The 41,424-nt window shown below is 62.3% G+C and carries 45 protein-coding genes and 3 tRNA genes; 20 read left to right on the top strand and 28 right to left on the bottom strand.

Annotation, left to right across the window (positions count from 1 at the left end; all coding sequences use genetic code 11):
- A partial coding sequence (locus RE4_RS26960) for a GGDEF domain-containing protein (RefSeq protein ID WP_155716993.1) occupies positions 1 to 637 on the top strand: 637 nt, incomplete at its 5' end.
- Between the two features lie 12 nt (positions 638 to 649).
- Here RE4_RS26960 and RE4_RS26955 read toward each other — a convergent pair.
- Entirely contained in the window at positions 650 to 1,105 is a 456-nt protein-coding gene (locus tag RE4_RS26955) for an RrF2 family transcriptional regulator (protein ID WP_003943908.1), read from the bottom strand.
- A 128-nt stretch (positions 1,106 to 1,233) separates the two neighbouring features.
- Here RE4_RS26955 and RE4_RS26950 point away from each other — a divergent pair, with 128 nt between their 5' ends.
- Positions 1,234 to 2,175, top strand: a complete 942-nt coding sequence (locus tag RE4_RS26950) for a sterol desaturase family protein (protein WP_042950394.1) — start codon at positions 1,234 to 1,236, stop codon at positions 2,173 to 2,175.
- Here RE4_RS26950 and RE4_RS26945 read toward each other — a convergent pair.
- The 3 genes from RE4_RS26945 to RE4_RS26935 form a co-directional block, all read right to left on the bottom strand.
- Positions 2,141 to 2,479, bottom strand: coding sequence for a DUF202 domain-containing protein (locus RE4_RS26945; protein WP_041814532.1), 339 nt, complete (start codon positions 2,477 to 2,479; stop codon positions 2,141 to 2,143). The genes RE4_RS26950 and RE4_RS26945 overlap by 35 nt on opposite strands.
- Positions 2,480 to 2,830, bottom strand: coding sequence for a YidH family protein (locus tag RE4_RS26940; protein ID WP_029537421.1), 351 nt, complete (start codon positions 2,828 to 2,830; stop codon positions 2,480 to 2,482).
- Positions 2,831 to 2,953: 123 nt separating this feature from the next.
- Positions 2,954 to 3,637, bottom strand: a complete 684-nt coding sequence (locus RE4_RS26935; RefSeq protein WP_019746487.1) for a YceI family protein — start codon at positions 3,635 to 3,637, stop codon at positions 2,954 to 2,956.
- A gap of 245 nt (positions 3,638 to 3,882) precedes the next feature.
- Between RE4_RS26935 and RE4_RS31345 the strand changes: the two genes are divergently transcribed.
- The gene (locus RE4_RS31345; RefSeq protein WP_169801353.1) at positions 3,883 to 4,056 is read left to right on the top strand and encodes a hypothetical protein; all 174 of its coding nucleotides are present in this window, start codon (positions 3,883 to 3,885) and stop codon (positions 4,054 to 4,056) included.
- Between the two features lie 44 nt (positions 4,057 to 4,100).
- Here RE4_RS31345 and RE4_RS26930 read toward each other — a convergent pair whose 3' ends face one another.
- The 8 genes from RE4_RS26930 to RE4_RS26895 all read right to left on the bottom strand — a co-directional run bounded on the left by RE4_RS26930 (position 4,101) and on the right by RE4_RS26895 (position 12,813).
- Positions 4,101 to 5,669, bottom strand: coding sequence for an AMP-binding protein (locus RE4_RS26930; RefSeq protein ID WP_201799165.1), 1,569 nt, complete (start codon positions 5,667 to 5,669; stop codon positions 4,101 to 4,103).
- Between the two features lie 165 nt (positions 5,670 to 5,834).
- Entirely contained in the window at positions 5,835 to 7,268 is a 1,434-nt protein-coding gene (locus RE4_RS26925) for an aldehyde dehydrogenase family protein (protein WP_024488212.1), read from the bottom strand.
- 18 nt (positions 7,269 to 7,286) lie between these two features.
- Positions 7,287 to 8,390, bottom strand: coding sequence for an NAD(P)-dependent alcohol dehydrogenase (locus tag RE4_RS26920; RefSeq protein WP_024488211.1), 1,104 nt, complete (start codon positions 8,388 to 8,390; stop codon positions 7,287 to 7,289).
- A complete protein-coding gene (locus RE4_RS26915) occupies positions 8,387 to 9,631 on the bottom strand; it encodes an NAD(P)/FAD-dependent oxidoreductase (protein WP_060939671.1) in 1,245 nt (414 codons plus the stop codon). The genes RE4_RS26920 and RE4_RS26915 overlap by 4 nt, the downstream gene beginning before the upstream one ends.
- On the bottom strand, positions 9,628 to 9,822 hold the full coding sequence (locus RE4_RS26910) for a ferredoxin (protein ID WP_024488251.1): 195 nt from the start codon (positions 9,820 to 9,822) through the stop codon (positions 9,628 to 9,630). The genes RE4_RS26915 and RE4_RS26910 overlap by 4 nt, the downstream gene beginning before the upstream one ends.
- A gap of 30 nt (positions 9,823 to 9,852) precedes the next feature.
- Complete coding sequence (locus tag RE4_RS26905) at positions 9,853 to 11,136, bottom strand: cytochrome P450 (protein ID WP_045066434.1); 1,284 nt, start codon at positions 11,134 to 11,136, stop codon at positions 9,853 to 9,855.
- Positions 11,137 to 11,230: 94 nt separating this feature from the next.
- The gene (locus RE4_RS26900) at positions 11,231 to 12,403 is read right to left on the bottom strand and encodes a thiolase C-terminal domain-containing protein (protein WP_060939670.1); all 1,173 of its coding nucleotides are present in this window, start codon (positions 12,401 to 12,403) and stop codon (positions 11,231 to 11,233) included.
- Positions 12,400 to 12,813: a Zn-ribbon domain-containing OB-fold protein gene (locus RE4_RS26895; RefSeq protein WP_042950388.1), complete on the bottom strand. Its 414-nt coding sequence runs from the start codon at positions 12,811 to 12,813 to the stop codon at positions 12,400 to 12,402. The genes RE4_RS26900 and RE4_RS26895 overlap by 4 nt, the downstream gene beginning before the upstream one ends.
- A gap of 395 nt (positions 12,814 to 13,208) precedes the next feature.
- On the opposite strand from RE4_RS26895, the gene RE4_RS26890 reads away from it, so the two are divergent.
- The 4 genes from RE4_RS26890 (at position 13,209) to RE4_RS26875 (ending at position 17,212) form a co-directional block, all read left to right on the top strand.
- A complete protein-coding gene (locus RE4_RS26890) occupies positions 13,209 to 14,069 on the top strand; it encodes a MaoC/PaaZ C-terminal domain-containing protein (RefSeq protein WP_225320233.1) in 861 nt (286 codons plus the stop codon).
- Between the two features lie 86 nt (positions 14,070 to 14,155).
- Complete coding sequence (locus RE4_RS26885; RefSeq protein ID WP_046377774.1) at positions 14,156 to 15,070, top strand: SDR family NAD(P)-dependent oxidoreductase; 915 nt, start codon at positions 14,156 to 14,158, stop codon at positions 15,068 to 15,070.
- Positions 15,071 to 15,205: 135 nt separating this feature from the next.
- The gene (locus RE4_RS26880) at positions 15,206 to 15,856 is read left to right on the top strand and encodes a TetR/AcrR family transcriptional regulator (protein WP_158024821.1); all 651 of its coding nucleotides are present in this window, start codon (positions 15,206 to 15,208) and stop codon (positions 15,854 to 15,856) included.
- Positions 15,857 to 16,198: 342 nt separating this feature from the next.
- Complete coding sequence (locus tag RE4_RS26875) at positions 16,199 to 17,212, top strand: porin PorA family protein (RefSeq protein WP_042950387.1); 1,014 nt, start codon at positions 16,199 to 16,201, stop codon at positions 17,210 to 17,212.
- 75 nt (positions 17,213 to 17,287) lie between these two features.
- Here the strand turns inward: RE4_RS26875 and RE4_RS26870 are convergent.
- The 4 genes from RE4_RS26870 to RE4_RS26855 form a co-directional block, all read right to left on the bottom strand.
- A tRNA-Ser gene (locus RE4_RS26870) sits at positions 17,288 to 17,378 on the bottom strand.
- Positions 17,379 to 17,434: 56 nt separating this feature from the next.
- Positions 17,435 to 17,626, bottom strand: coding sequence for a CsbD family protein (locus RE4_RS26865; protein WP_003943869.1), 192 nt, complete (start codon positions 17,624 to 17,626; stop codon positions 17,435 to 17,437).
- A 138-nt stretch (positions 17,627 to 17,764) separates the two neighbouring features.
- Positions 17,765 to 18,226: a nucleoside deaminase gene (locus RE4_RS26860; protein WP_019746485.1), complete on the bottom strand. Its 462-nt coding sequence runs from the start codon at positions 18,224 to 18,226 to the stop codon at positions 17,765 to 17,767.
- Positions 18,227 to 18,766, bottom strand: coding sequence for a tRNA adenosine deaminase-associated protein (locus RE4_RS26855; RefSeq protein WP_003943823.1), 540 nt, complete (start codon positions 18,764 to 18,766; stop codon positions 18,227 to 18,229).
- 48 nt (positions 18,767 to 18,814) lie between these two features.
- Here RE4_RS26855 and RE4_RS26850 point away from each other — a divergent pair, with 48 nt between their 5' ends.
- Positions 18,815 to 19,789 carry a prephenate dehydrogenase gene (locus RE4_RS26850; RefSeq protein ID WP_046377772.1) on the top strand — a complete coding sequence of 325 codons (975 nt, stop codon included), beginning with the start codon at positions 18,815 to 18,817 and terminating at the stop codon, positions 19,787 to 19,789.
- An 11-nt stretch (positions 19,790 to 19,800) separates the two neighbouring features.
- On the opposite strand, the gene RE4_RS26845 is transcribed toward RE4_RS26850, so the two are convergent.
- Positions 19,801 to 20,388 carry a putative glycolipid-binding domain-containing protein gene (locus RE4_RS26845; RefSeq protein WP_019746484.1) on the bottom strand — a complete coding sequence of 196 codons (588 nt, stop codon included), beginning with the start codon at positions 20,386 to 20,388 and terminating at the stop codon, positions 19,801 to 19,803.
- 238 nt (positions 20,389 to 20,626) lie between these two features.
- Between RE4_RS26845 and RE4_RS26840 the strand changes: the two genes are divergently transcribed.
- From RE4_RS26840 to RE4_RS26820, 5 genes are all read left to right on the top strand, one after another.
- On the top strand, positions 20,627 to 21,772 hold the full coding sequence (locus tag RE4_RS26840) for a DNA cytosine methyltransferase (RefSeq protein ID WP_174531793.1): 1,146 nt from the start codon (positions 20,627 to 20,629) through the stop codon (positions 21,770 to 21,772).
- Positions 21,769 to 22,644, top strand: a complete 876-nt coding sequence (locus RE4_RS26835) for a hypothetical protein (RefSeq protein ID WP_019746482.1) — start codon at positions 21,769 to 21,771, stop codon at positions 22,642 to 22,644. Before RE4_RS26840 ends, RE4_RS26835 begins: the two co-directional genes overlap by 4 nt.
- A gap of 10 nt (positions 22,645 to 22,654) precedes the next feature.
- Positions 22,655 to 23,059, top strand: coding sequence for a very short patch repair endonuclease (locus tag RE4_RS26830; RefSeq protein ID WP_019746481.1), 405 nt, complete (start codon positions 22,655 to 22,657; stop codon positions 23,057 to 23,059).
- Positions 23,060 to 23,069: 10 nt separating this feature from the next.
- The gene (locus tag RE4_RS26825; RefSeq protein ID WP_029254264.1) at positions 23,070 to 23,759 is read left to right on the top strand and encodes a DUF998 domain-containing protein; all 690 of its coding nucleotides are present in this window, start codon (positions 23,070 to 23,072) and stop codon (positions 23,757 to 23,759) included.
- A gap of 79 nt (positions 23,760 to 23,838) precedes the next feature.
- The gene (locus RE4_RS26820; RefSeq protein WP_060939669.1) at positions 23,839 to 25,083 is read left to right on the top strand and encodes an alpha/beta hydrolase family protein; all 1,245 of its coding nucleotides are present in this window, start codon (positions 23,839 to 23,841) and stop codon (positions 25,081 to 25,083) included.
- Position 25,084: 1 nt separating this feature from the next.
- Here the strand turns inward: RE4_RS26820 and RE4_RS26815 are convergent, their stop codons facing one another.
- The 5 genes from RE4_RS26815 to RE4_RS26795 all read right to left on the bottom strand — a co-directional run bounded on the left by RE4_RS26815 (position 25,085) and on the right by RE4_RS26795 (position 28,214).
- On the bottom strand, positions 25,085 to 26,263 hold the full coding sequence (locus tag RE4_RS26815) for a cation:proton antiporter (protein ID WP_060939668.1): 1,179 nt from the start codon (positions 26,261 to 26,263) through the stop codon (positions 25,085 to 25,087).
- Between the two features lie 188 nt (positions 26,264 to 26,451).
- Complete coding sequence (locus RE4_RS31125; protein WP_127159954.1) at positions 26,452 to 26,742, bottom strand: hypothetical protein; 291 nt, start codon at positions 26,740 to 26,742, stop codon at positions 26,452 to 26,454.
- Between the two features lie 409 nt (positions 26,743 to 27,151).
- A tRNA-Arg gene (locus RE4_RS26805) sits at positions 27,152 to 27,224 on the bottom strand.
- Positions 27,225 to 27,306: 82 nt separating this feature from the next.
- A tRNA-Ser gene (locus tag RE4_RS26800) sits at positions 27,307 to 27,398 on the bottom strand.
- 96 nt (positions 27,399 to 27,494) lie between these two features.
- Positions 27,495 to 28,214, bottom strand: coding sequence for a dienelactone hydrolase family protein (locus tag RE4_RS26795; protein WP_060939667.1), 720 nt, complete (start codon positions 28,212 to 28,214; stop codon positions 27,495 to 27,497).
- 61 nt (positions 28,215 to 28,275) lie between these two features.
- Here RE4_RS26795 and hisC point away from each other — a divergent pair, with 61 nt between their 5' ends.
- The 3 genes from hisC to RE4_RS26780 all read left to right on the top strand — a co-directional run bounded on the left by hisC (position 28,276) and on the right by RE4_RS26780 (position 32,054).
- Positions 28,276 to 29,352, top strand: coding sequence for a histidinol-phosphate transaminase (gene hisC, locus RE4_RS26790; protein ID WP_029254256.1), 1,077 nt, complete (start codon positions 28,276 to 28,278; stop codon positions 29,350 to 29,352).
- 100 nt (positions 29,353 to 29,452) lie between these two features.
- The gene (locus tag RE4_RS26785; protein ID WP_060939666.1) at positions 29,453 to 31,147 is read left to right on the top strand and encodes a bifunctional metallophosphatase/5'-nucleotidase; all 1,695 of its coding nucleotides are present in this window, start codon (positions 29,453 to 29,455) and stop codon (positions 31,145 to 31,147) included.
- 37 nt (positions 31,148 to 31,184) lie between these two features.
- Entirely contained in the window at positions 31,185 to 32,054 is an 870-nt protein-coding gene (locus tag RE4_RS26780; protein ID WP_019746470.1) for an MYG1 family protein, read from the top strand.
- A gap of 20 nt (positions 32,055 to 32,074) precedes the next feature.
- Here the strand turns inward: RE4_RS26780 and RE4_RS26775 are convergent, their stop codons facing one another.
- Positions 32,075 to 33,085 carry an alpha/beta hydrolase gene (locus RE4_RS26775; protein ID WP_060939665.1) on the bottom strand — a complete coding sequence of 337 codons (1,011 nt, stop codon included), beginning with the start codon at positions 33,083 to 33,085 and terminating at the stop codon, positions 32,075 to 32,077.
- A 399-nt stretch (positions 33,086 to 33,484) separates the two neighbouring features.
- On the opposite strand from RE4_RS26775, the gene RE4_RS26770 reads away from it, so the two are divergent.
- The 4 genes from RE4_RS26770 to RE4_RS26755 all read left to right on the top strand — a co-directional run bounded on the left by RE4_RS26770 (position 33,485) and on the right by RE4_RS26755 (position 36,598).
- Positions 33,485 to 34,105, top strand: a complete 621-nt coding sequence (locus tag RE4_RS26770) for a LysE family translocator (RefSeq protein ID WP_046377763.1) — start codon at positions 33,485 to 33,487, stop codon at positions 34,103 to 34,105.
- 25 nt (positions 34,106 to 34,130) lie between these two features.
- The gene (locus tag RE4_RS26765) at positions 34,131 to 34,535 is read left to right on the top strand and encodes a DUF4259 domain-containing protein (protein WP_020905847.1); all 405 of its coding nucleotides are present in this window, start codon (positions 34,131 to 34,133) and stop codon (positions 34,533 to 34,535) included.
- Positions 34,536 to 34,695: 160 nt separating this feature from the next.
- A complete protein-coding gene (locus RE4_RS26760) occupies positions 34,696 to 35,904 on the top strand; it encodes an aspartate transaminase (protein WP_042950382.1) in 1,209 nt (402 codons plus the stop codon).
- Positions 35,905 to 35,929: 25 nt separating this feature from the next.
- The gene (locus RE4_RS26755) at positions 35,930 to 36,598 is read left to right on the top strand and encodes a 4-carboxy-4-hydroxy-2-oxoadipate aldolase/oxaloacetate decarboxylase (RefSeq protein WP_020905845.1); all 669 of its coding nucleotides are present in this window, start codon (positions 35,930 to 35,932) and stop codon (positions 36,596 to 36,598) included.
- 59 nt (positions 36,599 to 36,657) lie between these two features.
- Here RE4_RS26755 and RE4_RS26750 read toward each other — a convergent pair whose 3' ends face one another.
- The 5 genes from RE4_RS26750 to RE4_RS26730 form a co-directional block, all read right to left on the bottom strand.
- Entirely contained in the window at positions 36,658 to 37,701 is a 1,044-nt protein-coding gene (locus RE4_RS26750) for an L-idonate 5-dehydrogenase (protein WP_047888772.1), read from the bottom strand.
- Positions 37,702 to 37,712: 11 nt separating this feature from the next.
- Positions 37,713 to 38,468: an SDR family oxidoreductase gene (locus RE4_RS26745; RefSeq protein ID WP_042950374.1), complete on the bottom strand. Its 756-nt coding sequence runs from the start codon at positions 38,466 to 38,468 to the stop codon at positions 37,713 to 37,715.
- A 96-nt stretch (positions 38,469 to 38,564) separates the two neighbouring features.
- Positions 38,565 to 39,899, bottom strand: a complete 1,335-nt coding sequence (locus RE4_RS26740; protein WP_020905842.1) for an MFS transporter — start codon at positions 39,897 to 39,899, stop codon at positions 38,565 to 38,567.
- Complete coding sequence (locus tag RE4_RS26735) at positions 39,896 to 40,969, bottom strand: 5-oxoprolinase subunit C family protein (protein ID WP_020905841.1); 1,074 nt, start codon at positions 40,967 to 40,969, stop codon at positions 39,896 to 39,898. The genes RE4_RS26740 and RE4_RS26735 overlap by 4 nt, the downstream gene beginning before the upstream one ends.
- A partial coding sequence (locus RE4_RS26730; protein ID WP_155716992.1) for a 5-oxoprolinase subunit B family protein occupies positions 40,962 to 41,424 on the bottom strand: 463 nt, incomplete at its 5' end. The genes RE4_RS26730 and RE4_RS26735, both read right to left, overlap by 8 nt.

Here is a 41,424-nt window from a genome sequence, read left to right as displayed (position 1 = left end):
CGACTACTCGGCAACCAGCGTGATTGCACGCACCGACGTCGTACTGTGTGCCGTGATCTTCATTCCGGCCACCATTCAATTCACCTGGCGGCAATTACTCTCGCGCGCAACGGGATCCAAAGTGGATGCACTAACCGGACTCCTGAACCGGCGAGGGCTGTGGGACATGTCGGAGCGTATCTGGTCGGTCGCGTCGGCAAATCGTGCCGACATTGCTGTTGCCGTCGTCGACATCGACAAGTTCAAGGCTGTGAACGACACCTTCGGTCACGAAGTCGGTGACGCCGTCATCATCCGGACAGGAACGCGTCTGCAGGAGCATGTGAACGGTTTCGGCTACGCCGCGCGCACCGGCGGCGAGGAGTTCACCGTTGTGATGATCGGCACCCCGTACGGACTTCGCAAAAGAATCGCGACACTGCCCAAAGCCGTCGTGAACGCTTCCGACGACCCCTTGGCCACGGTCAGCGTCGGAGCAGCGACGCTACCTTTCATCCCGCATCAGGAAGAGTTCGACTACAACGAGTTCTCCCGAGCAATCGTTGCGGCCGATCATCTGATGTACGACGCAAAATCCGCGGGAGGCAACACTGCGAACACTGCTCCTATGACTGTTCCACGTCGACGGGCACACTGAAACCGGGCTGTATCAGCGCCGATTCCACGCCTCGGGATCTGCCGTCAGTTCGTGAATGAATTCGGGCAACTCCCCACCTGCAACATCGGTGAGTGTGACATTTTCGAGCACAGCACGGAGGTTGACGCGCACTGCAATCCACACCTCCTTGAGGGGCGTCGCCGGCCCCCCGTAGTCGACGTCTTCCGGTCGCTGACCCCGAATCGAAGCAAGCGGTCCTTCGACGGCTCGTATGACGTCGGCAATCGTGATCTCGTCCGCGGACCGAGCGAGCCAGTATCCCCCGTCCGGGCCTCGACGGCTGTTGACCAAGCCGCCGCGCCGCAGGTCCGAGAGCACCGCTTCCAGGAACTTGTGGGGTATGACCTGGGATTTGGCGAGAAACTCGGCCTTGGCCGGGTCAGGACCTACTGCCGCGAGCTCGACCAGAGTCCGCACGGCGTAGTCCACCTTCGCGGTGATATGCACCGGCAATTCCTACCATCGTTCTATGAATAGTCGCAACAAACCTGCGAGTTCTTCGCCGCAAAGGGTTCCATGGCGTTACATTTTGATGCATGATGTAACGATCGAAGCTAGAGAACAGGACAAATCGCGTGTGGGAAACCCTTCTCGAATCATGGAAGTCACTTCTCGAACCGCTCCATGATCCAGTCACGCTCGCAATCCCCGCGTTTGTCATCTTCCTGGCAATCGAATGGTTCGCGGCCCGCGCTCTCGAGGATCATCCCGACGACGCCGACGGACGCGCACGACCCGCGGAAGGTGGCTACCGAAGCGTCGACGCCAGAACCAGCGTTCTGCTCGGACTCGTGTCGATCGCAACGAGCACCTTCTGGAAGGTGCTGGCGCTGATCGGCTATTCCGCAATATGGGTGTACCTCGCTCCGTGGCACCTCTCGCCGACGGCCTGGTACACCTGGGTGATCCTGCTGCTCGGAATCGACGTCCTCTATTACGCGTATCACCGCATCGCGCACCGAGTTCGGGTCATCTGGGCCACACACCAGGCTCACCATTCGAGTGAGTACTTCAACTTCAGCACCGCACTGCGGCAGAAGTGGAACAACAGCGGTGAGATCATCATGTGGTTGCCGTTGCCGTTCCTCGGGATTCCGCCGTGGATGGTGTTCGTCGGCTTCTCCGTCAGCCTCGTCTACCAGTTCTTCGTCCACACCGAACGTGTCGGAAAACTTTGGCGGCCCATCGAATTCATCTTCAACACGCCGTCGCACCATCGCGTCCACCACGGGTCCGACGCCGAGTACCTCGACCGCAACTACGCCGGAATCCTCATCATCTGGGACCGGATGTTCGGAACATTCGCAGCCGAAACCCACCGGCCCACCTACGGACTCACGACGCCGGTCGGAACGTACAACATCTGGAAGCTCCAAACACGCGAATACGCTGCCATCGCTCGCGACTGGAAAGCGTCGCAGTCGTGGCGCCAGCGCGCAGGCTACGTGTTCGGCCCACCCGGCTGGGCACCGAAAGCCGAGGTCACGTCAGCAGAATCCACAGCCCCGTCGCACTGAGCAGGAGCAGGGCGACCGCGAGAGCAGCACCCATACCCAAAGCAGGCGTTGCCTTTTCGGCTGAGAACTGGGCCAACCGCCTGGGCCGCGACCGACGTTCGTAGACCGTCACCGCGACGACAAGCACGGCAGCGAGGGACGGGCCGATCAGTGCTACCGAACCGAACGGCGGCAACCATCTCAAACAGGCGGCAGACAAGCCGAGGATCGACAGACTCGTCCGCACGAACGAGAGCGATGTGCGCTCGGACTGCAAGCCCTTGTCCGGAGGCTTGACACCTTCCGACGGTTCCAGCGCGGTCAATCAGTTCACGACCTCGACCACCAGGACGGTCGCGCAGATCACCAGCACGATGCCGACCACCGGCGCCATGAGCGGCACTGGCAACGAGCGCTCAGCACGCAGCGCTCGCTCGGCACTGATCCAGTGGACAAAAGAAGTGATGGCGATCAGAGCGCCGCCGACGAGCAACAACGCGGCCAAGCCGGCACGAACCGTCGGGTTGAGAATGTCGCCGCCGAACGCTTCGAGTCCGACGCCCGACGCGACAAAGGCCGTCGCCGTGCGGATCCAGGCCAGATACGTCCGCTCATTGGCGAGAGTGAACCGTGGATCGGGGTCTTCGCCCGTTCGGAACGGTCTCCACCGGGGCATCATCTGTTCATTCCGTCCGGGCAGAAATCGCACACTGCCTTCGGAACGGACAACGAGAAAGGAAGGTCATGTCCTTAATCTTCCCTGCCCGCCCCGAAGCAGCGCGAATCGGGTGGACGTAATTCAGCTCGCGGCGAGTGAGACGAGGAAGTCCACCGAGCCACTGGCGTCGACGGTGACAAAACCGAGGGACGGGGGTTCAACTCCGAAATCGGTCCAGGTAACTGGAATCGAGCCCGATGCAATCAGCGAATCACCCGAATGCAGCACAGTCATGTCGACCGACACCGGCTTGGACTGACCTTTGAGAGTCAAGGTGCCAGACACCGTGACCGTCGCAGTTGTGCCATCTGTCGGTACAGCAGCCAAGTCCACCGGCGAGTCGATCGTGAACGTCGCCGTCGGATACGTGCTGGTATCCATCACATTGCCCGTGAACTGGCCGTCGCGCCGATCCGAGTCGGTCTTGATGCTTGCCACCTGCACCGTCACTTCGCCTGACGTGAGCTTTTCACCCTCGACAACCGCGTTTCCGCTCACCTCGCCGGTGGTTCCGACGACGGTCACACTCGATCCGTTGAGAATCTCGTGCACGGTGTATCCCGCTGCCGTCTGGTTGTCCCCCTGCCCGGCGACGACGGTCCACTGCCCGTCGATCGATCCGGACGCCGCTTCTGCACCCTGAGTGGATACCACGGCCGCCGGCGCATCGTCTTCAGCGATGAATTTCCCGTACGCCCACGGCCCCACAAGCAGGGCGAGTACGACCACAACTACTGCTCCGCCGATCCACCAGATCTTTTTCATGGGTTCGACGATAGTTGCAGCTTCAACGATTGTCAGGAGTTACGACCTGGGAGAACCCTGTGAAAGCGCTCCACGAAGGCCGAGAACGGGGCACACCCACAACCATTAGTAATCCTTTGGTAAAGTGGATTTTGCATTCCGGCCCCCAGCCTGGAGTGCCTGGGCCGTGCGCATCGAATCATGCATCGATCCCGATGCGCACGGTCTGCCCGAAACACGAATCACATCGATCGAGGGAGCTCCCAATGGCGGACCTGACGCTCCTGACCGACGACGAGTTACATGAGCGTCGCACAAGCCTTCGTCAATCACTCACTACCGCAGCGAGTTTGGTGCCGACACCGTCGACGGCCTTCTTCGAGAAGTTGAAGCAGGACATCGATGCTGCTGCGGCAGAGTGGATCGCTCGCCGCTCCTGAACCGGCACCGGCACCGGCACCGGCACCGGCAACAAATGTCTGTCCTACTGACCGTTGGCGAGTTCTCGCAACTTCTGGCGCGACACCTTGCCTGCCGCCGATCGCGGAAAGTCCTGGGTGAAGATGTATTCGCGCGGTCGCTTGAAGCCGGCGATCTGCTCACGTATGTGCTGGTCCAGCTTTGCGCGAAGGTCTTCGTCGCTGTCGCTGATGAATCCGGACGCCAATTGGACGACCGCCACAACTCGTTGGCCCCACTCGGGGTCGGCGACGCCGATGACTCCGACATCGGCAACGCCGGGGTGTTCGAGCAGTGCGCCCTCCACCTCCGCGGGATACACGTTCACGCCGCCGGTGAGAATCAGGTCTACGCGACGATCCAATATGTACAGGTAGCCGTCGTCGTCGAAACGCCCCACATCCCCCGACGTAGTGAATTCGCCCCACTGCGCAGCAGCGGTCTTCTCCGGATCTCCCAAGTATTCGAATGGGCTGGTCTTGAAATAGATAGTGCCCTCTTCACCGGGAGGAGCCTGCTCGCCGTCCAGCCCGCGGAGCATTACAGCGCTCGGATCCGGACGCCCGACAGTGCCCGGATGTTCGAGCCACTCGGCGGTGGAGCACACGCATACGAGCCCCTCGGTGGAGCCGAGATATTCGACCAGAACCGGACCGAACCAATCGATCATGGCGCGCTTGGTTGCCGGAGGACACGGAGCCCCGGCATGAAAAAGAACATCGACACTCGAGATATCACAGCTGTCACGAACGCCTGCCGGTAAATCGAGAAGCCGCTGAAAATGCGTGGGAACCATATGGGAAGAAGTAATGGCTTTGTCGCTGATCGTTCGAAGCACCGTTTCGGCATCGAAGCCAGGCAAGACGTACAGCGTGTGCCCAGCATGCAACAGAGACAGTGAAACACCGCCCGGCGCAGCGTGATACACGGGCGAGCACACCAAATGCCGTCCAGGTCCATGGGGTATTCCCACGTTCCCGAAGAACGGACCGGTCGCCTGGAGCGGGCTCTCGGGCGTTGCATCGATCATCGGGCGGCGGACGCCCTTAGGTCGGCCAGTTGTGCCGGAGGTGTACATCATCGCCGAGCCGAGCGAGCGGGTGGCGGGAGTTTCGTCGGCGAAGAGGGTGAAGGCTTCGTAGCTGGACCAGTCGGCCGGCGCGCTACCGATAACCACGCGGTGCGGAACTGCGTCCTCTATCCGGCCGACAACCTTGTCGGCGAGCTCTGCGTGAACAATAAGGACGGACGCGTCGCAATCGCGCACGATGTACTCGACTTCAGGTCCCGCCAGATGAGTATTGATCGGAACGAAATACAAACCACTCTGCGTGCATGCCAGAGTAATTTCGTAGAACTCGGTACCGTTCAACAGTAGACCCGCGACGACATCGCCTCTGGTCAACCCCAGATCGGCGAACTTGTTGCTGAGCTGGTTGGCCTTGCTGACAAGCTCACCGAAAGTTGTTGTCTCGCCTTCCATAACGATCGCGGGCCGACTGGGATCACGTTGGCCCAGAAGCCAGGCGCCAGGCATTGCTATGCCCGTCGGCTGTTGGCGATCCTCGCGCTCGCTGTTGACCACGGTAGACATGAATGTCCTCTTTCCTGGAGGGATATCGGTGACTATTGCGAAGTGTTCGTAATTTTTTCGGACGTGTGCGTTCGCCCACGCATTCCAAGTACCACTGGAAATCCGATGGCAACCAATGTCCAGCACTCTGTGGACATTGGTTGCCAAAGGTCGACCGCATTGCGGCTAGTGGCGCGAAGGTCCCGTGATCACCTGCAGTTCGGTGAAGCTGTGCAGACCCCAAGGACCGTTTTCCACTCCGATGCCACTGGACTTGTGACCGCCGAACGGGAGATGCGGTAGGACACCCCTGCCGTGTCCGTTGATCGAGACCTGTCCGGCGTCGATCTGAGGAGCGAGCCTTGCGGCGTGTTCGGCGTCGCCCGACCACACGGACGCGGTAAGTCCGTACTCTCCGCGGTTGGCGCGGACGATGACGTCGGCCTCGTCTCGGAACGAGACGATGGGAAGCGCCGGACCGAACTGCTCTTCGTCGACGATGCGCATACCGTCGTCGACCTGGTCGAGGATGGTCGGCTGATGAAAGTAACCCTTGCGGTCGATCGGTCCGCCGCCGGCGGCGGCCCTCGCACCGTTGTTCAACGCATCCGCAACCAAGCTCTTGACCAGATCGAATTGCGGCTTGTTGTTGATGGGCCCGAGCACCGTTCCGTCGACAGTGCCCTCATCGACCTTGACGGATTTGGCAATTTCACTGAGGGCCTCGACCAGTTGAGGCTGAATACTTTCGTGTGCGTACACGCGCTTGACGGCCAGACAGATCTGCCCGTTGTTGTTGAATGCACTTTGGAACAGGCTGGGTGCGATCTTCTCGACGTCCACGTCTCCGAGAATGACGGCGGGATCGTTTCCGCCGAGTTCCAGAGTGATGCGCTTGAGGCCGTCTGCAGCCCCGAGAGCGACCTTTCGCCCGACCGAGGTCGAACCGGTGAAGCTGACTTTGCGCGGAACTGGGTGCGAAACCATAGTTGCGCCAAGCGGATCCGGCCCGGTGACCACGTTGAGCACACCGTCAGGGAAGGTGCCACGAAGGACGTTGGCGAGCGCAAGCGTTGCCAGCGGTGTGTACGGAGAGGGCTTGACGACGATAGTGTTGCCCGCGCGCAGTGCCGGCGCGATCTTCCACATCGCAAGCGCGATCGGAAAGTTCCACGGGGTTATGGCACTGACGACCCCCATCGGTCGATGGGTGACCTCCTCGAAGCCCTCGGCATCGTCTCGGATGATTTCCCGAGGGATGTCGAGATCGGCGTAGTAGCGCAGCCACATCGCCGCGACGCCGAATTCCATTGCGGCATCGGTGAGCGGCTTGCCCTGCTCCATCGTCAGGATCGGGGCCAGTTCGCCGATCCGGCTCTCGATGACGTCTGCGGCTCGGCGCAATGAGTCACGACGAAATTCGTCGTCGAACCGCCAAGATTCGTACGCGGTCGCAGCCGCGGCGAACACACCGTCGAGCTGATCCGGCGTGACGGACGGCGCCTGTGCGAATACCTCACCCGTCGCGGGATTGATCACCCCGAAGCTACCCGCGGTAGGGAGATCGCGTCCGTTCGATGTTGCTGCGGCAGACAAGAATAGCGAATCCGTTGAGGTCATTCTCGATCCATTTCGTGGTCAGTGGTGCGCCGGCGTCAGCACCGGCTTGATTGCCTTGCCGGAGAGCGAATCCTCCACGGCCTGGTTGATCTGATCGAGCGTGTAGGTCTGGACGAGCTTGTCGAATGGGAACCAACCGCGTTGCCACAGATCCACCAGCTGCGGGAGAAAGACCTGCGGGACCGAACTCCCTTCCAGCACATACGTCACTGACTTGCCTGCCAACAGAACCGGGTCGATGTCGAGCTTTCCGGAACCGCCGCCCACCAACACCGCCTTACCCGGGGTGTCGAGGATGCTGACAGCCGTTGTGATGACAGAGGTCACTGCGGTCGTTTCGAAGGAGAAGTCGAGTCCACGCCCGCCGTTCTTGATTGCCTCGACCAGATCCGGTGCATCGCCGCGCACCGTTCGGGTAGCACCAACTTCTACAGCCGTTTCGAGCCGAGAGTCGACCAGGTCGACCACGACGATGTCACGGGCACCTGCAGCCTTGGCTGCCATCACTGCCGCAAGTCCGACACCACCGGCTCCGAACACTGCAATACTTTGTCCAGCAGCCAGTTTCATTTCGTTGAGAACCGAACCAGCGCCCGTCTGCAAGCCGCAGCCGAGAGGACCGAGAAGCTCGAGCGGCAGCGCTTTGTCGACCACGACCACATTGCGTTCGGTTGCAATGGCGTGCGTGGCAAAGGACGACTGCCCGAACCACCGGTTCGCCACCGGGTTGCCATTCCGATCGAGTGCACCGGTACTGAGATCCGCGCGGCGCCCCGTGAGGTTTCGAGACATGAATTCGTCGCAGTAGGAAGGGCTTCCGGCAAGGCAGTTGCGGCAGCGACCGCAGGATTCGAAACTCATCAGCACGTGGTCGCCGACTTCGACGCCTCTGACCGCGCTGCCGACCGCTTCGACGATGCCGGAACCTTCGTGGCCGAGAATGATCGGCCCGGTCTGCGCCAGGAAATTGGGATCCCGTAGCAGAAGGTCGGTGTGACACAACCCGGCGCCGACCACCTTGACGAGAAGTTCGTCCGACTCCAGCGGCCCGAGCTCCACTTCCTCGAGTTCGAACTTGCCGTCGCTGTCACGCAGAACGGCGGCTATTGCGGTAGTGGTCATGATTTCTTCTCCGTGGGATTAACGAGCTCGAGCGCATCTGCCCAGACGCCTTTACCTGCGATAATGCGACGCAGCTTCATGATCTTGCGTTGTTCGTTCAGGGTGGCAGCGCCGACCAGTCGATCGCCCGAGCGGTACAGCGCCACAAATTTGTCAGTGTCCGGATCACCGGAGGCAAAGACCACTTCATCGGCGACGGCCGTGCCGACGAACTGGATGCGGCTCTGATACCAGTCGCTCCAGAAATAGGGGACGGTCTCGTACGGCTTGGCATCTTCCGGCGCAACGGCATTGATCGCAGCCTGGTGCGCCTGATCGGCAGCATTGGTCCAGTTCTCGAGCCGCACCGATAGTCCGTTGAATGCGGGGTTGGGCCAGTGGACGACATCGCCCGCCGCATAGACGTCTTCAAGCGAGGTCTGAAGGAACTCGTTTGCCATCACTCCACCATCCACCGGGTGCAGTTCGATACCCGAATCTGCCAGCCACCCCGTCGCGGGAGACGCTCCCACGCCGACGACAACAAGCTCAGCCGGCAACGAAGTGCCGGTACTCAGCCGGACCGCCTCGACGTGAGTGGTGCCGATCAGCCCTTCGACCTGAACATTGCACAGGAGTGGAATTCCGTTGCGTTCGTGAAGCTTTGCGAGCGCCTGGCCAACGGTCTCGCCGACTGCACGGACGAGTGGGATGGGGGCGGCCTCGACGATCGTCACGTCTGCGCCGCGATCTCGGGCAGACGAGGCGAGCTCGGATCCGATGAATCCGGCGCCAACTATCACGAGTTTGATTCCAGGGCGGAGTCTTTCACGAAGGGCGAGTGCATCATCGAGAGTGCGAAGCCCGACAACGCCCTCCAGATCCGGCATGTCAGGAAGAGTGCGTGGTGACGCTCCTGTCGCAATGATCAACTTCTGGTACGGAAGCCAGTCGTTGTCACCAACACGCACGCGGTGCGATGCGGGGTCCAGTCCCGTCGCCGGCGCCCCGAGGCGAAGCTTCACATCGAGGGCGGCGAGCTCCTCGGCCGAAGTGTGATAGTCGGGCGCGGCGCCGTCTTTCAGGAACTGCTTGCTCAGGGGAGGCCGGTCGTAGGGAAGATGGAACTCGTCGCCGACCAGCGTGATCGGTCCCGCGAACCCCGCTTGACGGGCGGACTCCGCAGCCCGCAGACCGGCCAGTGACGCCCCGACGACAACCAGTCCGGCTCCATGATCGATATTCGTTGCGTTCACGATCATGTCTCGTCGAGGGTCAGGGCTTTGGCCGGACATGCACGAACAGCCTCCCGGGCGAGCTTCTCGTCACCGGCATCGACCAACTCCTTGTGGAGAATCAGTGAACCGTCGTCCGCAACCTCGAAGTAGTCCTCGGCCACCGATTCGCAGATTCCGATTCCTGTGCACCGCCCGCGATCAACAATGATTTTCATAGCGTCGTTCCTGTTCTTTGCTGGAGTTGGTTACACGCGTACCGGGAGGTGCTTGATCCCGTTGATGAAGTCGCTGAAGAGGTACACCGGCTCGCCTACCTCCATGGCAGGCAGTTTGGTGAGGATTTGTGAGTACAGTGCCCGCAGTTGGGCTTTGGCGACCATGTGGCCGAGGCAGTAGTGGACCCCGCCGCCGCCGAAGGAAACATGGTTGTTAGTGAAACTGCGCTGCAAATCGAATCGATGGGGATCCTCGAAGACGTCCTCATCCCGGTTTCCCGAGCCGTAGAACATGACGACCTTGTCGCCCCTTTTGAGCTGAGTTCCACCCAGTTCGAAGTCCTGAGTGGCCGTACGCGCGAAGTTCTGGACGGGCGAAGCGTGGCGAATGAACTCCTCGATCGACTGCGCGATGCGGCCGTCGAAGTCTTCCGTCAGCCATCGCTTCTGGTCCGGATTCTTGTGCAGTGACAAGGCGGTGTGGCTGGTGGTCTGTTTGGTGGTGTCATTGCCGGCGACGCTGAGCAGGACCATCGTTGAGGCGATTTCGAGCTCGGAGAGAGGTTTGCCGTCGAACTCGGCGTTTGCCAGCGCAGTTGCGATGTCGTCGGCCGGATTCTCACGACGGAAATTGACCAAGTCATTGCCGATCTCCGACAGTCTTTCCATCTGCTGCATGGCGTACTCGGCCGGTGTCAGATCCGCTGGGCATTCGTCCGGGTCACCTGCGTTGACGAAGTTGTCGCCCGCTTTGGCGAACTCTTCGACCAGACTCTCGGGGACGCCGACAAGATCGGCGACAGTGAGCATCGGCAACTTCGACGCGACTTCTTCGACAAAGTCGAACTCGCCCGCACCGACGACTCGGCCGACGATCTGCTCGGCGCGTTCTTCGATCTTCTCGCGTAGACGCTTGACGGCCTTCGGAGTGAACGCCGAGCTGATTACCTGGCGGTATCGGGTGTGGTAGGGCGGATCCATCACGAGGAAGGTTGGGGCACCGACCGTTTCGCGGTCGATTGGCGGGAACATTACACCCCGCGCCGAGTCCTGATCGGAGCTGAAGATTTCGTGATTCTGGCTCACGAAGGCGATATCGGCACTCTTGACGAGTGCCCAGAACCCTTTCTCGCTGTCGTCGGGTTTGAAATGCGGGCGTTCCATCGGCTTGTGCCAGCTCACCGGAGCATTCTCGCGCAGCCAGGCGAATGTCTTGTCCCGCTCGGCAAATGTCCGACCCCAGAACTCGACACTTGTGACATCGATGTTCGGGGCAGTCACCGGGTGGTCGGTGAATGGAAGTGAGGTGGTCATGCAGGTACCTTTCCGTGGCTCCTGGCGGTGAATTGTTCGGTCGACGAGGTTCCTGATCGTCGCAGGTGTTGCTTTCTGGGACAGAAGATTTCCCTCACGGACGCCGATTCGAGAGAACCAAACTGCCGGCGGCGCCGAAGAAGTATCCGACTCCCTGGACGAAGCTGATTTCGACTTCGGGAACCTGCTCGCAGGCCTCCCCGCGTAGCTGACGGACCGCCTCCTGGATGGCGAACATTCCGTACATCCCGCTGTGTGTGTACGACATTCCACCGCCGTTGGTATTCATCGGAAGTCGGCCTCCCTTTGACGTATGTCCTTCGGCGACAAAGTCTCCCGATTCACCATGACCGACAAATCCGAGATCTTCGAGCATGTAGAGCGGAACGTGAGCGAAGGCGTCGTATGCCATCAGATGGTCGACATCGTCGCGGGTGATTCCCGCGGTGGCGAAGGCATCGGCGGCGGCATGACGGAATGCACGGAACGATCCAGGGTCCTGCATCTGCGAAACCAGTGGGCCTTCGGCAGATTCACCGGAACCGAGCAAATACACGTGCCGATCGGATCCAGGCATGTCTGCCGCCCGTTCGGCACTGGTCAGGATCACGGCGCCGCCACCGTCGGTGAGCACACAGCACATGTCACGGGTGAACGGGTAGGCCACCGGTGGACCGGACAGCACTTCGTCGACCGACGTCGGCTTGCGACGGAAAGCTCGCGGGTTGTCGAGGGCCCAGTTGCGCTGCGCAACAACAACCTCAGCCAGGTGCTCGCGAGTCATTCCGCGATCATGCAGAAAGCGCAGCGCCGGAACGGTAAAAGTCGAGTACGGCATATTTGCGCCGTAGACAGCCTCGAACTGACCGGTCATGGAATCCAAAGGCGTCAAGTATGGTGGAGCGCCAACGCGGGACCGCCCGGACTCGCCATGCGTCACGAGCACAACGTCAGCGGCACCGGAAGCAATGGCGGCCGCGGCGTGACGCACATGAAGCATGAAACTGCATCCACCAACGCCTGTTCCGTCCAGCCAATGAGGCGTGATACCCAGGTGGTGACTGACTTCCATCGGAAGCAAGCCGGTGGTAGCGACGCCGTCGATGTCCGCTGGCGTGAGGCCTGCGTCGGCCATTGCGTTGCGGGCGGCATTGGCGTGGAGATCGAGGATGGACATGCCTGGCAATACACCGATTTCCGTCGTCTCCGACGCACCGACGATCACCACGTTTCCGTTGTGCATGGATGTCACATGGCTTGTTGTCATCTGGCGGACTCCTGCAGCGGCGTGAACATAGGAAGTTTCATGTCTCCACGCTCGACGAACGTGACTTCGAGCTCGAGGTCGAGTGGGAGACTCCCAGGATCAGCAGCCACCCCGATCACGTTACTCATCAGGTAGGGGCCCTCGTCGAGTTCGACCAGTGCAACGATGATCGGCGTCGTGGGATCGAACGGGGGAATCGGTCGGTGGTTGATCACGTAGGACACCAGCCGAGCTCGACCACTGACAGAAGTCCACACCACGTCATCGGAATTGCAGAACGGACAGAAGGGTCGCGGATAGAAGTAGTGCTGTGTGCATGACTCACATCGTTGAATTGTGAGCTCCCCGCGCTGCGCACCCTCCCAATAGGGAGCGGTCGCCGGGGTCGGCACCGGTACAGGCCCTGTCATCGACAGTCCTTTCGTCGTCTAGGTCTGAAATCGACCTATGAAGGCATTCAACGGGATTCAGTCCATCACCGTTGCAAACAGAACACGTGCCGTTACTTTTCGCATAGAGAAATGCGTACCGTACGTTCGCTTAAAGGAACGCGTTCCGTTAGTTTCACCTAAACGGAACACGTTCTGCAACGACCAGAGTGATCCAGTTCATCCTGTATGTCAAGGTTTGGCTGGAAATCCGGAAAATTGACCTGCCTCCACTCGGCAGGAGACTTGCCAACCACATACGTAACGTGTTCTCTTTAGTTAGAGAACGTTGTCACGCAACACTTTCGACGCTTCCGTCAAGCCGAATCGCACTTACCGTCCGGTAACCCCGGTCCGGCCCATTAACTATCACGTGGATGAAATCGAGGTCAAACATGCCGATCGACAGCTCACTCGTCGGACTCTCCGGCACACCTGCCTGGACAAGTTGGACGTCGAAAGACGCACTGCTGTATGCGCTGGGTGTCGGAGCCGGTCAACCTGACCCCCTCGACGAGTTGGAGTTCACGACCGAAAACAGTGAGGCCACACCACAGGTCGTCCTCCCGACCTTCGCCAATGTGGCATTCGTCGGCGGCGGGCCGTCGCTGCCCGACGACGTGGACTTCACCAAGGTGCTGCACGCATCGCAAGCGCTCAGCCTGACGGGACCGCTCCCGACGGACGGTCGCGTCGAAACCACCGGCACGATCACCGGCGTCTACGACAAGGGTTCCGGGGCCTTGGTCATGACGGAGACTGTCGCCCGCGACTCTGTCGGCCAGATCGTGGGGACCCTCGAGTCCGGGTTGTTCTTGCGTGGCTATGGAGGGTTCGGGGGCGAGCGCGGGCCATCGGACTCCTGGGAATTGCCCACGGGCAAACCGGATCGCGTTGTCACGTACACGACTCGACCGGACCAGGCACTACTCTACCGACTCAGCGGCGATCGGAATCCCCTGCATTCGGATCCAGCGTTCAGCGCCCGCGGCGGCTTTCCCACTCCCATCCTGCACGGGATGTGTACATACGGTTACGCCGGCCGGGCCCTCCTGCATACCATCGCCGATTCAGACCCGAAGCGCTTTCGGGGGATGTCGGGGCGGTTCTCCAAGTCCGTGCTTCCAGGACAGACGATCACGACCTCGATCTGGGTTGACGGTACCGATGTTCGGTTCCGGACGGTCGACGAATCCGGCGACGCGGTCATCGACAAGGGCACCGCGACAATCCACTGATATGCAATCCACTCACCCCCGCTAGAGACTCGCCGCGAATCTCGTCGTGGCACTAACAGTCGTGGCACTAACAAAGGAAAGATTTCATGGGTTCACTCGAAGGTCGTGTAGCGATCATCACCGGCGGCGGCCGAGGCATCGGCGCGTCGATCAGTAAGTTGTTCGCTGCGCAGGGCGCAAAGCTTGTCATCAACGACCTCGGCTCGGCACCCGATGGTGCGGGTGGTGACCAGGGACCGGCGCGAGACATTGCTGCCGAGATTGTTGCCGGTGGTGGTGCTGCGATCGCCGACGGCGGCGACATCGCCGACGTCGCGACCGGCCAACGCCTGGTCGATCTCGCGCTGGAGAACTACGGCAAGCTGGATATTCTTGTCAATGTCGCGGGAATCCTGCGTGACAAGATGATCTTCAACCTTCCGGAAGAAGACTGGGATGCGGTCATCCGCGTGCACCTGCGTGGCCATTTCAGCACCATCAAGCCGGCAGCTGCCTACTGGCGTTCGTTGCGGAATCCCGACGGCCACTTCCGCATCATCAACTTCACTTCCGATTCGGCACTGCAGGGCTCACCGGGTCAGCCGAATTATGCAGCAGCCAAGATGGGCATTGTCGGCCTGACTGCGTCCACGGCAAATGCCCTGGCTCGATACGGCGTAACCGCCAACGCTATCGCTCCGGGTGCCGCCACCCGACTGACACAAACCATCCCCGACGAGAAGCAACTGGGATTCGAATCCGCCCCCGGCAACGACTCGCCGGACAACATTGCGCCCATCGTCACGTACCTCGCCGGTACGAGTTCCGATTGGCTGTCGGGCCGCACCCTCGGCGCCTCCGGCCTCGAGGTGAAGCTGTGGAACAACCCCGACGTCATTGCCTCCGTGTCGTCGGACGGACCATGGGACCTCGACGACTTGGCCGCCAAGGTCGAAGGGGAGTTCCGACCATTGGCAGACGGCCTGCACCCGTCCTTGTTCATGACCCAGATTCCGAGCTGACCAACGCATACTCGGTAAGAATGAGTACCGGGTGCTGAGCGTGTGAACTGGGCTTGGTGCCGGGACGATATCGTGGTGCTTGAGGCGACAGTGTCAGATTTCGGTACACGATTGGGGACAACACGGATGGCCGCAGTGAAGGTTAATGGCCGCACACCTGAGGCCAAGGCATTCCGTGTCGAGCGAGTCGTGAAAGCAACCCGTGAGCTGGCAACCGCCGGTGGCTACGAAGCCGTGCAGATGCGGGAGGTCGCTCGTGTCGCCCAAACGGCACTTTCGACGCTGTACAAGTACTACGCGTCGAAAGACGACCTCATCAATGCAGCTGTCGGTTCCGAACTGAACTCCCTGACCGAAGACGTGCTCCGTCGTCCGCCCAGACAGCGGACGGCGGAGGGTCGTGCCGGCGAAGTGTTTGTCCGGGCCTACGTGGCGATGGTCCGGGATCCGGGGTTCGCCCACGCTGCAATGTCCGCGGGCAATACGGTGCTCGAGTTCGACCTCGATCGGGTCCGACACTCGGAAGAAATCAACGTGAAATCACACTGGTCCGTCACCTTCACCCAGATTGCTGCCGTTCAAGCGTGGGGTCCCGACAATCGATGCAACCCGATACAGGCCCGCGCACTGGACATGATGGAAACCCTGTGGGTCGCCAGTGTCGTCAGTTGGCTGAACGGTGATATGTCAGCCGACGAGGTGAAACGGCGCCTACGTCTGGCGGCGAAGCGCCTGCTTGCCGTGGATTCTGCTGAACCGAACGGTAATTCAGCAGACGTAAGCTGACTGGAACCAACATTCGGAGCAACTGAACACTCGCGACTGCGGCCCCGACTTCCCCATGAAGTCGGGGCCGCAGTCTTTCCATTCCTCAGCCTCGCCATGAACCAGATCGTTTCCGCGAGTGGGCATTCAAGCCCGCAGATCCTACTCCATCTGCGTCTTGCGTCACGCAAATACGTGAAATAGTCTCCACAAGAACATATTTCGCGCCAAGTCGGACTTCGATTTATGGCGTCCGATCCGCGACCCATTCCCGCGACGAGCTGTGCACCCCCGCGGCCGAGTCGCGGGACAAATCAGCCACTCGCAATCGAGGCGTCCGTTCTCTATCCGAGGAGATACTCCATGGCCCTTCGCCGTTCGTCCATCGCGCTCTTCGTCGTCGGCCTGATGCTGACCGCGGCAGCAGCGGCGATCAAATACGTTGCCGTGCCGAATCTATCCAAGCTGCCCGCGGATACGAATGAGACCGCACTGTTCGAGAGCACACTCCGGCAACTCGACCCGACGACCTTCGGACTCGACTCCGGTACCCCGATCACGATAGACCGATCCTTGAGAGTCGTTCAGGCAGAAGGAGATTCCGCGATACTTACCAGCACGGCGATCACACACCTTCCGAGCGGCGACGCCACCGACGTCCACACCTTCGCCGTCAGTCGCGTGGATTTCACTCAGACCACCGCACCGGACGGAGTATCGGTCGAGGATCAACGCGGCGGAATGACGATGTCCTTCCCGAAAAATCCGACCACCGACGACGCACTTGTCTACGACTCGGTGACACGGACCGCGCAGCCTGTAACTTACACCGGGACAACGATGTTCGCGGGTCGCGAAGTACACGAATTCACCGGCACAACTGCCGCCCCCATCGCAGACCCCGCGGTTCTGGGCCCGCTCAAAGCCGGTATCGCAGTCCTCGACCCGAGTGGGGTCGGGTCGACAATGCAGCGAGAGATAGTGAAGACCTTGATTCCCGCATTGCCGGCCGACCGGATCGCTGCAGTGGAGCGAGCGCTCGAAACCGCCCCCGACGCGGTACCCCTCACTTACACCTCGACGAACCGGATGGATCTCGCCATCGATTCCCACCTCGGCGCACCCGTCAATTTCACCCAGAACCAGACCACCGTGCTCAACATCGCGTCGGGAGACACGACAGTTCCATTTCTCGATCTCTACCAGGTTCGGATGGAAACCTCCGATGCGTCGATCCGGATGGTGGCCGAGAAGGTCGCACGGGCGGAACGGCTGCTGAAGATTGCGGGGTTCTGGGTTCCGCTCGTGTCCGCGTTGTCTGGGGCGCTGCTTGTCGTCGTAGCGATCGTTCGGCGCAGGCCCGTTCATCACGGATGACAACCAGATCTGATCTCCGGCAGCGGCACTGAGACACAAAAAAGCTCCCCACCTGCGTGAACAGGTGGGGAGCTTTGGCGGTGGCGGAGGGATTTGAACCCTCGGACGGGGGTTACCCGTCACACGCTTTCGAGGCGTGCTCCTTAGGCCGCTCGGACACGCCACCGTTGGTGACTTTACCGGATGGAGTGCCCGTGGCTGAAATCGCCAGGTGGAGCGGTATTACGTGAGCTTGTCCTTGATGCTGGAGGCGGCGTCCTTGACCTTCTCGCCTGCATCCTTGACGGCCGATTTCACCTGGTCGCCCTTGCCTTCGTTTTCGAGGTCCCGGTCACCGGTAGCGCTGCCAGCAGCTTCCTTGGCCTTGCCCCCGAGGTCTTCGGCCTTGTTCTGAGCCTTGTCTGCGATTCCCATGAGTACTCCTCTGTGAACGCGAACGAATCGCCTTCCGACGATCCGCCGATGCCCTGACGGCATCTGCCTCCACCATGCCCTCGATTGCTGGATCCGGCTACCCGAGTGTGCGATCACTCTCGATGGGGAATACCGAATTCAGGCCCGCTGCTCGCGGAAGAAATCTTCCAAAAGCCCAGCGCATTCGTCCTCGAGGACCCCGCCGCGCACCTGCGGCCGATAGGTCAATCTTTTATCTCGAACTACGTCCCATAATGATCCGACGGCTCCGGTTTTCGGCTCCCACGCCCCGAAAACGACCCGAGAAACCCGGGCGAGGACCAGAGCGCCCGCACACATCGTGCATGGCTCGAGGGTGACGGCCAGCGTCGCACCTTCCAGGCGCCAGCCGTCACCGTAGATTCTTGCGGCAGCGCGCAACGCGAGGATTTCGGCATGCGCGGTCGGATCGGACGACGCTTCCCGGGCATTGGCGGCCCGAGCAACTTCGACGCCGTCAGCGTCGAACACCACTGCCCCGACCGGGACGTCTGCGTCGGAGGCGGAACGTGCGGCCACGATGGCCGCACGGATCATGCGCTGATCGTCAGCGAGAGTCATCTAGCGCGGGAGCTTGTCGAGCGCTGCGCCGAACTCGGACGCGAACCCGAGTCGCTGCGCGATCATCCCCAACTGCTCGTCCGGATAAAGATCGGTCTCGGCCGCGATGACAGCGAGCACGGGTTCCGGCAGGCCCAGATCGGCCAGGACGGACAGGTCGCCCTCTTCCCAGGGTTCGACATCGTCGAGGTCGTCCGGGTCGATGTCGGGGATCTCGATGTGCAAGGCGTCGAGGACGTCGGCGGCGATGTCGTAGTCGATGGCGGCGGTCGCGTCGGAAATCAGCAACTGCGTGCCCGACGGCGCCGGACGCAACACGATGAAGAACTCGTCGTCGACGTCGAGAAGACCGAAGACGGCACCCGAACTTCGCAGCTCACGCAGCTGCGTTTCGGCGGCCGAGAGCGAGGTCAACGCGTCGGGCGTCAGTGCCTTGACCGTCCAACGCCCCTCTTCACGGACCACCGCGACACCGAAGCCTTCAAGCTCCTCCGACTGGTTCGAAGAGGCGCTCTTGTTACCCGCGCGCTGTGCACCCATGGCGCAACGGTAGCCCGCCTGGTGCCAGTGAGTGAAGTCCGAGCATCGATGTGCCAACCTGAACCGGTGTCTGCGATCGATTCCGCCCCACCAGTCTGCGTTCTCGGCCTCGGATTGATCGGCGGTTCGCTACTTCGCGCCGCCGTCCGATCCGGTCGTCAGGCGTGGGGTTACAACCGTTCCAGCGAGTCCGCCGACGCGGCCCGAGCCGACGGTTTCGACGCCGACACCGATCTGGTTTCAGTGCTGCAGAGAGCGAACGAGAGCGGCGCGATCATTGTGATCGCCGTGCCGATGCCTGCCGTCGACGCCACCTTGGAGGCAATCGCCGCGCATGCGCCGAACAATCCGATCACCGACGTCGTCAGTGTCAAGGGTGAAGTGAAGGCCGCGGTCGAACGAGCGGGCTTGAGCGCCAAGTTCGTGGGCGGTCATCCGATGACGGGGACGTCAGCTTCGGGTTGGGCGGTCGGCGATGCCGATCTGTTCGTCGACGCGGTGTGGGTCGTTGCCACCGACGAAGGCGTCGACGCAGACGTGTGGTCGCAGGTCGCCGACCTGGCACTCGACTGCGGCTCGGTGGTCGTGCCGGCCGAATCTCTCGAGCACGATCGAGCAGTCGCGCGTATCTCTCACCTGCCCCACCTACTGGCGGAAACACTCGCGATCACCGGAGCTGCCGGCGGCGAACTGGCCCTTGGGCTGGCCGCCGGGTCATTTCGCGACGGCACCCGCGTAGCCGGGAGCGCTCCTGGCCTGGTGCGGGCGATGTGCGAGGGCAACCGTGACGCCCTGCTGGTCGCGCTGGACGAAGCGCTCGACCTTTTGCAGGGTGCACGCACCGATCTGCTCGACAACGGCTCCACGGCACGATTGGTGGACGCAGGGTTCGCTGCGCGCGGCGCTTACGAGTCGCACGAGCGTTGGGACATCGAAGACCTTCGGGTCGGAGAACCCGACTGGATCGAGCGGATGCGGGACGCCGGTCGACGCGGTGGTGTCATCCGGCGATCCGAAACCTAGAAGGACGAAACCTAGATTCGAGTTGCCAGACCCGGGTAGTCGAGGACGAAGCCTTCGGTATCGACGGCCAGCGTCGAGCTGGACACCGGGGACAGCACACTGATTCCGTCGGTGCCGCTGCTGTAGGTGATGGTCGCACCCTCGACGCGCAGGTCGAGAAGGTTGACGTAGACGACCGGGACCTCGGCGTCTTCGATGTCGTTCTGCAAGCCGACGCGGCGGATGGGCAGCGTGTTGAAGAACGGGCTGAGGATCACGTCGACATCAAGTGCGCCATCGAACGCAGAGCGCTGGTGACTGGCGCCGTTCTCGACCATCCAGGTGCCTTCTTCGTCCCGGCTGATCGACATCTGACGCTCACCGGCGGCCAGGGCGGTCCGCACCGACAGCCTGCGGGTGATGCCGGCCTCGTCGGTGACCAGGTCGTATGACGCGCTGAATGCAGGGTGCTCACTGCAGGCTCCACCGATGATCCGGCCGGAAGCCTTGATGCGATTTCCGTTCAGCTGCACACGAACAGACTCCATACGAGGAGCGTTGTGGGCCTGCCAGGTCAATACCGCGGGCCAGGACGCGTCACCGGAAGGTTGGATGCTCACCCGACCACGGTAATGGACGAACGGGCGCGGAGCACCGCTGGTTCGGGTTATTGCTTCGATCAGGGACCTTTTAGGGACTTCGATCGGCCCCGAAGATCTCGATGTAAGGCGTTTCACAACGGTTCTTCCGTAAGGAGCACCCCGCAGACCGAATAGTTGGCAAACGGTGTCGGAGTTCTCGAGTACCGTGCTTCTAGGTCGGTTCGTGAGGAAGGGTGCTGTGACGTCGTCGCGGAGCATGGTGGGTTTGTTTGCCGGTATCGGCGGGCTCGAGTTGGGGCTCTCGGAACATGGGTGGAACACCGAACTGCTGTGTGAAATCGATCCGGGCGCCCAGGCAGTTCTCCGTTCGCGATTCGCCGACGTGCCGTTGCACGGCGACGTCACCAAACTGCGCGCGCTGCCCAGCGACATCGAATTGGTGGCCGCCGGTTTCCCCTGCCAGGACCTCTCTCAAGCCGGCAAAACGGCGGGCATCACCGGCGCACGCTCAGGCCTGGTGGACGAGGTGTTCCGTCTGGTCAAGCGCAAGAAAGGCCCGCGCTGGCTGTTGATCGAGAACGTTCCGTTCATGCTGCAACTCGGCAAGGGCGCTGCCATGCGGCACATCACCGACGCTCTCGAAGACCTCGGATACACCTGGGCATACCGGGTGGTCGACGCCCGCGCCTTCGGACTCCCCCAGCGCCGCCAGCGCGTCATCATGCTTGCCTCGCGCACGGACGATCCTCGCGAAATCCTGTTCGGCCAGGACGCCGGCGAGCGCCTGGGAGGTGATCCCGCGGACTACCCCTGCGGCTTCTACTGGACCGAAGGCACCCGCGGACTCGGATGGGCCGTCAATGCCGTGCCGACACTCAAGGGCGGCTCGTCCGTCGGCATCCCCAGCCAGCCGGCGGTGCGACTGCCGTCCGGCGAGATAGTTACTCCCGGCCTCGTCGACGCCGAACGCCTGCAGGGTTTCGATCCCGACTGGACGCTGCCGTCCGTCGAGGTTCCTGGGCTTCGCCACAGCCACCGATGGAAGCTCGTCGGCAATGCCGTGAGCGTGCGGATGGCATCGTGGGTCGGTGGCCGGTTGAACGATCCCATCGAATACGACGCCGCGGGCGAGACGCCACTCGAACCGGGCGACGCCTGGCCGAGTGCGGCGTGGGGCCGTAACCGCCAAGCCTTCCGCGTCCATACCTCGACCTGGCCGGTCCAGTACGACTACGAGGATCTGAGCGGTTTCCTCGAGGACACGCGGTTGCTGTCGGCGCGGGCCACGGCCGGCTTCCTCAAGCGCGCACGCATGGGCAATCTTCGGTTCATCCCCGGTTTCATCGAGGACGTCGAAAGCCATCTCGAGCGGATGGGCGGATACCCCGAGGCCGCGGCATGACGGAATCACTGTTCCCCGAACCTGAAACGCTATTCCCCGAACCCCTGTTTTCCGAACCGGAACACGAACCACTGTGGAGCGCACTGCAACTCGCGGGCGACAAGCCTCCGGCCGACGCCGATCGCGGCGAGAAGAAGAACTACGCCCAGCGACTGTCCAATCAACTGGCACAGACGGTGGCCGACGCTCTGCGTCCGCTGTATCCCAACATCACCCCGACAGCGTCCGGCGAAGGCCAGGAGGCAACCGTTGATGTCGCCAAGGGCCGAAAGCGCTTGGACGTCAAGGCCCTCGACCCCACTCTGGGCCTGATCCTCTGCGTCTCCATCAAGACGTACAACTTCCAGGACTACAGTCCCCGCAGCGGAAAACTTGGACGGTGGACCAAGAACATCGTCCGCAACGACCACGAATTGCGTGGCGAGGCAATGGTTCTGCATCAGCGCCAGCCGTACAGCGTGTTGGTCGCCGTCATGTTCGAGCCGTACGCCACGTGCGACGACGGCGACCCGACCAAGACCAGTGACACCGGCAAATCCTCTTTTGCACACCACGTCACGACGCTCTCGAAGCGCTCGGGCCGGGGCAAGCGCGCGGTGGTCGGCGTTCCAGGAAAGGCCTGGGTGGATCTCGGCGCCGAGGACACCCGCTACGACCTCTTCGAGAAGGTCTACATCGGACTCTACGAACCCGATGGCGCGGTTCGGTTCTTCGACGTCGACGAGCCGCCGCCGCGCAACGGCCGGCCCACCGAAGCTCAGACGCTCTCGTTCACCGACTTCGTGACCGTCGTGCACGGTGAAGTGGAGCGTCGCAACAGGTTTGCGCCCACCTGGTCCGATCCCGAAGACAGCGACGATTCCGACGGCTGAGGGAACCACGGTGCCTGCGACGGATCCTGCCACCAGCGCTCGGATGAGCGCTCAGCGTCGGCGCGACACCAAACCTGAAATTGCACTTCGACGCGAGCTTCATCGGCGCGGACTCCGGTACTTCGTGGACCGGGCGCCTGTCAAAGGTGTTCGCCGACGCGCTGATCTGGTGTTTCCGCGCCGCAAAGTCGCGGTGTTCGTGGACGGATGCTTCTGGCACAGCTGCCCGCAGCATGCGACGTTTCCCAAGAACAACGCGCAGTGGTGGACGGACAAGTTGGCCGCCAACGTGGTTCGAGACCGCGACACCGATGCACGTCTGGCAGAGCAGGGTTGGACCGTCATCCGCATCTGGGAGCACGAAGATCCGCTGGTAGCAGCCGAACGCGTCCAGAAAGCCCTGCTCGGTCCGTAAGCTCGATTTCGTGAAGGAACGCAACGTTGCGCGGTGGGGTTTGGTGGCTGCGCTGGCTCTGGGCGGAATCGTCTACTCGTCGTGGATTCTCGAATTTTTCCTCGACACCGGCCTCGACCCGGTGACATCGTTCCTCAGCGAACTCGATGCCGAGAACCAGAAATACCGTGACGTCTTCGGCAATGCCGACGTCCTGTCCGCGATCTTGATGTTGATCTCCGGAGCGCTGGGTCTGCTGATCACGCCCAGGCGCAGGCTCTACGTCACGGGCTGGATTGCACTTGCAGTGTTCGGCATCGCCACAATCGCCGACGCGTCGTTCCCTCTCGAATGCTCGGGCGAGGGTTGCCCGTCGAGCGCACCCGACGGTCTACTTCCGCAGCTCCACCATGTTCACGCATTGACGAGCAGCGTGGCGGTGTTCGCGATCTTCACCGCGATGATCGCATTCACCGTGGGAGCGTTCAGGTATCGCGAACACCGGTCGTTGCGTACGACCGGCCTGACCATTTTGATCCTGACTTCCCTTGCGACGGTGTGGATGTTGACGACCAACAGCATCGAAGTCTCCGGCGGCGGTAATCTCGGACTGGGTATCGCTCAACGCGCACAGGTGCTGGGGATGTCGTTGTGGTTGTGCACCCTGGCATTTGCGATGTCGAGGCCGCCATCCACCGGGCTCCCGGCGTCGCCACGCTGACAGGTTTTCCGGCAAGCGATTCGGGCGATCCTGGAACTACAACTGAAAATGGCTGCCCCGAACTAGCGAAGGTGTGCCCATGTCTCTCGCGTCGTCGTTCTTCGCCCATCCACACCAGGCGTTCACTGCCGGTTTCTACCGCAACGAGTCCTTCGACTTCGAGCTAAGAGTCGTTCTCGGGCAAGCCACCTACGGCGCGGCAGATACCGGCGAAGTGCTCTCGGCCATCGCTCATGTCGGCGAGAAAGACCTCGAGGGCTGGTACGAGGCCTGGTTCGACCTCGGCACACGAGTATTCGGGCAGGCCGATGAGGCAGCCGCGGCCGGGCATTCGCGAAGCGCGTCCAACGCGTACCTGCGGGCGGCGTCGTACTTCGGTGTGGCGATCAACGCCGTAGACGGTCTCAGCGACGATTCGGTTCTGGTCCCCACTTTCAAACGTCACCGACAAGCGTGGGACCGCTTCGTCGACACCACCGCCCAGCCCGTCGAGCGCGTCCGAATCCCTTACGAGGACACGTACCTGCCCGGGTACTTCTTCCGGCCACCCGGCGACGTGCGACGGCCGACGTTGATCATGGTGAACGGTAGCGACGGCCCGATCAGCGGACTGTGGGGCAGCGGCGGCGCCGGGGCCCTCGAGCGGGGCTACAACGTGTTGATGTTCGACGGTCCCGGTCAGCAGTCGATGCTCTTCGAGCGCAACATCCCGTTCCGTCACGACTGGGAATCCGTCATCACGCCCGTCGTCGACTATCTCGTGGACCGGCCGGACGTCGATGCGTCGAAGCTGGCGATCTACGGGATCAGTCAGGGCGGTTACTGGGTACCGCAGTCGTTGGCGTTCGAGCATCGGATCGCGGCAGCGATCGCCGATCCGGGGGTCGTGGACGTGGCCGCGTCGTGGCTCGCCCATATCCCCAAGAACATGCAGAAGCTGCTCGACGAGGGGAAGTCGGAGGCCTTCGACCGCGACATGGCGATAGGGCTGGGGATGAAATTCTCGAAGGACAGCGCCCGGATCTGGCGCTTCCGAGCGCGTCCGTACCTCGCCGACGGTTACTACAACACTCTCGCCGAGGTTCGGAAGTACCACCTCGAACACGTCGCCGGCTCGATCTCCACTCCCCTGCTGATTACCGATCCGGAAGGCGAGCAGTTCTGGCCCGGTCAATCCAAGCGGCTTGCCGCCCTATCCGGCGGACCGACGACGGTGGTTCCCTTCACCGCGGCCGAAGGCGCGAACTTCCACTGTCAGCCCATGGCGAGGCGTCTGACGGATCAGCGAATGTTCGACTGGCTCGACGAGCAGTTGGATCTCTGAATCAGGACACTTTCTCCTTTTTCGTCAAGAGAGTGGCGAGCATCGGCAGCAGTAGAACGGTGATCGCACCGGCCGCGACAAGAATCGAGGCGTTGTCCGACGACATCTGATGCGCGTCGACGGCAGCGCCAGTGACCGCCACGATCATGGGCAGACCGGTAGCCCCGTACAACGCGACTTGCGCACTTTCGCGCGTGGTGAAGGGCGGTTCGACCTTCTCGAACTTGGTCACGAAGAACACCGGCACACCGCGGACGACAACGATCAGGATCAGAAACGCAATCAGTATGCCGGGACTGGCGGCGACCGCCGAGACGTCGATTGCCATCCCTGACGTGATGAAGAAGATCGGGATGAGGAACCCGAAGGCGATCCCGTCGAGCTTGATCTCGAGGCGCTCGTCGCCTTCTGGCATCAGTCGCCGCAGGATGAAGCCGGCGGCAAACGCACCGAGAATGACGTCGAGTGAGAACACGGCCGACAGCACTCCGAGGCTGACCAACAACAGAACGGTGAGGCGGACCGTCGTCTGCGCCGTGGTGTCCGCTCCTGCCCGCACCAGCCGATGTGTCCACGAGCCTTCGTGAATCAGCTTGCCGGGCAGCACCGCCACGACGATGGCGATCAAGGCGAAGACGGCAAGAACGATCAGCGACAGGACGGCACCACGGGCACTCAGCAGCACCGCCATCGCGACGACCGGCCCGAGTTCGCCGACGGCCCCGTGATTGAGGACCGTCTTGCCCAAGGGTGTGTCGAGGAGTTTGTTGTCCTTGAGGATCGGCAACAGCGTGCCCAGTGCGGTCGACGTCATTGCGATGGCAACAGCGGCTTCCGCGGAGATCACGTTCCTCATGCCAAGCAGCGCGACCACCGTGAACGCCAGCGCGAGGCAGAACAGCCACGTGTAGAGCGCTCGACGTCCGCCGCGCCCACTGAGTTCCTGTCGGTCGATCTCGTAACCGGCGAGCAGGAACAGCATGCCGAGGCCGAGTTCGCGGAGGATTCCGATCGCTTCGCTGTCAGCGGCGATGTTGAGGGCGAACGGCCCGACCACTGCGCCCGCGACCAGTAGCAACACCACTTCGGGAACCAGGCGACGCGGGATCAAGCCCGCGACTATCGGCGCGATGGCCGCGATCAGCGCAATCCAGAACAGCGACGAGGCAATTGAAGGCACGGATCATTATCGGACATAGGTGACGGATCTGCGCTCAGTACAGGTACTTGCGGTACGCCTCCTGCCGAGCCGGCTCCAGATCCTCGACGCGCAGGCTGTGCTGCTCGGCCATCATGTCGCGCAGACTCGGTACGTCATCGGATGCGGGCCACGTCGACGGATCCCACAGCTTCGCCCGCAGGATCGGCCTAGCAGTCGTCGTCGTACCAAGAACCGTTGATGTAACTCCATGTCCCCGGCGTCATCGGACTCTTGCCGTCCGGAGCCTTGATGACAACGGTCGCTACCGAGTCACCGTTCATGTTGATCAGATACTCGGGCGTCCCGCTGAAATCCCGATCCGCGTACGCGTCGTCGAGCGCTGCCACAAACTCTTCGACCGAGTATTGAACCTGGCAACGAGGCGAACTGAATTCATAGATCCCAGCCCAGTCCGCACTCTGCGCGAGTGCCCACTGCTCGTCCAGCGCGGCCTCCAAGCCCTCCTGCGTTTGATCGCCACGCTGCGGTGCGGCCTCAATCGTTGTCGCTGCGGATGACGAGGGCGACTGCGTCGATGAAACTACAACGGTGTCAGACTTACTCGAACACCCAACAAGAGCTCCGACCGCAACACCACTCACGAGCACAACCGAGATAGTCCGATTCATCAGCAATGCATACCAGACCGATCGGACCGCTAAATGGCGATTTGGCGAAGTCCCGAGAGTCGCGAGCCGCCCGCCCGAGACACCGCGGCGCGATACGAGGATCGAGAACGTCAATTCGGAGGTCAGATCTGGTCAGCCGCCAAACAGGTCAAGATGTGACCAACGTCGCCATGAAAGAACATTCGCATACAAGAAAGCCCCTCACCGGATTCTCTGCTGGTGAGGGGCTTCTTTCTTGTGCGCCCGAAGGGATTCGAACCCCTAACCTCTTGATCCGTAGTCAAGTGCTCTATCCGTTGAGCTACGGGCGCATGTTCTGTTGTCTTGCTGATCTTGCGTGTCTTGCCGTCGTACTTTCTATCATTTCTAACCCGCCGGTCAAAATCACCGGCTTGGCGGAGGCGAGAGGATTTGAACCTCCGGTCCCTCGTAAAAGGGACAACTCATTAGCAGTGAGTCCCATTCGGCCGCTCTGGCACGCCTCCCTGGGGGTTCCGATCCTTTCGGACCGCCGGATCGAAAGATTACACACCCTTCGCCACCAAAGGCAAAACGCGTGGTCAGCGCCCTGATTTGTCGGCTTACCGCAGGTGGCTGTCGAACCAGTCGAAGATCCGGGTCTGAGCTTCGACGATCGAAGCCGAGCCAGGGTCGTCGAGGTCGGCGTCCTCGGACAGCTGTGGCGGCTCGTCCGCCCGGTGAGCCAGTCCGGCGTAGCTGACCACCAGTGTCGCGACGTCGGCCTTGGCGGTCGCTTCCCGGAGCAGAGTCACGTGCTCACGCGGCGTGCTGGGATCGTCCTCGCCGTACAGCGCCAGCCACGGCGCCTGCAGGGAAGTGGCCGCGTCGACGAGTGCCTGAGCATCCACCGACAAGGCTTCGACGATTCCCCGGGCGGCGACGCTCACCGCGGCACCGACGGGACGGCTGGTGGCCACGAGCATCGCGGCGGTCCCGGCGTCGTCGAATCCGAGCACCCCGATGGTGTCCGCGAGAACTTCGCGTCCGACGAGCCAATCGAGGGTCGCGTCGAAGTCGGCGAAGAGGTTGTCACCGAACACCTCGCCCTGCATGTGTTCGGGTTCGCGGTGGAACAGGTGCGGTGCGACGCTCACCCACCCTTCGCCGGCGAGTGCGCACATCAGATTCAGCAGAGCCGGGCTGAACTGGCGGGCTTCATGCAGGACGACGATCCCGCCCCGCGTCGGGCCGTCCGGCTCCACCACCGTCAGCGGAACAGCCGTGGCGACCTCCCCTTCGGCTGCGCGCAGATACGCGGTGGCCCGGAAGATTTCCGACATCTTCTAACTCTGACACGCAGACGGCCGCTACGCACCAAATCGGTGCGCGCATAATCGACTCGTGACCGCACACATTCGCCCTGACCTCGCCTCCATCCCCGCCTACGTTCCCGGACGCAATTTTCCGGGTGCGATCAAGCTGGCGAGCAACGAAACGACCGTAGGGCCGTTGCCCGGTGTGCGTGACGCCGTCGCCGACGCGGTCGCCAATGCCAACCGCTACCCGGACAATGCCGCGGTCGCACTCATCGAGGCGCTGGCCAGCTTCCTGAAAGTCGAACCGGCCAACGTCGCCGCTGGTTGTGGCTCCGTGACGCTGTGCCAGGAACTCGTGCAGATCACCTGCGATCAGGGTGACGAGGTCATCTACGCGTGGCGTTCGTTCGAGGCGTACCCCGTGGTCACCCAGGTCGGCCATGCCGTCTCGGTCAAGGTTCCGCTGACCGAGGACTTCGGCCACGACCTCGACGCGATGCTGGCCGCGATCACGGATCGCACGCGGTTGATCTTCGTGTGCAACCCCAACAACCCGACCGGCAACGCGTTGTCGAAGGCAGAGCTCGAGAGCTTCCTCGACGCGGTCCCGACGCACGTCGTCGTCGCACTCGACGAGGCGTACTTCGAATACTCACGCTCGGACGCCGACGGCATTGAACTGTTCCGCAGCCGCCCCAACGTGGTTGTTCTGCGCACCTTCTCGAAGGCGTACGGCCTCGCGGGAATCCGCGTGGGTTACGCAGTCGCGGATCCGGAGATCATCGTGGCCCTCGGCAAGGTGCACACCCCGTTCACCGTGAGCGCTGTCGCGCAGGCCGCCGCAATCGCTTCCCTGGCTGCAGCAGACGAACTGCTTGCCCGCACCGAAGGCGTCATCGCCGAGCGGACGCGAGTGCGCAGTGCACTGATCGAAGCCGGGTACACCGTCCCCGAGTCGTCGGCGAACTTCGTCTATCTCCCCCTCGGAGAGCTCTCCCCCGGTTTCGCCGAGGCGAGTACCGAGGCGGGCATTCTGATCCGTCAGTACGGCGTCGAGGGCGTCCGGATGACCATCGGCGATCCACACGAGAACGACGCGTTCCTCGCTTTCGCGAACACCGACGTCGCGAAGCAGGCTGCGGGCATCGGCGTCACCGCGTGACACTCGATACATAACTGTTACGCCGAGGACTGGAATTCGTTTCGGCGGACGGGCACACTCAGGGAGGTTCGAGGCCGGTCCGAGTGAGGGAGCACGACGCATGACGCGACGCATGACACGAACGTGTGCCGTGCTCGCAACGACCCTTCTCGCCACCTCCGCGACCTCCCTGAGTGGCGTCGCCACCGCCGAGTCCCAGGACACGGTGTCGGTACGTCTGTTGGCCTTCAACGATCTGCACGGCAGCCTCCGCCCGCCGGAAGGCATTCGCAGCGAGATCAGGCAGGCCGACGGCTCGCTCACCCCCGCAGGTGGCGCGGCGTATCTCGCGGCATACGTGACGCAACTTCGCAGCCAAGCCACCAACTCGCTGCTGTATTCGGTCGGTGACAACTGGGGATCGTCGGCATTGGAATCGGCGATGTTCAACGACGAACCGACGGTCGAACTGCTGAATCGGATGAAGATCGACGCTTCCGCGATCGGCAACCACGAACTGGACAAAGGGCTCGCCGAGTTCCGTCGTATGCAGTCCGGCGGTTGCTCCGCCGTCGACGCGTGCACGTTCAGTCCGTCCTTCGGCGGCGCCAACTTCCCTCTGATGGCCGCAAACATGACGTACACCAACGGCACTCCGGCCACGCTGCCCTTCACCGTGAACATGGTCGACGGCATTCCGCTCGGAGTCATCGCGATTTCCCCCGCCAACACGTCGCAGATCGTCACACCGGGCGGGATCGCCGATCTGCAGTTCGGCGACGAGGTCGAAGCGATCAACCGCACCGCCGATGTCCTCGACTTCTTCGGCGTCAAAGCCATCACCGTTCTCCTGCACCGTGGGGACGAACCGGCCGTCGAAGGTGGACCCAACGACTGCAACGTCGAGTCCGGCCCGGCCCGCGACATCGCCCTTCGTGCCTCACCGAAGGTGGACGTCATCTTCACCGCCGACAGCCACCAGCAGTACAACTGCGAATTCCCTGATCCCGCAGGCAATCCCAGAGTCGTCATGCAGGGCGCTTCGCACGGCCGGATCGTGTCCGTCGCAGACGTCACCATCGACCGCAACACACGCGAGGTCGTTCGCGATCAGACGTCCGCTTTCAATCAGATAGTGACACACGATATTTCGCCGGATCCCGATATTCAGGCTCTCGCCGACCGGGCCTGGTCGGAGGCGTCGGAAAGCGCTCAGCGACCGGTGGGGACCATCACCGCCGATCTGACACGGGACCGCGTACCCAGCGGTGAATCGACACTCGGCAACCTGGTCGCCGACGCTCAACTCGCGGCCGGATCGACACGAGGCGCTCAACTCGCGTTGACGAACCCGGGAGGCATGCGCGAGGACTTGGACTTCGGCACTTCCGGCCAGGTCACCTACCGCCAGGCCTACGGTGTTCAACCGTTCGGCAACAGCCTCGAAGTGCTCTCCGTCACAGGAGCGGTGTTGAAGGACGCTCTCGAACAGCAATTCCAGATCGACCTCGACGGCACCGCTACCGAGCGCATCCTCTCCCCGTCCGCGGGCTTCACCTACGCCATGGACCGGCGAGCAGCGCCGGGCTCGCGAATCTCGGAAATGCGCTTGAACGGGCAGGACATCGCCCCCGACGGCGTCTACAGCGTCGTGGTGAACAAGTTCCTCGCCGAGGGCGGGGACGGTTTCACCGCACTGAAGAACTCCACCCAGATGACCGGTGCGGGCAACGACCTCGACGCCTTGACTGCCCTGTTCGCAGCCGGGTCCCCGGTCTCGCCGCCTGCCACCGATCGCATCCGCACCGTCGGCTGAATAGGCATCCCCCCGCTCGATTGCCTAGTCTCGACGGGTGATCATCGCGACCCATAACGGCAAGTTCCATGCAGACGACGTCTTCGGCGTATCGCTGCTCAAGCAGCTGTACCCCGACGCCACCGTCGTTCGCAGCCGTGACGAGTCCGTCCTCGACAGTGCGGACATCGTGCTCGACGTCGGCGGTCGCTACAACCCGGCCGAGGGTCGCTTCGACCATCACCAGCGCGATGCCGGCGAGCGCAGCAACGGCATCCTGTACTCCGCTTTCGGTCTGCTCTGGCAGGAATACGGCCTGCAGTTCTGCGAAGGCGACGCCTCCGTTTTCCGCCGAATCGACAGTCGTCTGGTCGAGGGCATCGACGCCGTCGACAACGGCCAGGAGATCTACACCCTCAACGACTACGGCACCAAGCCTTTTGATCTGTCGTCGGTGCTGGACCTGTTCAATCCGATCTCGTCCACCGACGAAGAGTTCGACACCCAGTTCGAGCTGGCCGTGGTTCTCGCAACTCAGGTCTTGATTCGCCTGCGCGCCAAGTACGCCGGCGACGCTGCAGCCGAGCGCGAGTTCACCGAGACCTACGAGAAAGCAACGGATCCGCGCTTCGTCGTGCTGGAACGCTTCGTTCCCCACGGCCGCGCCGCGTCGGCCCAGCCAGAACTTCTGTTCACCATCTTCCCGAACACCAACGGCGGCTGGTCGATTCAGACGGTCAAGCCCGCTGACTCCAAGTTCGGTTCACGAAAGCTGTTGCCGGAGCCGTGGCGCGGCCTGAACGGCTCGGACCTTGCCGCCGAGACGGGCGTCGACAGTTCGGTCTTCTGCCACAAAGCTGGGTTCATCGCGGCTGCGCAGACCCGTGACGGCGCCCTCCAGTTGCTCGAACTGGCACTGGCCGAGTAGTTCTCAGCTCACAGCCCACTTCACATTCCCAGGGCGGTCTTCACTGTCGGCCAGGAATCGTGAAGCGCGTCTTGCCAGTACGGCCATGAATGGGTGCCGACGTTTCGATACGCGAACACTGCGGGAATCGACAACTCCCCCAACCTCGCCTCGAACAGTTGCGTGCACGTGTTTGCCAGTGCCTCGAGCGGCCCGCCTTCGATGGCCGTCTGCAGGCCGCCCGGGGTGAAAATGTTGTCGTATTCTCCGGGTGCGCCCGTGCCCGAGGAAACGTAGATCGTCTTTCCTCGCAGCGTTTCAGCATTGGTGGACGGGTCGTGCTTTTGCCAGTCGGGGTCCGACGCCGGGCCCCACATGTTGGTGGCGTCGCCTGCCTTACTGGCCACGGTGAGCCGCACGGAATCCTGCGAAGACGACTCGGAGTTGTCGAGACAGCCACTGTACGAGGCTAATCCGGTGTAGAGCTTCGGGTGATGTGTGATGAGGTTGGCCGCGCCGAGCGCACCCATGGACACCCCGCCGACCACATTCGCCCCATTTCCGGAAAACGCAGAATCGATCAACGCCGGAAGCTCTTCAGCGAGAAACGATTCCCACTTGTTCACACCGAGGTTCGGATCGTCGTTCTTCCAGTTGGTGTAGAAACTGCCGGTACCGCCAACAGGGAGAACGACGTTGACGTTCTTGTCGGCGAAAAACGCTTCGATGTCGGTCTTTTGAGTCCAGGTGCTTTCGGAGTATCCGGATTCCGAACCGGCACTGACGCCGTCGAGTAGGTAGAAGGACGGACGCGAACCGGCACTCGACGCTGGATGCAGAACCTGCACTTGCACCTCGCGCCGCATAGCCGGCGAATCGACGAACACAGCACTACGAGTGGGCGACAATTGCTCGATGCGATTGATGTGAGCCCCGGTCTGACCTGTCAGATCTCCTGGTGGATTTTCGGGCGCCGGTTCGGCGTACGCCACTCCGCCCACAACAAGCGCGAGCACGACCAACACAATCCCGACAAACCCAAATCTCCGCATCCGTCAAGCGCCCCCTGAGCATCGCACGACTATCGCTAACCCTCGATTGGACAGGACGAACGTCCCGAGGTCAACCCACTGGTTGGGATTTATTACTCGCGGGTATCCAATGGAGTTGGACAGTTTTCCACCGATGCACACACAGGTGTGGATAACTTCATTCACATCCACTTCCCAGTTGTGCATAACCTGTGGACAAAAGGATGAATTACAACAGAGTTATTCCTTCTACCTGCAACGACCCGTTTCCCCACAGTGTGCATAACTTTGTCGATCACGGCTCGCGAGACGCCGGTTTCCGGGCGTGTCCACGCAGTTCACACCGTCGCGCCCTTCTTTGTTCACAGGCACGACACCACCAACCGAGAACGCTCCCCACCCCGACTTCATACTTGTTGCATGCTGACCGCTCTCCTCGCCGCCACAGCTGTGCTCGCCCTACTGACTCTGGTCCCGGGGCCGGACATGGCCGTCGTGACACAGGCTGCTCTCGGCGCCGGCAGATCCGCCGGTTTCCGGGTAGCGGCCGGCATCGTCTCGGGCCTTCTGGTGTGGGGGCTGCTGACCGTCCTCGGGCTGTCGGCGATCCTGGCCGCGTCGGCGGAGGCGTACACCGTCGTCAAGCTCGCCGGTGCTGCATATCTGATCTATCTCGGTGTGCGAACACTGTGGGAGAGCCGGACGTCGCGGATGCAACACAATGCCGACGCTCCACGGTCGCAGAAGGCCGGAACGTGGAAGACGGGCTTCACCACCAACCTGCTCAACCCCAAGATCGCCGTCTTCTACACCGGACTGCTGCCGCAGCTGGTTCCGGCCGGGTGGCCGACGGGACCATCGCTTGCGCTGCTGGTGCTCATCCACGCAGCGATCACCATCGTGTGGCTCAGTGGCTACGTGGTCCTTCTCTCGCGAGCGCGTAGCACCTTCGAGAAGCCCCGAGTGCGACAGGCACTCGAGCGCATAACCGGAACAGTTCTTCTAGGATTCGGAGCGAAGATCGCGCTCGAAGCGCGCTGACACGGCAATCGGAAAAGAGTAGACAGTGGGCGCGTGGGGATCGGGACCGTTCGATAACGACGGTGCAGGGGATTTGATCGCGTCCATCGGACACGGTGACTTCACCTTCGAATCGGTGGAGTGGGCATTCGAGGACGACTACCTCGAGGTGGACGGCGGCCAAATCGCCGTCGCCTTGCTCGAATTGGTGTTGATCGTGCGCGCCGATCGCAAACGCGACCCCGCCGCCCAGGACCTCGATCTCGATTCCTTCACCTCGGCCCTGACCAGCGAACGGCTCACCTGGCTGATCGAGATGGTGGAGCGCACCATCTCCTCGACCGATTCGGAACTGTTCGAACTGTGGGACGAGCAGGGACCGGAAGAGCTTGCCTCGTGGCGCGTTCCCGTCGTGGACGGTCTCGAGGATCTGCGCGTTCTGTCGGTCTGATTCCGTCACCGCTCCATCACGTTTACTTATCGGGCCACAACGGTTCGGTCTTGGTCAGATGCCCTGGTAGGACCCTATGGTCGAACGGATCACCGAGTGAGAATTGTGGCTCGTCGACGACGGGAATCCACGCTCACCCCGGACCCAGGAGCAGACCATCATGGCGACATTCGTTCCGGCTGCGCGCGTCGACAGAATCAGGGAGTCGCCGAGTGTGGCTGCCGCACAACGAGTGCGTGCGCTGAAGGCGCAGGGGCGCGAAATACTCGACCTGACTGTCGGTGAGCCTGATTTCGACACCCCGGACAACATCAAGTCGGCGGCGATCACGGCGATCAACACCGGCCAAACCAAGTACACCGCAGTCAACGGCATTCCCGCACTGCGCGATGCGATCACAGCGCGCGCGGCTTCGCGAACCGGAATCCAGTACGCGGACAACCAGATCACCGTCGGCGGCGGCGCGAAGCAGGTCATCTTCCTTGCTCTGATGGCGACAGTCGAAGCCGGTGTCGAGGTCATCGTTCCCGCTCCCTACTGGGTGTCCTACCCGGATATGGTTCTCGCTCACGACGGAACTCCGGTGATCGTCCAGTGCAAGGAGTCCGACAACTTCCTCCTGACCGCCGAAGCGCTCGCCGCGACGATCACCCCGAATACCAAGTGGGTCATTCTCAATGCCCCGGGCAACCCCACCGGATCGGTGTACACCCGCGAGCAGTTGCAGGCCATCGCCGAGGTGATCGAGGCCAATCCTCACGTAAATGTGTTGGTCGACGAGATCTACGACGAGATCAACTTCGGCGACGCCCCGATCGAGAGTCTGCTGCAGGTCGCCCCACACCTTCGTGATCAGGTACTGGTCACGAACGGAGTTTCCAAGTCTCATGCCATGACCGGGTGGCGACTCGGATACGGGCTCGGAAATTCCGGATTGATCGGCGCCATCAATAAACTGCAGGGCCAAAGTTCTTCCTGCCCGTCCTCGATCAGCCAGGCCGCAGCAGTAGAAGCCCTCACCGGCGACCAGAGTTTCCTCACCGAATCCGTACGGAGTTACCGACTTCGACGCGATCTGTCGGCTCGCCTCCTCGGCGCCGTCCCCGGGCTCGAACCCATCGTGCCGCAGGGTGCGTTCTACCTGTTCGTCAACTGCGCCGGCTTGATCGGCAAGCAGACACCGGTCGGCACCGTGATCGAGTCCGACCAGGATCTGGTCCTCTATCTCCTCGACGAGGCGTCAGTTGCCACTATTCAGGGTTCGGCCTACGGCGCTTCGCCCTACTTCCGCATCTCCTTCGCCACATCCGAGGCGATCCTCGAAAAAGCCGCGGCACAGATCGCCGCCGCAGTCGAACGCCTTTCCTGATCTTTTATACCTTCTGGAGTACAAGATGATTCACGTCAAGACCAAGATCGACCGCGCGGACAAGGACCTGATTGCCGAACTGGGAACATTCTCCGCAGCCACGATTCACGAGGCACAGGGACGTAAGGGCTCGCTGCATCCGGCGATCAAGCCGATCGACCGCGACATGAAGTTCTGCGGCTCCGCTTTCACAGTCAAGTGCCATCCCCGCGACAACCTCATGCTGCAGGTTGCGATCAGCTACGCACAGCCGGGTGACGTCCTGATCGTCTCTTCAGGTGATCAAGCCGCCGGCCAGTTCGGCGATGTTCTGGCCAATGCCTGTGTCGCGCGCGGCATTGCGGCACTGGTCACCGACGGCGGAGTGCGAGATACCCGGGAGATCCGCGAACTCGGATTCCCCGTCTTCTCCAAGCACGTGTACATCGAGGGAACCGTCAAAGAATCTCTCGGCCCGATCAACCATCCCCTGGTCTTCGGAGAACAGGTCATTTATCCCGGTGACGTCGTCAAGGGTGACTGCGATGGCGTCGTCGTTATCCGACGCGAGGAGGTTGCCGAGGCAATCGAACTCTCGCGTGCCCGTGACGAAGCCGAAGCCGGGTACATCGAGCGTTACAAGCGAGGCGAGACCCCACTCGAGGTGAGCAATCTGACTGCCCTGCTGGAAGCCAAGGGCCTGGTGGTCGAATAACCTGCTGTGCGCCTTTATTAACCACCCGCGGTTAATAAAGGCGCACAGGGTCGAAGGCCTCAGAACCGCAACAGCACCTTCCCCGACACCGAAGCATCCTTGGCCACTGCGAAGGCTTCCAAAGCTTCCTCGACTGGATATTCGTGTGTGAGAACAGCATCGACAGCAAGCGAACCGTCGGCGAGGGCGAGAAGCACCTCGTCGATTTCGTCGTTGAAGCGGAATGAGCCCACCAACTCCAACTCTCGCGTGATCGCCAGCGAGATGTGTACCGGTTGAGGGCCGGACGGAAGAAGCCCGAGCATGACCACCCGTCCACCGCGCGTCGCCCCGCGGATAGCGGATTCGAGCCCGCGATGATTGCCCGTGCACTCGATGACCACGTCGGCATCGGATGCGGCGACGGCCTCGGCGTCGGTGGCCTTCAGAACCCGATCCGCACCGAGCGTCGACGCGATCTGCAGCGGAACATCGTGCATGTCGACCGCAGTGATCGACTGCGCGCCTGCTCGTTTGAGCACGGCCACGACCAGTGCGCCGATGGGTCCGCAGCCGACGACCAGCGCTTTCTTTCCGCGCACGTCTCCTGCTCGCGAAACAGCGTGCCAGGCAACGCTTGCCGGTTCGGCTACCGACGCGGTCCGCAGGTCCAACCCCTCGGGCAGTTCCCGGAGCATGCGCGTCGGGAGCACTGCGTATTTCACGAAGGCGCCCTCGGTGTGCGGGTACTGCGCTGCACTTCCCAGGTATGTGCAGCAGGGTGAGAGGTTGGGCCGATCGCTCGGGAACCGAGGAGCGGTCCCACCGGGCGTTGCGGGGTGTACGGCCACGGAAGTTCCGACTGCCGGCCCAGTTCCGTCGGCCGCGGCCGTCACGACCGTGCCGACCACCTCGTGACCGAGCAGCATCGGCGCCTTCAGAATCGACTCCCCCGCCGCGCCGTGCGTCCAGTAGTGCAGATCTGATCCACACACACCGCCGTAGGCGATCTCGATCACTGCCTGCTCGGCGGTCGGCGCAGTCAACGCAACATGCTCGACCCGCAGGTCACCTGCCGCATGGGCCATCACTCCGAGCGTCGTTTCCGGAAGTACAAAACTCATGATGCGCTCTCTCAGTCGTTGCGACGGATGAAGTCGAGGCCACCGGGCACCTGGAAGGTGGGGAGCACCTCGATGAGACCCAGATTGACGTGACCAGGGGCGTCGATCGCGAACTCGATGGTATCCGCGATGTCCTTGGTGGTAATGGATTCGTAGCCTTCGTAGAAGGTCTCCCACGCTTCCTTCATGGCTTCGGGCGTGCCGCCGAGGTTGCGACCGAAGATCTCGGTCTCGACCCGGCCGGGGCAGATCTCGGTCACTCGAATCCGCTTGCCGATGCAGTCGTTTCGCAGCTGGCGCGAAATCTGGTGCACCGCAGCCTTGGTCGCGTGGTAGGCAGTGTGGCCGTAGAAGTTGTACAGGCCGGCGATCGAGCTGATGTTGACGACGTGACCGAGATCGCGCTGCACCATTCCCGGCAACAGAATGCGACACAGGTGCAGCACCGCACGAAGATTCACGTCTACCATCGCGTCGACCGATGCTTCTTCGGCGTCGAGAATATTTCCGGTTGCGGACACCCCCGCGTTGTTGACGAGGATGTCGATCTCCAGTCCGCCGACAGCTTCTGCGAGCGCGGCGGTGTCGGTGATGTCCACGGGCAGAGGGATCATTCCGGTGCGATCGGCAACCTCACCGAGCTTGTCGGCATTGCGGGCGACGCCGTAGACCGTCAGTCCGCGCTTGGTGAACATCTCGGTGACGGCGGCACCCATTCCGGTGTTGGCGCCGGTGACGAGTGCTGTGCGGTAATCGGAGAAAGGCATTTGTGTGCTCCTACAGGAAGAAATTGGTATGACCCGGCGGCCGCCGCGGACTGCAGGCGACCACCGGGCCGGATCAGGAGTGACTCACGCGAGAAGTCACAGAGTGTCGCGAAGCGGGACGTGGGCGCGATCGGTGATGGTGCTGACCGCGATCAGCGTGCCGATTGCGGTGATGACCGCGTAGAAGGCCGGAACGTAGATACCGAATTCGGGAATCAACCAGGTCATCAACAACGGTGCGGTACCACCGAAGAGTGCGGACGAGATGTTGTAGCCCAAACCGTAGGCGGAGTAGCGAACCCGCGTGGGAAACAGTTCGACGATCAGGATGTGGATGACGGCTGTGTGCCCGGCGAAAATCACTGCCATGAGGCATGCACCGAGAACGGCGAGGCCGACGTTGCCGGTCACGATCATGGCGTAGCAGGGGATCGCTCCGATCGCCATTGCAGCAGCAGCACCGGCGATGACCTTCTTGCGACCGATCCGGTCGGAGAGAGCACCCATGAACGGAATCGCGAAGCAGATCGCGACCAGGCTGGAGGCAGTGACGAGAAGCGCCGTCCCGGTGGAGAATCCGATCTGATCGCCTTTGAGGAACGTGGGCATGTACGAGAACAGAACGTAGTAGCCGGAACCGTTCATCAGGGGGATGAACAGGGCGAGGATCATGGCGCGGCGGTGCTCGGGAGTGGAGAATGCTTCCTTGAGCGGATTGCGCGACAAACCGCCGGATTCCTTGAGCCGCTCGAAGTTCGGGGTATCGGAGATCGCGCGGCGGATATACCAGCCGATGATTCCCATCGGAATGGCCATGAGAAACGGGATGCGCCACGCCCACGATGCGAGTCCGCCGCCGTTGATCGCTTCAGCATTGAGCCACGGCGACATGGCAAACGCGATCATCGTTCCGGTCAGCAGGGCCAGGAACGACGCGATCTGCGCGTAGCTCGTGATCAAGCCGCGCTTGCCTTCGGGGGCGTGTTCGGCGAGGAACGTCATGGCGCCGGCCGCTTCACCACCGACGGAGAATCCCTGCACGATCCGCAGGAAGATCAGCAGTGCCGGTGCCGCGATACCGATGGCCGCGTAGGTGGGCAGCAAGCCGATACCGGCGGTCGCCACGCTGATCAGCATGATGACGAACACCAACATCTTCTGTCGACCGATCCGGTCGCCGAGGATGCCGCAGACCACCGCGCCGAGGGGCCGAACGAAGAACGAGACCGCGTAGCCGGCGAACACCAGCATCAGCGCGTCGCTCGACTTCGACACGTCGAAGAACACGATGGCCAGTGCCGTCGCCATGAACGCGAAGACACCGTTGTCGTAGAGCTCGACGAAGATGCCGACGCAGCCCGCTGCGACGACTTTCCGGACCTTGCGCGGGTCGGCTACCTGGCCGTCTACCGCTTCGATGGTGTTGGTCATGCTGTCTCCAAAATAGACGCGCGGCGCGGAGCGCTCGCGGGGCGTGTGGTGCCGACGTGGCTCGGTACTCGGGCTTCCGAGGTGTGAAGAGGTATCCGGAGGGTGGTGAATACGTTCTGCACACGCCGCCTCAGCAAGGCGATGCGGTGCTGCTGTTCGCGGTGCTCTGCAACCGCCGTTGCGACGCTGCAGTTCCGGAATCGGACGCGGTGCCCGGGTCGGGCCTGTCCCAGCTGTGAGAGTGAAACGGTGGTGACGACGGCCAGCACCGGATAGCCGGCGGTGACGCCTCTACCTCGATGCAGAACCAGAAGCTCGTTGCCTGCGGGCACTTCGACGGCGCCGATGGGGACGCCGCGAGAGAGGACCTCGCCGGTGCTGGTGCGTTGTGGGAGCGGCTGCTGATCGGTAGATGCCAGCCGCAGCCCGATGTGATTACTCTGATCGCCCACCACGAATTCGGTGCCGAACAGCGCGGCTCCGCTCTCACCGAAGTCTTCGATGTCGGGGCCGTCGGTCACGTCGAGCGTCCACACGTTGCCGAAGGACGGTCGGTCGGGCAGCAACCGGAACAGCGGTAGCCGGAAGACCGGGTGGTCGATCGGCGGGCAGTCGGTGTCGACGACCAGCGTCTCCCCCGCGGTCAAGTGACGGCCGAATCCGAGGACCTGGTCGGGAGCGCAGCTGCCCAGGAGGTAGTCGGCCGCCAGCTCTCCGTGGACGGCGACGTAGACGCGCAATCCGTCGTGGATTCCCGTGACGGCAAGCCGCTGACCGGCTCGCCAGACGATCGGTTCCCACTGCGGTTGCCGATGTCCGTCCACGGTCACCGTTGCGGGTGCACCCGTGACGGCGATCAGCAGATCCGTGGACGCCGACGCTGAAAAGTCGAGTGCCGTCAACTCCAGCAGCGGGGCCTCGCGTCTACTACCCACCAACGCGTTGGCGATCTCCGCGCTGATCTGGTCGGCTGCGCCGCCCGTCGCCTGACCGAATTGCGACGCCGATCCACGCCCCAAATCCTGGACGGAGCTGATTCCGGGAGTCTGGACGGTGACGGTCTCAGCCATGGGGATCACCCCCTACGGGCAGGAGCGAGCGACCGTCGAAATCATCCCATCGATCGGCGTCGATCGCACGGAAGACGAACAGATCGCCCGGGCGGTAGGCAGAAATCTGCTCCGACGCCGGATCGACCAAGATGAGCGGGGTCCGGCCGATCACTGCCCAACCACCGGGCGCAGGCCTGGCCGAAACGACTGCCTGACGTCCGGCCACCGCAACGGAACCGGCCGCGACGTGCGGTCGCGGGCTCGATCGACGCGGGATGGGAAGGCCGAACGCCGGGCCGTCGAGCATCGGGGCGCCGCCGGGTGAGCCGTAGCAACGCATGACCAACGGGGCTGCGGAGTGAAGGCGCACCACTTCGGCTTCGGTGACGCCGAGGAACCGCGCTGTCTCACCCAGGTCCGGGCCGTGTTCGCCCCCGTAGACGACGGGGATCTCGAACGTCCGAGGTTCACCT

This window comes from Rhodococcus erythropolis NBRC 15567 (genome assembly GCF_001552595.1).
GTDB lineage: Bacteria > Actinomycetota > Actinomycetes > Mycobacteriales > Mycobacteriaceae > Rhodococcus_F > Rhodococcus_F erythropolis.
Note: the sequence above shows the minus strand (reverse complement) of the source record. Positions and strands in the feature narration are given on the sequence as shown.

Bases quoted from the DNA above. Each gene is read 5' to 3' on its own strand.
- RE4_RS26940 (WP_029537421.1), bottom strand. From the start codon at position 2,830: ATGCCCCGGTGGAGACCGTTCCGAACGGGCGAAGACCCCGATCCACGG.
- RE4_RS26935 (WP_019746487.1), bottom strand. From the start codon at position 3,637: ATGAAAAAGATCTGGTGGATCGGCGGAGCAGTAGTTGTGGTCGTACTC.
- RE4_RS31345 (WP_169801353.1), top strand. From the start codon at position 3,883: ATGGCGGACCTGACGCTCCTGACCGACGACGAGTTACATGAGCGTCGC.
- RE4_RS26930 (WP_201799165.1), bottom strand. From the start codon at position 5,669: ATGTCTACCGTGGTCAACAGCGAGCGCGAGGATCGCCAACAGCCGACG.
- RE4_RS26925 (WP_024488212.1), bottom strand. From the start codon at position 7,268: ATGACCTCAACGGATTCGCTATTCTTGTCTGCCGCAGCAACATCGAAC.
- RE4_RS26920 (WP_024488211.1), bottom strand. From the start codon at position 8,390: ATGACCACTACCGCAATAGCCGCCGTTCTGCGTGACAGCGACGGCAAG.
- RE4_RS26915 (WP_060939671.1), bottom strand. From the start codon at position 9,631: ATGATCGTGAACGCAACGAATATCGATCATGGAGCCGGACTGGTTGTC.
- RE4_RS26910 (WP_024488251.1), bottom strand. From the start codon at position 9,822: ATGAAAATCATTGTTGATCGCGGGCGGTGCACAGGAATCGGAATCTGC.
- RE4_RS26905 (WP_045066434.1), bottom strand. From the start codon at position 11,136: ATGACCACCTCACTTCCATTCACCGACCACCCGGTGACTGCCCCGAAC.
- RE4_RS26900 (WP_060939670.1), bottom strand. From the start codon at position 12,403: ATGACAACAAGCCATGTGACATCCATGCACAACGGAAACGTGGTGATC.
- RE4_RS26895 (WP_042950388.1), bottom strand. From the start codon at position 12,813: ATGACAGGGCCTGTACCGGTGCCGACCCCGGCGACCGCTCCCTATTGG.
- RE4_RS26890 (WP_225320233.1), top strand. From the start codon at position 13,209: ATGAAATCGAGGTCAAACATGCCGATCGACAGCTCACTCGTCGGACTC.
- RE4_RS26885 (WP_046377774.1), top strand. From the start codon at position 14,156: ATGGGTTCACTCGAAGGTCGTGTAGCGATCATCACCGGCGGCGGCCGA.
- RE4_RS26875 (WP_042950387.1), top strand. From the start codon at position 16,199: ATGGCCCTTCGCCGTTCGTCCATCGCGCTCTTCGTCGTCGGCCTGATG.
- RE4_RS26865 (WP_003943869.1), bottom strand. From the start codon at position 17,626: ATGGGAATCGCAGACAAGGCTCAGAACAAGGCCGAAGACCTCGGGGGC.
- RE4_RS26860 (WP_019746485.1), bottom strand. From the start codon at position 18,226: ATGACTCTCGCTGACGATCAGCGCATGATCCGTGCGGCCATCGTGGCC.
- RE4_RS26855 (WP_003943823.1), bottom strand. From the start codon at position 18,766: ATGGGTGCACAGCGCGCGGGTAACAAGAGCGCCTCTTCGAACCAGTCG.
- RE4_RS26850 (WP_046377772.1), top strand. From the start codon at position 18,815: ATGTGCCAACCTGAACCGGTGTCTGCGATCGATTCCGCCCCACCAGTC.
- RE4_RS26840 (WP_174531793.1), top strand. From the start codon at position 20,627: ATGGTGGGTTTGTTTGCCGGTATCGGCGGGCTCGAGTTGGGGCTCTCG.
- RE4_RS26835 (WP_019746482.1), top strand. From the start codon at position 21,769: ATGACGGAATCACTGTTCCCCGAACCTGAAACGCTATTCCCCGAACCC.
- RE4_RS26820 (WP_060939669.1), top strand. From the start codon at position 23,839: ATGTCTCTCGCGTCGTCGTTCTTCGCCCATCCACACCAGGCGTTCACT.
- RE4_RS26795 (WP_060939667.1), bottom strand. From the start codon at position 28,214: ATGTCGGAAATCTTCCGGGCCACCGCGTATCTGCGCGCAGCCGAAGGG.
- RE4_RS26785 (WP_060939666.1), top strand. From the start codon at position 29,453: ATGACGCGACGCATGACACGAACGTGTGCCGTGCTCGCAACGACCCTT.
- RE4_RS26775 (WP_060939665.1), bottom strand. From the start codon at position 33,085: ATGCGGAGATTTGGGTTTGTCGGGATTGTGTTGGTCGTGCTCGCGCTT.
- RE4_RS26770 (WP_046377763.1), top strand. From the start codon at position 33,485: ATGCTGACCGCTCTCCTCGCCGCCACAGCTGTGCTCGCCCTACTGACT.
- RE4_RS26760 (WP_042950382.1), top strand. From the start codon at position 34,696: ATGGCGACATTCGTTCCGGCTGCGCGCGTCGACAGAATCAGGGAGTCG.
- RE4_RS26755 (WP_020905845.1), top strand. From the start codon at position 35,930: ATGATTCACGTCAAGACCAAGATCGACCGCGCGGACAAGGACCTGATT.
- RE4_RS26750 (WP_047888772.1), bottom strand. From the start codon at position 37,701: ATGAGTTTTGTACTTCCGGAAACGACGCTCGGAGTGATGGCCCATGCG.
- RE4_RS26745 (WP_042950374.1), bottom strand. From the start codon at position 38,468: ATGCCTTTCTCCGATTACCGCACAGCACTCGTCACCGGCGCCAACACC.
- RE4_RS26740 (WP_020905842.1), bottom strand. From the start codon at position 39,899: ATGACCAACACCATCGAAGCGGTAGACGGCCAGGTAGCCGACCCGCGC.
- RE4_RS26735 (WP_020905841.1), bottom strand. From the start codon at position 40,969: ATGGCTGAGACCGTCACCGTCCAGACTCCCGGAATCAGCTCCGTCCAG.